Here is a 55,787-nt window from a genome sequence, read left to right on the forward strand (position 1 = left end):
TCGCAAAGCCGAACAGCGCGCGCCAGGTACTGACCTTGACGTTCGCCCACATCTCGCCCGACGTCACGAGCGACCACGCGGCACGCACGACCGCCACAGGCTCGGGCAGCACGCGGGTCGACAGCCAGCCGACGCGCGCGCCGACCTCCCATGCGGCCAGCAGCGCGAGCGGCACGAGCCACGGCGCGATGCCGCGCCAGGCGCGGGCGGCCACGGCCGCGCCGGTCGTCGACGTTTTCGTTGTCATCACACGCCTCCTTCGTTCAGCTCTGGCTCGCCTTCGGCAGGTAGTTGTTGCCGACGATCTCGCCGAACGGACCCGACAGCGGACCGGACGACCGCACCGCACCCTTGCCCTTGATCAGCGGGAACACGAGCTCGGCGAAACGGTACGACTCCTCGAGGTGCGGATAGCCGGACAGGATGAACGTCTCGATGCCGAGATCCGCGTATTCGCGCATGCGTTCCGCGACCTGTTCGGGGTTGCCGACGAGCGCGGTACCCGCGCCGCCGCGCACGAGACCGACACCGGCCCACAGGTTGGGATACACCTCGAGCGCCTCGCGGCCGCCGCGTTTGCCGCCGTGCAGCGCGGCCATCCGGCGCTGGCCTTCCGAATCCATGTTCGCGAATGCCTTCTGCGCACGCGCGATCGTCTCGTCGTCGAGACGGCTGATCAGGCGCTCGGCATCGCGCCAGGCTTCGTCCTCGGTCTCGCGCACGATCACGTGCAGGCGGATGCCGAACTTGATCTTGCGGCCGCGCGCTTCGGCGCGGGCGCGAATGTCGGCGATCTTCTTCGCGACGGCCTCGGGCGGCTCGCCCCAGGTCAGATAGGTGTCGATGTGATCGGCGGCGATCGCGTGCGCGGCCGGCGACGATCCGCCGAACCACAACGGCGGATGCGGGCGCTGCACGGGCGGATACAGCGCCTTGCCGCCCTTCGATTGAAGGTGCTTGCCGATGTAGTCGAACCCGCCGTTGTCGTGCGATGCGGACAGCAGCCCGCGCCAGATGTTCAGGAAGTCGTCGGTGATTTCGTAGCGCGTGTCGTGGTCGGCGAACAGTCCGTCGCCTTCGAGTTCGGCGGCATCGCCACCGGTCACGACGTTGATCAGCAAACGCCCGCCCGACAGACGGTCGAACGTCGCGGCCATCCGCGCCGCGAGGCCGGGCGATGCGATGCCGGGACGCACGGCGACCAGGAACTTCAGGCGCTGCGTCGCCGGAATCAGGCTCGACGCGACGACCCACGCATCCTCGCAGGAACGGCCGGTCGGCAGCAGCACGCCTTCATAGCCGAGCGTGTCGGCCGCGACGGCGATCTGCTTGAAATAATCGTAATCCGCGGCGCGCGCGCCTTCGGCGGTGCCGAGATAACGGCTGTCGCCGTGCGTGGGAATAAACCAGAAAACATTCATCTGCTGCTCCTGCTTGACTGTTCTTGCCGGAATCTGGACAAAACGAGGCCCTGCTCGCGTCGCGAATGAGCGACGCATGCATGGTGTGCGTTCGAATCGGGATGGCTCGCCGGTCAGGCCGTGCCGCGGACGAGTACGCGATTGCACGGCTGTTTCTGGGAAATCAGTCTATGGATCGCTGCAGGGCTTTGGAACGATTTTTTTGAGCTTAGGTTTTCCGCTTTCGTGATTAGCACGACGCTCCAGCGAATATCGCGTCGGCCGGGCCCTATAATGACGCACCTATCCGAATAACTTCGCGCGGACGGCCCCGGCCGGCCGCGCCTGCAATGCACTCATCGATGCAGAAAGTCATCCTGCCGTTCCTGTCCGGCTTCCTGGCCGCCCTCTTCTTTCGCGAAGCGACGCTCGCGCTCCTGCATACGGCCGACCTGATCGCCGCCGCCGGCTTTTCCACGCAACCGTTCGCGCCGCTCGGCATTCCTGAATTTGTTGCGAACGCATTGATCAGCGCGTGCTGCGCAATTCCGATGGCGTGGCTGCTGCGCGTGACGCCGGATCGCGAGGCGCCGTGGATCGGCGCGCTGGTGTTCGGCGGCATCGTGCTGACGGCCGCCCGCGTGTTCGCGATCGATCCGCTGCGCGGCATCTGGCCGTCGGGCAACATGATGCCGGTGCTCGCCGCCGGTTTCGCAGCGAACGCGGTCTGGGGCTTCGGCGCACTCGTGTTCATGCGCGCGTTCATGTCGGACGACGCCGGCGACGAATAACGCACGTCTTGCCGCGAGGCCCCCGGGCCCACTGCCCGCCGAGGCGGATCGGCATCCTCGAATGAAAAGGCCGCCTGCACACAATGCAGGCGGCCTTTTTGCTTTTCGCGTCGAAACCGCGGCGCGTCAGTCCTTCAGATTGCGCAGCGGATGCGTGTCGGGCGTCCACGGGCTGTCGAACATCGCGAGCACGTCGGCGCGGTCGATATCGGCGATCGACTTGAAGCGCCAGGCCGGCTGATGGTCCTTGTCGACGATCAGCGCGCGCACGCCCTCGATCACGTCGCCGTGCGCGAACGTCGAACGCGTGAGGTCGAGGTCGCGCCGCAGGCAATCGGCCATCGTCGCCCCGCGCGCCCGTTCGACGACTTCGAGCGACACGGCCATCGACAGCGGCGACAGCTGGCTGCGCATCGCATGGGTCGCCTTCTCGACCCATCCGTCGACCGCGGCGCAATCCTGCTCGGCGTCGAGCGATGCGAGGATCGCGCCGATATCGGCTTGCGCGAAATGACGATCGATCCCGGCGCGCGCGTCGGCCAGCGCGGACGTGTCGGGCGTCGGCACGACCTTGTGCGACGCGGCCGCGTCGGCCACGCACGCGACGGCCTGCGCGCCGCTGTCGATGCGTGCGCTGCGCAGCGTATCGAGCAGCGCCGGCAGCGCGGCATCGGGCAGGTACACGTCGGCGAGCTGGGCATACAGTGCGCCGGCCGCGTCGAGCGTCGCGCCAGTCACCGCGAGATAGCGGCCGATCGCACCCGGCGCGCGCGCGAGGAACCAGCTCATCCCGACATCGGGGAACAGGCCGATGCGCGTTTCGGGCATCGCCATCTTCGTCGAGTCGGTGACCACACGCAGGCCGCCCGTATGCCGTGCCGCCTGCGAAATGCCCATGCCGCCGCCCATCACGACACCGTGCATCAACGCGATGTACGGTTTCGGATAGGTGAAGATCGTATGGTTGAGCGTGTATTCCTCGATGAAGAACGTGTCGACCGCATCGCGGTCGCCGCGCTGCCACGCGTCGTGGAAGAAGCGCACGTCGCCGCCCGCGCAGAACGCGCGAGGATGCGGGCTGTGCACGACGACGGCGACCACGTCGGCGTCGTCGCGCCATGCATCGAGCGCCTGCTGCATCAGCCGGATCATTCCCACCGACAGCGCATTCAGCGCCTTCGGCCGGTTCAGTTCGAGATAGCCGATGCGGTTCGCGACATATGCGCGAACGTCGGGCTGGGCGGATTCCGCGGAAGCGGAAATGGAATCGGTCATGTGAGCCATCCGGCGTATCGCAGGCGCACGCTCAGTGCGCCTGCATCTTCGAGAACAGGTTCAGCACCACGACGCCCGAGATGATCAGCCCGAGGCCGATCACGGCCGGCAGGTCCGGCACCTGGCGATAGAGCAGCATCGCGACGAGCGTGATCAGCACGATGCCGGCACCCGACCACACCGCATAGATGATGCCGACGGGCATCGTGCGCAACGTGAGGGACAGACAGTAGAACGCGATGCCGTAACCGGCCACGACAAGCGCCGACGGCCACAAGCGCGTGAAGCCGTCCGCCGCGCGCAGCGCGGACGTGCCGACCACTTCCGCGACGATCGCGATCGCGAGCCATGCGTAACCCGGAAGCTGCATCGCTCAGCTCCTTGCAAGTGCCAGCACGGCATAGTTCTGCCCAAGCTCGGCGCACAGCGCTTCGACGACGAACTCGTGATCCGCGCGCTGCGGCAGGCCCGATGCGGTGATCGAGCCGATCACGCCGGCCCCCGCGACGGTCAGCGGAAACGCGCCGCCGTGCGGCGAATATTCCGAGATCGGCAGTCCGTGCTTGTCGGCGAGCGTGGCGCCGGCCTGCTGCATGCGCAGGCCGATCGCATACGAGCTGCGGCGGAAATGCGCGACGACGTTGCGCTTGCGGCGCACCCAGTCGGCGTTGTCGGGCGTCGCACCGGCGAGCGCCGCATAGAACAGCGGCTGGCCGAACGTGACGATGTCGATCGCGATCGCATGGCCGCGCGACGTCGCGAGCGCATGCATCCGGTTGCCGAGCGCCCAGGCGCGAGCCGGGTCGAAATGGGGAAACACGAGCGCCTGTTCCTGCGCGCCGATCGATTGCAGATCGTGAGCGATGTCCATGAATCCGTCGATGCAGTAGTGAGTGTTGCAACGGCACCGACGCAATTCGCGCGCGACTCCGCTGCAGGAATGAACGACACAAGCAAACCGCTCGATTCTAGCTCACGCGCCTGCCGTACCGGCCCTGCAAGCGCCCCGCCGGCGATTGCGACGCGATTGTCAGAAAGTGCTTGCAAGCATTCTGGTTAGTCCATATAATTCATTTCTTCGACGGACGCGGGGTGGAGCAGTCTGGCAGCTCGTCGGGCTCATAACCCGAAGGTCGTAGGTTCAAATCCTACCCCCGCAACCAACGTCCCGATTCATGCAAAAAGCCCGGCTCAACGTCGGGCTTTTTGTTTTTCGGCGCCCGATTCCGCGCATCGCACGTTGCGCTTCGCGCCGCACGCCGCACGCCGCGCGCATGCGCGCGCGTTCAAGAATGCCCCGCCCCGGTGATACACTCGCATCACCTCGTCCCTTCCACTCGACATGAAATTCTGCTCCGTCTGCGGTCACGAAGTCATCGCGCGCATTCCTCAGGGCGACAACCGTGAGCGCTTCGTCTGCGATCACTGCGGCACGATCCATTACCAGAATCCGCGTAACGTGGTCGGCACGGTGCCGGTCTGGGGCGATCAGGTGCTGCTGTGCCGCCGCGCGATCGAACCGCGCTACGGCTTCTGGACGCTGCCGGCGGGCTTCATGGAGATGGGCGAGACGACGGCCGAGGCCGCCGCGCGCGAAACGCTCGAGGAGGCCGGCGCACGCGTCGAGGTGCAGAATCTGTTCACGCTGCTGAACGTGCCGCACGTGCACCAGGTCCACCTGTTCTACCTGGCGCGGCTCACCGATCCGGCTTACGAGGCCGGCGAGGAAAGCCTCGAAGTCAAGCTGTTCGACGAAGCCGACATTCCGTGGGACGAAATCGCGTTCCCGACCGTCAGCCAGACGCTGCGCTTCTTTTTCGCCGATCGCGCCGCCGGCGACTACGGCGTCCATACCGGCGATATCTTCCGCTCGCTGCGCAACGGCTGAGCCCGCGCCCCATGGTCCCCTGGCTCGGCCCGGACGATCCGTTTCCGCCCATCGAACGCGCGCTCGGTCCGGCGACCGGCGCGCCGGGGCTGCTCGCCGCGAGCGCCGACCTGCTGCCGTCGCGCCTGATCGAGGCCTACCTGCGCGGCATCTTCCCGTGGTATTCGGACGGTCAACCCGTGCTGTGGTGGAGCCCCGACCCGCGGATGGTCCTCGTGCCAGCCGAATTCAAGGTGTCCCCGTCGCTGCGCAAGACACTCCGGCGCGTGCTGCGCGACCCCGCATGGGAAGTGCGCGTCGACCACGACTTTGCGGGCGTGATGCGCGCGTGCGCGCAGGCGCCGCGTCGCGGGCAGCGCGGCACTTGGATCACGGCCGAAATCATCGACGCGTATACCTCGCTCTATCGTTCCGGCAACGCGCACAGCATCGAGACGTGGCATGACGGGCGCCGCGTCGGCGGCCTCTACGGCGTCGCGTTCGGACGAATGTTCTTCGGCGAATCGATGTACGCGGATGCCACCGATGCGTCGAAGATCGCACTGGCGACGCTCGTCGCCCATCTTCGCGAGCAGGGGCTGGAGATGATAGACTGCCAGCAGAATACGTCGCATCTAGCGTCGCTCGGCGGCCGCGAGATCGCACGCAAGGCCTTTGTCGCTCACGTGCGCCGCGCGGTAGCCGAACCGCCGATTCCGTGGCAGTTCGACAAGCGCGCGCTCGCCGCGCTGACGGGCCCTGCGGAACCGGCCGCCCCCTCCGGGATCGAGCGCTAGCGCGGCACTCCCTCCCTGCATCGAGAGCTGCCCATGACTCACCCGACTGAGCTGCCGCTTTCACCGCTTTCGGCGCTGCAATTCTATGCAACGGCGCCCTATCCGTGCAGCTATCTGGACGGCCGCGTCGCGCGCTCGCAAGTCGCGACGCCGAGCCACCTGATCAATTCCGACATCTATACCGAACTCGTGAAGGCCGGCTTCCGGCGCTCGGGCGTGTTCACCTATCGTCCATACTGCGACGGCTGCCGCGCCTGCGTGCCGGTGCGCGTGCCGGTCGGCGCGTTCACGCCGTCGCGCACGCAACGCCGGATGTGGAAGCGGCACCGCGCGCTCGTCGCGACGGTCTCGCCGCTGCACTACGACGAGGAGCACTACGCGCTCTACATGCGCTACCAGTCGGCGCGCCACGCCGGCGGCGGCATGGATCGCGACAGCCGCGACCAGTACGAGCAGTTCCTGCTGCAGAGCCGGATCAATTCGCGCCTCGTCGAATTCCGCGATCTCGACGCGCCGGGCGGCGAGCCCGGCAAGCTGCGCATGGTCAGCATGATCGACATCCTCGGCGACGGGCTGTCGTCGGTCTACACGTTCTTCGAGCCGGACGAGCAGCACACGAGCTACGGCACGTACAACATCCTGTGGCAGATCGAGCAGGCGAAGAGCCTCGGCCTGCCGTACGTGTATCTCGGCTACTGGATCCGCGAGAGCCCGAAGATGGCCTACAAGGCAAACTTCCATCCGCTGGAAGGGTTGCTCGACGGCCGCTGGAAAGTACTCGATCCGGATCGGGTCGACCTGCCGCCCGTCGACGCGGCACTCGCCCGCGCGCCGCTGCCCGGCGGACATTCCGGGTCGGGCTGACGCGAACGTCACCGGCGCGGTTGCTCGCGAGCGGCGAGCGTCCGTCCCGGTCATGAAGCGGCCGACGCGCGGCGCGGCAACCGTCGCCGCGGGCCGCTACGAAGCAAAGCCCGCCCGTGCCGCGCAACTCCCGGTAAAATAGCGGGTTGTCATTCATTCCGGCTGTCCGCCCAATTCCCGTGTTCAGTTCCCTCTATCCGCTGGCCCGCGCATCCCTGTTCAAGATGGATGCGGAAGACGCTCACCACCTCACGCTGCGCGCGCTCGGCGCGGCCGGCCGCACGGGCCTCGCCTGCGCGCTGTCGTCCCGCGTGCCCGATGCGCCGCGCACCGTGATGGGGCTCACGTTCCGCAATCCGGTCGGCCTCGCCGCCGGCCTCGACAAGGACGGCGCGGCCATCGACGGCCTCGCGGCGCTCGGCTTCGGCTTCATCGAGGTCGGCACGGTCACGCCGCGCCCGCAGCCGGGCAACCCGCGCCCGCGGATGTTCCGTCTGCCGCAGGCGGAAGCGCTGATCAACCGGATGGGCTTCAACAACCACGGCGTCGACCAGTTCGTGAAGAACGTCCAGGCGGCCCGCTATCGCGGCATCCTCGGCCTGAACATCGGCAAGAATGCCGACACGCCGATCGAACGCGCGGCGGAAGACTATCTTTACTGCCTCGAGCGCGTGTATCCGTTCGCGAGCTACGTGACGATCAACATTTCGTCGCCGAACACGAAGAACCTGCGCCAGTTGCAGGGCGCGGGCGAGCTCGATGCGCTGCTCGCCGCGCTGAAGGACAAGCAGCAGCGCCTCGCCGACCTGCACGGCAAGCTCGTGCCGCTCGCGCTGAAGATCGCGCCCGATCTCGACGACGAACAGGTCAAGGAAATCGCCGACACGCTGCTGCGCCACAAGATCGAAGCGGTCATCGCCACCAACACGACGCTGTCGCGCGCAGCCGTGCAGGGCCTGCCGCACGCGGACGAGGCCGGCGGCCTGTCGGGCCGCCCGGTATTCGACGCATCGAACGAAGTGATCCGCAAGCTGCATGCCGAAGTCGGCAGCGCGGTGCCGATCATCGGCGTCGGCGGCATCTTCTCGGGCGAGGACGCACGCGCGAAGCTCGCGGCCGGCGCGTCGCTCGTCCAGCTGTACACGGGCTTCATCTATCGCGGCCCCGCGCTCGTCGCCGAATGCGTGAAGGCGATCGCGCGCGATCGCGCCGCGTAATATAGCCATAAACAAACGATATTTAGCGGCCGATTGTATTTTTGCTATGATCGGCCTCACATCCAGAATCAAGCGCCCCGCTGGGGCAAGGAAGCCCACACGATGAAAATTTCGCTGCTGAAGAAGCTGCTGGTCGCCGGCCTGATCGGTACGTCGTTCGCTGCCGCCACCGCGCATGCGGCCGACCTCCTCGACCAGGTGAAGCAACGCGGCACGCTGCGCGTCGGCCTCGAAGGTACGTTCCCGCCGTTCAACTCGAAGAACCCGCAAGGCGAACTCGTCGGCTTCGACGTCGACATCGCGAAGGCCGTCGCCGCGAAGCTCGGCGTCAAGGCCGAGTTCGTGACGACCGAATGGAGCGGCATCATCGCGGGCCTGCAGGCCGGCAAGTTCGACGTGATCGCCAACCAGGTCGGCATCACCGACAAGCGCAAGGAAACGCTCGACTTCTCGCCCGCGTACACGTACTCGTCCGCGCAGCTGATCCAGCGCAAGGACGACACGCGCGAGTTCAAGTCGCTCGAGGACCTGAAGGGCAAGAAGCTCGGCGTCGCGCTCGGCACGAACTACATGGACATGGCGAAGTCGGTGCCCGGCGTCGACGTGAAGACGTACCCGGGCGCGCCCGAGTACCTGCGCGACCTCGCGGCCGGCCGTCTCGACGCAGCGCTGAACGACCGCCTGATGCTCGCGTACCTGACGAAGAACTCGCAGCTGCCGCTGCGCCCGGGCGCGAACGTCGGCTCGGCGAACCCGTCGGGCATCCCGTTCAAGAAGGGCAACCCGAAGTTCCAGAAGGCGATCGACGACGCGATGACGCAACTCGCAGCCGACGGCACGTTCACGAAGATCTCGGACAAGTGGTTCGGCATCGACGTGACGAAGCCGATCAAGTAAGCACGCCTCTGTTTCCCGCCTGACGGCGGGCCGGAAAGGGCGGCATCCGAAACGATGCCGCCCTTTGTTTTATCGGTCCGGTTTATGATTGCGCTTTCGCGCACGCATTCGCTTCGTATTCCATGTCGACAACGTCCCTGCTCGTCCAATCGCTGCCAGTGCTCGCCCAGGGTGCCGTGCTGACCGTCAAGTTCGCCGTGCTGTCGATGGTGTTCGGCCTGCTCGGCGCCGTCGTGCTCGCGATGATGGGCATCCGGCAAAGCGAGGCGCTCGAAGGCTTCGAACGCATCTGGGTCAACGCACTCGCGTGGCTCGCGCGCGCATACGTGAGCCTGATGCGCGGCACGCCGCTGCTCGTGCAGATCTTCGTCATCTATTACGGGCTGCCGAGCCTCGGCATCTCGCTCGATCCGACGCCCGCCGGCGTGATCGCGCTGTCCGCGAACGTCGCCGCCTACATGTCGGAGAGCATGCGCGGCGCGATCAACGGGATTGCCCGCGGCCAATGGCTGGCCGCATACAGCCTCGGGCTGTCGTGGGGGCAGACGCTGCGCTACGTGATCGGGCCGCAGGCATTGCGCATCGCGGTGCCGAGCCTGTCGAACAGCCTGATCAGCCTGATCAAGGACACGTCGCTCGTGTCGGTGATCACCGTGACCGAACTGCTGCGCAGCGCGCAGGAAATGATCGCGGCGACCTACCAGCCGCTGCCGCTGTATCTGGCCGCCGCCGCTGTCTACTGGGTGCTGTGCCAGATCCTCGAATGGGTCCAGCGCTGGTACGAAAAGCGCCTGTCGCTGCCCGCGCGGCACTGAGCGCGGCATCTCCCGCCGGGCCGCGGTCGCGCGCCCGGCGCCCGCCTTCCCTTCCTTCCCGCCTATTCGCCCGAATAGCGCACGCCGAGTGCCGCACGTGCTGCGTCGGTCATCGCGATCATCCGGCGCGAGTGGTCGTGCGTCATGATCGGGCTCTCGCGTTCGCCCGCGCGCAACAAGTCGCAGAAATGCGCGGTCTCGCAGTTCAGGCCGCCGCCTTCGACCGGTGCATCGAGTTCGACCGTGCGCCCGTCCGCATAGCGGATCGTCGCCCGCGCGGGGTTCCACCACTTCTCGTGAATCGTCACGTGCCCGCCTGCGGCGGCGATCAGCGCGTCACCGCGTCCCATCACGTCGAGCCCGCAAAAGAGCTGCGCGATGCCGCCGTTCGCGTGACGGCTGTTCAGGCTCGCGAACACGTCGACACCCGTCGCGCCGATACGGCCGAGCGTCTGCACGTCGACTGCCGCGCCGAGCCAGTCGACCGCGAGAAACGCTTCGTAGATCCCGATATCGAGCAGCGCGCCGCCGGCGCGGTCGAGTCGATAGACCGAATGATCGTCCGGCACCGACGACGATGCGCAGCCCGCGCGCACGAGCCGGATTTCGCCGATCGGGTCGTCGTGCAGGTGCGCGCGCAACTGACGATACAACGGAAAGAACGGCGGCTTCATCGCTTCCATGAAGAGCCGTCCGGCAGCGCGTGCCGCATCCAGCACGGCGTCGAGTTGCGTCGCGTTCAGCGTCGCGGGTTTTTCGCACAGCACGGCCTTGCCGGCGGCAAGCGCCGCTTGCGCGTAATGCGCGTGACTGTCGTGGAGCGTCGCGATATAGATCGCGTCGATGTCGCTCGCGAGGAGCGCGTCGAGGCTGGCGGCAGGCGTGCCGCCGCAGCTGTCGCAGAAAGCGGTTGCCGCGTCGGCGCGGCGTGCCCATACGCCGGCGAGCGTGGCACACGGCACGTGAGCGAGGCTTTGCGCGAATCGGCGTGCGATGCTGCCTGCGCCGACGATGCCGAAGCGCACCGGGCGGTTGTCGAGGTCGTTCATCCGGATCTTCCGTGTCGGTCGTATGACGGGGGCCGGCACGCTGCCGGCCGGCCGTCATGATAAACGGCTCGCCGGCGCACGGATAAGCGACGCGCGCCGATTCAGGCGCGCACGGGCACGTCGACGGAGAAATCGCGCGAAATCTCGTCGGCGCTGAAATCGATCAGCGCGAGCGATGCCGCTTCGGCTTCGCGCGGATCGCGGCGTTCGATCGCGTCGACGACGCGCGCATGCGCCTTCACCGCGACGTCGTGCGCACCGTCCTTCTGCGCGACGCGCGGATTCACGAGACGCACCGCACCGCGCACGATGGCCGCCATCTGCTGGAAGAACTGGTTGCCGCTTGCCTGAACGATCCGCGTGTGCAGCAGCTCGTCCGCCGTGTCGTATCCGGGGTCGCCCGGTTGCAACACCTTGAACGCTTCGAATGCCTCGCGAATGCCCGCGATGTCGACCGCCGTCGCACGAACGGCCGCCTGCGCGGTCGCGCGCGGTTCGATCAGCATCCGGAATTCGATGACGTCGCGCATGAACTGCGGATCCGGCTTCGCACGAAACCGCCAGCTCACCACGTCTTCATCGATCATGCGCCAGTCGCGCATCGGTCGAACGCGCGTACCGACTTTCGGACGCACGTCGAGCATGTCGCGCGCAAGCAACATCGACAATGCTTCGCGCATCACCGTCCGGCTCACGTCGAACTCTTTCGACAGCACGTCCTGCGGCGGCAAAATGCCGCCGTACTTGTCCTCGACGATACCCGCGACAAGCCCATCCATCACTTTGGCGACCAGTGACCGGTCTTTGCCCTGCTCCATGACACCTCCCCGTGCGTCGATTTGCGAACACCTGCTCCGCAGTTCCGCCGGCCCTGGTTACGACTGTTCTTATGATCTATAAGTTGATGAGTTCGGGGATATTTCGCTATCTGGTAAACACCTGACAGGGTTATCCCTCTTTTTGACGTGGTGATTTATACGGCTTCAAAAAAAGCCCGGGAAGCGCGCTGCGCTTGCCGGGCCGGGCTTTCCGTCGAGTTTGAACATGCAATCCATTACGGCATCCTGACGCGGACTGCTTCTCATTCAGTTTCGATTAATCGGGATAAACGATCGTCTCAACGCCGTTTTCCGTGCCGAGCAGACACAGATTTGCGCCGCGCTCGGCGAACAGGCCAACCGTCACGACGCCCGGCCATGCGTTGACCTGCGCTTCGAAACCGCGCGGATCGACGATCTGCAGCCCCTTCACGTCGATGATTTCGTTGCCGTTGTCGGTGATGTACGGCGTGCCGTCCTTCGTCACGCGCAGCACCGGCACGCCGCCCAGCGCGGTCACGCGCCGGCCGATCGCCGTGCGCGCCATCGGCACGACTTCGATCGGCAGCGGGAATGCGCCGAGCACCGGCACGCGCTTGCTGCCATCCGCGATGCAGACGAACGTATCGGCCACCGACGCGACGATCTTCTCGCGCGTCAGCGCACCGCCGCCGCCCTTGATCATCGCGCCGCTTGCGTCGATCTCGTCGGCACCGTCGACGTACACCTGCAGCGATTCGACCTCGTTCAGGTCGAACACCTTGATGCCGTGGGACTTGAGGCGTTCGGTCGTCGCGATGGAGCTCGACACGGCGCCGCGGTAGCGCGATTTGACGGCCGCGAGCGCGTCGATGAAGCAGTTGGCGGTCGAGCCGGTGCCGACGCCGATCACGGCACCTTCCGGCACGTTCTGGATCACATAATCGGCGGCTGCCTGGCCGACCAGGCGTTTGAGTTCGTCTTGAGTCATGGGGTGGGAATACAGCGGGATTGCGGAAAACCGGCAGTTTACCGGACTCGGATGGCGATCCGGGCTTTTTCGGCGCGTATTGCGGCGCCTCGCGCGCCGATCGATCGTCAGGGCGTGCCGGGGAAATACTTGTCGAGCAACGCTTGCGCGATCGCATCGGTCCCGGCGTCCGGGTTGCCCGCATAGTCGGATGGCCGGAAATGCATCTGAAACGCCGCGAATACGCGTTGCGTGCGCGTGTCGAGCACGCCGTCGGTTGCCACGTCATAGCCGTAGCGTGCAAGCTTCAGCTGCAATTCCCGCACGTCGACGAGCGCGTGCGGATCGCGGCCGCCCAGTCGCGCGGCCACGGTCGCATCGTCCGGCCACGCGCCGACGCCGGCTTGCGCGAGCGCATGCCACGGGAACAGCGGTCCCGGATCGATCTTGCGTTGTGGCGCGATGTCGCTGTGCCCGACCACGCGCGTTGGCGGAATTCCGTAGCGCGCGACGATGTCCTTCGACAGGCGGATCAGCGCATCGACCTGTTCGGGCGGATACGGCTGCCACGTGCGGTTTTGCGGATCGAGCGGGCCGCGATTCACGTTCTCGATGCCGATCGACGCCGCGTTGAGCTCGGTCGTACCCTGCCATTCGCTGATACCCGCATGCCATGCGCGTTTCGATTCGGGAACGAGCTGGTAAACGACCGGCATCCCGTGTTCGACGCGTGGTTGCGGCGGCACGACGTAGTGCGCGCTGACCGAGTCGCCCGTCAGCGTGCGCAGCGATTTCGCTTCGTCGCTTTCGGTGTAATGCATCACGAGAAAGCGGATCCGCGAATCGGCGCCGTGCGCTTGCAGGCTCGTATCGGCGTAGTAGGTGCCGCGCCCGACCAGCGACGGCGATGTGCAGGCGGCCAGCAGGCCGAGGATGGCGCAGGATGCGCCGAGGCGAAACAGGGTCATGGTCCGCGAGTTCCGGGAGCCGCGTGCCGCGCGCAGTCGCGGCACGCGTCGTTCGGGTCGTGACGGCCCGCGCATCGCGCGAGGCCGCGTGCGTCAGCCCGTGTCAGCCCTTCACGCGCCGCTGCCGCACCGCTTCGTACAGGCACACGCCGCTCGCGACCGACACGTTCAGGCTTTCGACGCTGCCGGCCATCGGGATGCTCATCACTTCATCGCAGGTGTCGCGCGTGAGCCGGCGCATGCCTTCGCCCTCCGCACCCATGACGATGGCGACGGGGCCGTCGAGCTTCGTGTCGTACAGCGTGCCCGGCGCCTCGTCCGACGTGCCGATGATCCACACGCCTGCCTCCTTCAGCTCGCGCAGCGCGCGGGCGAGGTTCGTCACCGTGATGTACGGCACCGTGTCGGCCGCGCCGCTCGCGACCTTCGCCGCGGTCGCGTTCAGGCCGACCGCGCGGTCACGCGGCGCGATCACCGCATGCGCGCCGGCCGAATCGGCGACGCGCAGGCATGCGCCGAGGTTGTGCGGATCGGTGACGCCGTCGAGCACCAGCAGCAGCGCCGGGCCCTGGATGCCGTCGAGCAGCTCGGACAGGTTCTGCGCGAGCGGAACGTCCTCGACGCGCGCGACGACGCCCTGATGGCGCTCGGTATGCGCGAGGCCCCACAGGCGGGTTTCGTCGGCTGCGATCAGCCGCACGCCCGCTTCCTTCGCGGCGTGCAGGAAGTCCTGCATGCGGCGGTCGCGGCGCGTCTGGTCGTACAGCACCTCCGCAACCGTCGACGCATCGTGCCGCAAACGTGCGGTCACCGCGTGAAAACCGTAAAGAACCTTCAGACGTGACATGACTGGAACAACCTTCGATCAAACGTGCGGCCGCGCGATGGGCGCAGCCGCGATTCATGGAAAAGGAAAGCGCCGCGTTGCCGGCCGGTGACCGGTAGAACGCGGCGTCTCTCGATACTGCAGGGGCGTGTGCATGCACCGCCCCGAACGCTCAATACTTCTTGCGGGCGTGAACCTTCTTCGCGGCCGTCTTCGCCGCCACGCCGCCCTTCTTCTTCGCGGCACGCGCGGCACGCGCCTCCTTCACCGCGACGGTCGGCGCGCTCGCCGCCTTCTTGCGACGCGGCGCGGCTTCCTCCACCGGCGGCAACGAGCGCACGCGCGGGCCACCGCGATCGTTTCCGTTACCGGCCACAGCCGGCGCCGGTACCGTACGCGGCGCCTTCACCGGCGTGTCGCGCACGAGGCGGAAATCGATCTTGCGCGCGTCGAGATCGACGCGGCTCACCTGCACGCGCACACGATCAGACAGGCGATAGCGGATACCGGTGCGCTCGCCGCGCAGCTCGTTCTTGATCTCGTCGTACTGGAAGTAGTCCGAGCCGAGTTCCGTGACGTGCACGAGCCCTTCGATGAACAGCGTATCGAGCTGCACGAAGATGCCGAACGACGTGACGCCGTTCACCATTCCGCCGTACTCCTCGCCGAGCTTGTCGCGCATGAAGTAGCACTTGAGCCAGGCCTCGACGTCGCGCGACGCTTCGTCGGCACGGCGCTCGTTCGCCGAGCAGTGCAGGCCGAGTTCTTCCCAGATCGCGGTGTTCGATCGCGAACGGCCGCGCGCTTCGTCGTCGGCCTGCTGCATCGCGCGGGCGCGCGGCGACAGCGCGGTGTTCAGCTCGAAGCCTTCCGGTGCCTTCGGCACGTACTTCTTGCCCGACAGGATCGAGTAGATCGCGCGGTGCGTGAGCAGGTCGGGATAGCGGCGGATCGGGCTCGTGAAGTGCGCGTACGCCTCATACGCGAGACCGAAGTGACCGATGTTGTCCGGACTGTAGACGGCCTGCTGCATCGAGCGCAGCAGCATCGGCTGCAGCATCTGCGCGTCGGGCCGGTCGCGGATCTGCGCCATCAGCGCGGCGTAGTCGCTCGCATGCGGCTTTTCGCCGCCGCCGAGCGACAGGCCCATGCCGCGCAGGAACGCGCGCAGGTTCTCGAGCTTCTCCGGCGTCGGGCCCGCATGCACGCGGTACAGGCCCGGGTGCTTGTTGCGCTTCAGGAAGTCGGCCGCGCAGACGTTCGCGGCCAGCATGCATTCCTCGATCAGCTTGTGCGCATCGTTGCGCTGACGCGGCACGATCTGTTCGATCTTGCCCTGCGAGTTGCAGACGATGTACGTCTCGGTCGTGTCGAAGTCGATCGCGCCGCGCTTCTGGCGGGCGGCGAACAGCGCCTTGTAGACGCCGTACAGATCCTGCAGGTGCGGCAGCAGGTCCGCGCGGCGCGCGGCCTCCGGCCCCTTCGTGTTCGACAGCACGGCGGCGACTTCGGTGTACGTCAGGCGCGCAGCCGAATGGATCACGGCCGGGTAGAACTGGTACGCCTTGATCTCGCCGCGCGCCGTAATCACCATGTCGCACGCGAGCACGCAGCGGTCGACCTGCGGATTCAGCGAGCACAGCCCGTTCGACAGCTTCTCCGGCAGCATCGGGATCACGCGGCGCGGGAAATAGACCGACGTGCTGCGTTCCAGTGCGTCGGCATCGAGGCCGTTGCCCGGCTGCACGTAGTGCGACACGTCGGCGATCGCGACGATCAGGCGGTAGCCGTCGCCGCGACCGACCTTGGTCGGCTCGCAGTAGACGGCATCGTCGAAGTCGCGGGCGTCCTCGCCGTCGATCGTCACGAGCGGCACGTCGCGCAGATCGACGCGGAACCGCAGGTCGGCCGGCCGCACCTTGTCGGGCAGCGCGGCGGCTTCATCGAGCGCCGGCTGGCTGAATTCATGCGGCACGCCGTACTTGCGCACCGCGATCTCGATTTCCATGCCCGGATCGTCGATGTCGCCGAGCACTTCGACGACGCGGCCGAGCGGTTGCGAATGGCGGCTCGGGAAATCGGTCAATTCGACGACGACGACCTGCCCGACCTTTGCCTTCTTCACGTTCTGCGTGATCAGGATGTCGTGGCCGATGCGCTTGTCTTCGGGTGCGACGATCAGCGCGCCGTTCTCGTTGAGCAGGCGGCCGATCACGCGCTTGTTCGCGCGCTCGGTGACTTCGACGACATGGCCTTCCGGGCGGCCGCGGCGATCGTAGCCGACGATCCGCGCGAGCACGCGGTCGTTGTGCATGACCTTCTGCATTTCGCCGTTCGGCAGGAACAGGTCGTCCTGGCCGTCGTCGCGGATCACGAACCCGTAGCCGTCGCGATGCCCCTGCACGCGGCCGGCGACGAAATTCGACGGATGGGTAAGCTGATAGTGGCCGCGCTTGTCGAGGCGGATCTGGCCGTCGCGTTCCATCGCGGCGACACGCCGGAAGAACCCTTCGCGCTCCTGGCGTTTGATCGACAACGCTTCGGCGATGTCGTTGGCTGCCAGCGGCGCGTCGCTCGTACGCAGCACGCCGAGAATTTCTTCACGGCTCGGAATGGGGTACGGATATTTGCTCAAGGGTTTGTCGATGATTGTTCTCGTTGCGTTGACTGATGGTGCACGGCATCAACATAGAAGTGTCCGTCAGACAGTTCTATAGTGACGGCGGCGGATCATTCTATCACCCGCCTGTGCCGCCAAATGACGCGAATGCCGCGTGCGGGCGCCGCAGCGGCCGGTTTGCGGTGCATCGCAAAAAAGTGTTGACACGATTAATTGGGGCGCTATAATTTCGCTTCTTTGCAGCAAGCAGCTACTGCAAAACGTGCCCAGGTGGCGGAATTGGTAGACGCACTAGGTTCAGGTCCTAGCGGTGGCAACATCGTGGAGGTTCGAGTCCTCTCCTGGGCACCATCTGTTTTTGAAAAGGTCGGCTTTATGCCGGCCTTTTTTCATTTCAAGCCTCGCATTACGCGCGCTGGCCGCGCCATATGCCCGTCACGCCGATCGATAGCAGAATTGATCGGTGATCGATTGCCCTCCCCGTTGGTACGTTAGCCGCTTTGCTTTCAACGAATCCGGCGAGGAACACGATCCATGACGTCGATGCATCCGCCGCAGGTTCGCATGTGCGATGCCGGCCGCCGGCATCGCGGCGCACGCCGAGAATTCGCCATACACGCTGCGCATCGGTCGACACGAATCCCGCCGTGAGGATTCCGTAGTCCCGCAGAACGTCGGCGAGCAGCAGAAGAACGCCGATACGTTTCGCGCAGCTGGTTTGCTGCAGACCTGCGTCGACACAGCTGATGCGCTGCGCAGGAATTTCACGGCAACGCGTGCGATTCCGATCTGCGCGCGACGCCCTGAATATGCGACGCGCGAAATTTTTATGGCCGTCGCACAAATTGTATTGACAGACTTTCAAGACACGCTAGAATAGCGGTCTTCGCATCGCAGCAAGCGAAACGTGCCCAGGTGGCGGAATTGGTAGACGCACTAGGTTCAGGTCCTAGCGGTGGCAACACCGTGGAGGTTCGAGTCCTCTCCTGGGCACCACTTATTTAAGAAAGGCCGGCTTTTAGCCGGCCTTTTTCTTTTTCAGGCGCAAAGCGCTGCGCTTGCAAGCGCAGCGCGGGGCACGCGCCCGCGTTACCAAGCCCCCTCCGCTTTCCAGAAACGGGCGGCCTATCCCGGCCTTCTGCCATCTCCGACTCAAGCAACGACGCGGAATCGGGCGCGCGAATTTCGAGATGCCCGGCGAACTCGATGGATACGCGACGCACACCTCGCCCCTTCACCGATTCAGCAGCCGAACGCTCCATCAAGACCCGCCCGGCTGTCGACGTCAGGCGCCGTTCCAGCGTTTCGCGGCAATCGCGACACGCTCGCCCAGCACTTCCGCAGTCTTGCGATCGCTCTCGAGAATCGCATCGCCGCCCTCGTCCGCATTTGCCTGCGCCATCGCACCGAGAAACGACCCGAGCCGATTCAGATCGTTGACCGAACCCGCACTGCTGTTGTTGCCGGGCATCAGGCCGAGGCTGACCCACAACATCTGATGCTGGGCAGCGAAGACCGCCAGTTGTTGCAGCGTCGACAGCTTGTCGCCGCTTTGCGAAGCCGACACCGTGAAACCGGCCGCCAGCTTGTCACGCCACTTGCCCCAATGCTTCGACGATGCGTCCATGAAGCCCTTGAACTGAGCGGACGCACTGCCCATGTAGGTCGGCGAGCCAAAGATGATCGCCTTCGCATCGCGCTCCAGGTACTCCCAGTGTTCGTCGATCGCGTCGACGGGGATCAACTTGACTGACGCGCCGTCGACTTTCTCGACGCCGCGAGCAACTGCGTCCGCAATAACGGCTGCGTGGCCGTAGCCGCTGTGAAAAACCACTGCAATTTCAGACATGACGAACTCCTTGACGCGGACCGTTCCGCAATAAACGTTACCGTTACGGTAACATAAAAAGTCGCGATACAAGCGACTTCACCCACAGGTGCCGCACGCGCCATTGCGTGTCGGCGTTGCGCGATGCACACGGCCCGCCGGGCCAGCGGGCAATCGTTGCGATTGCATCCTGTAGCCGCGGGGGCAGCCCGCACGACAGGATGTCGTCGAGAATAATTTCTCCGGCGACAAACGTGAATGCGCATTCAGGAAATTCGCTCGATCCTTTCCGGCAGTAATTCCTCGCGCCGGCATCGACGGGTCAATGTGTTCAGACGCGACGAACCAGGCGCGCCCTTTTTCTCACCGATCCAAACGATCGCGCAAAAATCTGTTGACACGCCCTTCAGTCACGCTATAATTGCGGTCTTTCGCGATGCAGCAAAGCGAAACGTGCCCAGGTGGCGGAATTGGTAGACGCACTAGGTTCAGGTCCTAGCGGTGGCAACATCGTGGAGGTTCGAGTCCTCTCCTGGGCACCATCTGTTTTTGAAAAGGTCGGCTTTATGCCGGCCTTTTTTCATTTCCGGCTCCAGAATCCCTGCGGGCGCGCTTTCGCCGCGGCCGCAGCGCAACTCCCCCAGCCCGCCAACACGCACCGAGTGCCGAATCCACGCCCGCCCTCGTGCGCGGCGACAATCACTTCGCCACCCGTGATTCGCCTCACCCTTGCCCACCAGCATCCATCCCCACCCAGAGGCAAAACCGGGATTTCCCTAGGCTGACACGCCGCCGCTCACGCGGTTAAATAAATCAACGTGATTTATTTAATGCGTCGCAACCGACGCGCCCATGGAAGGAGACGCCATGAGAAGCCCGCACATCGGCCAGGGAAGCAACTCGGCCAACGTGCGCCGTTACAACGAGCGCCTGCTGTTGAAGACGCTGCGCCGTGCGGGTAGCGCATCGAAGGCCGACCTCGCCCGTCTCGCGAACATGACGGGCACGGCGGTCGGCAGCATCATCGCGTCGCTCGCCGATGCGAAGCTGATCGCGTTCGCCGGCCGCACCGAAGGCCAGCGCGGCCAGCCGGCATCGCTGATCCGCCTCGATCCGCGCGGCGCGTTCGGCATCGGCGTCCATCTCGACCGGATGCGCATCGAGACGGCGCTCGTCAATTTCGCGGGCGACGTGCTCGGCCGCCGCTCCCACGACATGCTGCTCCCCCCGCCCGCCGACGTGCTCGACATCGTGCGACGCGACATCGATGCGATGCAGGATCTGCTTCCCGCGCATGAGCGCGCGCGCCTGGCGGGCGTCGGCGTCGCGCAGCCGTACAACCTCGGCGCATGGATGCGCGAGCTCGGCCTCGCGCCCGACACGTTCCGCGCATGGGAAGACGTCGACTTCGCGAGCGACCTCGGGCGCACGCTGTCGCTGCCCGTGTTCGGCGAAAACGACGGCAACGCGGCCGCGATCGCCGAACTGTTCTACGGGTACGGCCGGCAGTGCGACGACTTCGTCTACCTGTTCATCGGTCCGGCGATCGGCGGCGGCATCGCGATCGACGGCGACTGCCTGCGCGGCGTGACCGGCAATGCCGGCGACATCGCCGTGATTCCCGTCCCGCCGAGCCGGCTGGCCTCGGCGCCGCCGCCGCGCGGCCCGTGGGACATCCTGCTCGCCCGCGCATCGCTGCATGCGCTCGTGCGCCACCTGCGCCATCACGGCGAGACGGTCGAGAACCGCGCCGATCTCGAAGCCTGCATCGCGCGCGGCCTGCCGGCGGTCGACGAATGGATCGACGACTGCGTCGACGCACTCGCCCCGGCATTGCGCGCGGTGCTGTGCGTCGTCGATGCGCCGGTGGTCGTGCTCGATGCCGATACCGACGCCGGCCTGCTCGATGCGCTGACGACCCGCCTGCGCGCGGCGCTCGTCGCCACCGCGCCGGAAGCCCGCGGCACGCCGACGCTCGTGCGCGGCACGTTCGGCGCCGACGCCGGCGCGATCGGCGCCGCGACGCTGCCGATGTTCTTCAACTTCTCCCCGCGGGCCGGCATCCTCAAGGGCGCCCGCACCGAATCGCAGGAGGTCAACCATGTCGCGTTCTGAGTCGCCCCGGCCGCTGCTCGAGATGCGCCGGATCAGCAAGACGTTCCCGGCCGTGCGCGCGCTCGACAACGTCAGCCTGACCGTCTATCCGGGCGAGATCCACTCGCTGATGGGCGAGAACGGCGCGGGCAAATCGACGCTGATGAAGATCCTGTCGGGTGCGTACCGCGCCGACGCCGGCGGCGAAATCCTGATCGACGGCGAGCGCATCGACGTCGACGGTCCGCTTGCCGCGCGCGATGCGGGCGTCGCGGTGATCTACCAGGAGCTGTGCCTCGCGCCGAACCTGACGGTGGCGGAAAACATCTACGTCGGCCGCGAACTGCGGCGCGGCAACCGGCGCTGGGGCACCATCGACCGCGCGGCGATGGCGCGCGGCTGCCAGGACGTGCTCACGCGTCTCGGCGCCCCGTTCGGGCCCGACACGCTCGTCGGCACGCTGTCGATCGCCGAGCAGCAACTCGTCGAAATCGCGCGCGCCGTGCACACCCGCGCACGCATCCTCGTGATGGACGAACCGACGACACCGCTGTCGTCGCGCGAGACCGAGCATTTGTTCGGCCTGATCCGCCAGCTGCGCGAGGAAGGTCTCGCGATCATCTACATCAGCCACCGGATGGCCGAGATCTATGAATTGTCCGACCGCGTGTCGGTGCTGCGCGACGGATCGTACGTCGGCACGCTCGAGCGCGAATCGCTGTCGGCCGAGCGGCTCGTCGCGATGATGGTGGGCCGCGATATCTCCGGCTTCTACAAGAAGGAACATGCGCCGTACGACCCCGGCCACCTGCTGCTGTCGGTACGCGACATCGCCGACGGCGACCGCGTGCGCGGCTGCAGCCTCGACCTGCATGCGGGCGAGGTGCTCGGCATCGCCGGGCTCGTCGGCGCAGGCCGCACCGAACTTGCGCGGCTGATCTTCGGCGCGGAACCGCGCACGCGCGGCGACGTGAAGCTGGGCGATCGGACGTTCGGCGCCCATTCGCCGCGCGACGCGATCGACGCGGGCCTCGTCTACCTGACGGAAGACCGCAAGCGCCAGGGCCTGTTCCTGGACATGAGCGTGCACGACAACATCAACATCTCCGTGTGCAACCGCGACGCCCGGCTCGGCGCGCTCGATCTCGCACGCGGCGCCGAACGCGCGCGCGACGCGATCGCCTCGCTGTCGATCCGCGTGCCGAACGCGAACGTGAACGTCGGCGCGCTGTCGGGCGGCAACCAGCAGAAAGTGCTGCTGTCGCGCCTGCTCGAGACGAAGCCGCGCGTGCTGATCCTCGACGAACCGACGCGCGGCGTCGACATCGGCGCGAAATCCGAGATCTACCGGATCATCAACGAACTGGCCCGTGCGGGCGTCGGCGTGATCGTGATCTCGAGCGAGCTGCCGGAAATCATCGGTGTCGCCGATCGCGTGCTCGTGATGCGCGAAGGCGAGATCGCCGGCCAACTCGGCGGCCACATGCACACACCCATCACGCAGGAAGCGATCATCGCGCTCGCCACCGGCTCGCAGGCCGAACTCGCCGACGCGCACTGACCACGGCCCCTTCATCTCCCTCTTACGTCCAGGTACCGACATGATCAATCCGACCAAGCAGCGGAACCTCGCTTCCGCGACGGCCCATCCGGTGGCCAACCGTACGCCGCTGATGCGCGGCGCCGATCATCGCGCGCGCATGCAATCGCTGATGCGCACCGCCGGCATGCTGCCGGTGCTGCTGGTTCTGTGCATCGGCTTCGGATTCCTGACCGATGGCTTCTTCACGCTGCAGAACCTGTCGATCGTCACGCAGCAGGCCTCGATCAACATCGTGCTCGCCGCCGGCATGACTTTCGTGATCCTCACGGGCGGCATCGACCTGTCGGTCGGTTCGGTGCTCGCCGCATCGGCCGTCGCCGCGCTGCTCGCGTCGACCATCCCCGGCTGGGGCTGGCTCGGCGTGCCGATCGCGCTCGCGGTCGGCCTCGTGTTCGGCGCGATCAACGGCGGCCTGATCTCGTTCCTGCGCCTGCCGCCGTTCATCGTCACGCTCGGCGCGATGACCGCCGTGCGCGGGGTCGCCCGCCTGATCGGCAACGACACGACCGTCTTCAACCCGCAACTGCCGTTCGCGTTCATCGGCAACGGCACGATCCTCGGCGTGCCCTGGCTCGTTGTGATCGCGTGCGCGGTGATCGCGCTGTCCTGGTTCATCCTGCGCCGCACGGTGCTCGGGATGCGGATCTATTCGGTCGGCGGCAACCCCGAAGCCGCGCGCCTGTCGGGCATCAATGTGCGGGCGATCCAGCTGTTCGTGTATGCCGCGTCGGGTCTGCTCGCGGGGCTCGGCGCGGTGATGTCGGCCGCGCGGCTCTATGCGGCCAACGGCCTGCAGCTCGGCCAGTCGTACGAACTCGATGCGATCGCCGCGGTGATCCTCGGCGGCACGAGCTTCGTCGGCGGCGTCGGCTCGATCGTCGGCACGCTGATCGGTGCGCTGATCATCGCGGTTCTGACCAACGGTCTCGTGCTGCTCGGCGTGTCCGACATCTGGCAATACATCATCAAGGGGCTCGTGATCATCGGCGCCGTCGCGCTCGACCGCTATCGCCAGCGCGACTCGGCCCGTACCTGACACGCACTCCTCACCATTCAACCATCAGGGCGCAGGCAGGTCCTCCTGCGCCCGTCCGCCAACGGACCTTCCGGAGACACAACGACATGTTCAAGCACAAAGCCGCCCTGACCGCCATCGCCTGCGCGCTCGCCTTCGGCGCCGCCGCCGCCCACGCAGCCGACAAGCCGCTGAAATCGATCGGCGTCACGGTCGGGTCGCTCGGCAACCCGTACTTCGTCACGATCGTGAAGGGCGCCGAAGCACGCGCCAAACAGCTCAACCCGAACGCGAAGGTCACCGCGGTTTCCGCCGATTACGACCTGAACAAGCAGTTCACCCAGATCGACAACTTCATCTCCGCACACGTCGACATGATCCTGCTCAACGCGACCGATCCGAAGGCGATCGAGCCGGCGGTGAAGAAGGCGCAGGCGGCCGGCATCACGGTCGTCGCGGTGGACGTCGCGGCAGCCGGCGCGAATGCGACCGTGCAGACCAACAACGTGAAGGCCGGCGAGCTGGCGTGCGACTACCTCGCGAAGAAGCTCAGCGGCAAGGGCAACGTGATCATCGAGAACGGCCCGCAGGTGTCGGCCGTGATCGATCGCGTGAACGGCTGCAAGGCCGTGCTCGCGAAAAACCCCGGCATCAAGCTGCTGTCGAGCGACCAGGACGGCAAGGGCTCGCGCGAAGGCGGGATGAACGCGATGCAGGGCTACCTGACGCGCTTTCCGAAGCTCGACGGCGTGTTCACGATCAACGACCCGCAGGCGATCGGCAGCGACCTCGCGGCGAAGCAGCTGAATCGCCCGAACATCGTGATCACGTCGGTCGACGGCGCGCCGGACATCGAGGTGGCGCTGAAGTCCAACACGCTCGTGCAGGCGTCGTCGAGCCAGGACCCGTGGGCGATGGCGCAACAGGCCGTCAACGTCGGCTACGGGATCATGAACGGCCAGAAGCCGGCCAATCCGATGATCCTGATCGAGCCGACGCTCGTCACGCGCGACAATGTGAAGGGCTACAAGGGCTGGAGCAGCCCGCGCTGATCGCGCGACGCCACCCGCGATCCCGGGCGGTGCCGGGCCACGCCGCCGTATCGCCGCGCGCGGCGCCCGGCCCTGCCCGTCCGCTCACCTCAACCGCTGCACCGCCGCGCGACACGCCACGGCACAAGGTTTCGACATGACGACGTTCCCCCGCCTGATCGTATTCGGCGAAGCGCTGACCGATTTCATCCGCGACGACGCGCAGCACTGGCGCAGCGTCGCCGGCGGCTCGTGCTGGAACGTGGCGCGCGTCGGCGCGCGGCTCGGCGTGCCGACCGCCTTCGCCGGCACGGTCAGCCGCGACATCTTCGGCGACGAATTGATGCGCAGGAGCGCCGATGCCGGGCTCGACCCGCGCTTCATCCGGCAGATCGATCGTGCGCCGCTGCTCGCGATGGTCGTGTCGAAACAGCCGCCCGACTATTTCTTCATCGGCGAAAACAGCGCCGATCTCGCGTTCGATCCGGCCGACTTGCCCGACGGCGCGCTCGACGCGGCCGAGATCGTGCACGTCGGCTCGCTCGGCGTCGTGCGCGAGCCGCTTGCATCGCGCCTGATCGACGTCGTGCAGGCTGCACGCGCCGCCGGCAAACGAATCTCGTTCGATCCGAACTATCGCGCGCCGATGGCCGCGCCGTCGTATCGCGCCACCCTGCGGCGGCTGGCAAGTCTCGCCGACTGGATCAAGGTCTCCGACGAAGATCTGCGCGGCCTGTTCCCCGAACGCGACGAAGCCGCCGCGCTCGCGCAATTGCGCGCGTGGGCACCCGATGCGAGCGTGCTCGTCACGCGCGGCGCGGCCGGGATGCAGCTCCTGCATCGCGATTCCGCGCTGTTCCAACCGGCGTTCGCGACCGAGGTCGCCGATACCGTCGGCTGCGGCGACGCCAGCATCGGTGGCTGGCTCGCCAGCCAGCTCACGCGCCCCGGCGCATCGGCCGCCGATCATCTGCGCTATGCGGCCGCCTGCGCGGCGGTCGCCTGTGCGCATGCGGGCGCGTATGCGCCGACGGCTGCCGAGGTGGCAGAGGTGATGGCCCACCCCGCGACCGCCGAAGCGGCCGACGCCGCGCTATCGCACTAGGCGACACCGGAACGCGCGGGACGGCGCGTTCGCTCCTCATCGTCACGCACCGCCCTGCGCGCCCTTCCCGCCATTACCGCGCGCCTGCAGCAGTTGCAGGCTTTCGTCGACACTCAGTTCGGACATCGCGTCGTCGCGCAGCGTCTCGTCGGCCGCGCGGCGCAGCGCATGCAGCGCGTGCTCCTTGAGCCGCACGATCGCGAACTGCAGCCCACGGGCCGCGCATTCGGCCGCGAACGTGCGCAACGACTCGATCGTCGTGCCGTCCACGTCCGGCGTTTCCTCGAGACTCAGCAGCACGGTACGCGTATCGGGCGCGGCCTTCATCAGCGCACGCACGCGATTGAGCATCCGGTCCGCGTTCGCGAAGAACAGCTGCGCCTCGGGCCGCACGATCAGCACGCCGGGTACCGGCGTCGCATCGGCATGATTCGCGACGTCGACGAAGTCGTGCCCGTCGCGCAACCGGCCGAGCACGCTCACGTTCGGCTCCGACAACTTGCGCAGCGTCAGCAGCAGGCTCACGCCGATGGCCGCGAGCAGGCCGTGCAGCACGCCGAGCACGAGCACCGCGAGCAGCGCGGCGATCACGACGAGCCGGTCGCGATGCCAGACCCAGTACGGCCGGAACACCGTCGGATGCAGCGAGTGGCTGACCGCAAAGATCACGATCGCCGCGAGCACGGGCTCCGGCGTGCGCGCAAGCTGCGGCAGCAGCAGCCACACGATCAGCGCGACCACGCCGGCCGCCCACAAGCCCGCGAAACGCGACCGCGCACCGGCCGCCTCGTTCGCGGACGTCGCCGAATAGCCGGCGCCGACCGGCATCCCGTGCAGCAGCCCGGACACGAGGTTCGCGCAGCCGAGCGCGACGAGGTCGCGGTTCGGCGACACGCTGTCGCCATGCTTCAGCGCGAAGTTGCGAATCGATCCGTACGACTCCGCATACAGGATCAGCATCAGCGCGAAAGCAAGTTCGACCGTCTGCATCCATGCATTGCGGTCGAGATGCGGCAGGCCGAATTCGATGTGCCGGAAATCGATGTGCCCGACGATCGCGATCCCGTAGTGCTGCCAGTCGACCATATACCCGGCCGCGATCGACAGCACGATCACGACCAGTGTCGCGGGCACGCGCGAGCGCCGGCCGAGCACGAACAGCAACGCGAGCGCGGTCGCGCCGAGCGCGACGCTCGCGAGGTTCGCATGCGGCGCGCCGGCGACGAGCTCGAGCGCGACATGCGGCGCGTCGCTGTGCTGCACGGAGATCGCGAGAATCTTCGGCAACTGCTTGATGACGATCGTCAGCGCCAGGCCGAACGTGAAACCGCGCAGCACCGGACGCGCGACGAAATCCGACATGCCGCCCAGTCGCGCGGCGCCCGCCAGGATGAACAGCACGCCGGTCATCGCGACGAGCGCGGCCGCCAGCGCGAGCTGCGCGGCAAGCGCCATCCCGGACTCGGCCAGCACGGTCGCGGCGAGCACGGCCGCCGACGACGACGTCGACGACACGATCGCAAAGCGGCTGCTGCCGGTCAGCGCATAGACGACGAGCCCCGACAGCAGCGCGATGAGACCGGCCTGCGGCGGCAGGTTGGCGAGACCCGCGTACGCGACCGCCTCGGGAATCAGCAGCCCGGCGATCGATACGCCGGCCAGCGCGTCGAGGCCGATGCGCCGCATGGGCGGCGACGTTGCCGCATCGAGTGCAGCGAAATGCTCGGGATGCTGCGGGCCGGCATCCGGACGGGGCGGGACGGTCGTCATGAAGTGGCAGGCACCGGGCGCGTATCAGGGCTTGACGGCAATGACGCCCGACCAGCCGGGCAGATAGCGCGCGTCCTGCTCGTGCGCACGGCGCAGCGAGAGGTCGAGCGCCTTCGAGAAGTTCTTGCGGATCTGGTCGAGCGTTACGTGCTGGCGCAGGTAGTCGGCCCACAGGAATTCGCTGAACGGCGTCGCATCCTTCGCGTAGCCGCCGGCCGTGCGCAGCTCGCCCGCAAGGCTCCGGTACGGATCGTCCTCGAGCCCCGTCAGCGCCTTCGGCAGATGTGCGTAGTCGCGACGCGAACCGTCCGCGCCGAACGGATGCACCCACTGGTTGTGTTCCATCATCCGCCAGAAGATCGTGTCGTCGAGCCAGGACAGATCCTTCAGCAGCATCGCGTTCACACGGGTCTCCCCTTCCTCGATCAGCGCGAGGCCGAGGTGGTGATGATCGGTGATGTAGTGCAGCCCGCCCGGGCCGAGGACGGCCGGAAACCAGTGCGACTCGATCGCGGCCTTGCGTGCGCGCTTGTCGAGCGTCTTCCAGTGCTTGCGCTTCGCTTTCACTTCGCGATAGCCGACCGTCATTTGCGTCGGACGCAGTGCGTCGAGCCGGACGGGAATGAGATGAACGTCGTTGCCGAGTGCCATGGTCGTACCCCATGTTACGAATTTCCGGCAACGATACTCCTGATCTGACGAGCCGTTAATACGTCACGGCCTCGATATGCCTGTGCTTGACCATCTCTGACAACCGGACGCAACACTATGCACGCAGGTCGTCGCGCTCGAGACGGTGGCGCACGTAAGGAATCCCGTCGTGAACGACGCTCACGCGGCGCATCCCGAGCTTGCGTGCGACGTTCAGCGAACCCGTGTTCGCCTCGGCGATATCGGCGATCACGCGCGGCAGCCGCACGGTGTCGAACGCATGACGCACGACGGCCGCGGCGGCCTCGCATGCGATGCCGCGCCCCCACGCCGCACGCACGAGCCGCCAGCCGATCTCGACGTCGCGCGCGCCGCCCGCATAGTCGGGAATCAGCAGGATCCATCCGATGAACGCATCGGGGGCGGCCTTCTCGAAGATCGACCAGTAGCCGAGGCCCGGCGGATACGCGCGCGTGATCCGGTGCGTGACGAAGCGGCGATGTTCGTCAGGGTCGTGCCACGGGCCCGCGATGTAGCGCGTGACCTCGGGATCGCGATCCATCTCGATGCTCGCGTCGAGATCGGCCAGCACGCGCGGGCGCAGCCACAACCGCCCGGTCTCCAGGACGGGCAACGCGGCAACGGATGGTTCGGTCATCGGGACTCCTGATTCGGTGGCGATGCGCGTCGCGCACATTACATGACTGATACAAAAAGCCTTCCGGAATGATACAGACGCCTGTCGCCCGTCTCGCGCATGCTCATTTCCATTTTCTCAACAATCCATTTCATAGGGATTATTCCCGATTCGAGGTTATCGCACCCCACGTCGCACGGAGCCGCGGCCTACACTCGATCCATGCCCCCGCACCGCGCGCAAGCCGGGCCGGCATCCGCCAGCGGATCGTGAGCGCGCAAGCCTACGAGGAGACCTCGGACATGAGCTGGACCCGCGAACAACGCAACGTCACGATCGCCGCCTACCTGGGCTGGACACTCGACGCGTTCGATTTCTTCCTGATGGTCTTCGTGCTGAAGGACATCGCCGCCGAATTCGCGTCGACGATCCCCGCGGTCGCGTTCGCGCTGACGCTCACGCTCGCGATGCGCCCGATCGGCGCGCTGATCTTCGGCCGGCTCGCCGACCGGTTCGGCCGCCGTCCGACGCTGATGGTCAACATCGCGTGCTATTCGCTGCTCGAACTCGCGTCGGGCTTCGCGCCGAGCCTCGCCGCGCTGCTGGCGCTGCGCGCGCTGTTCGGCATCGCGATGGGCGGCGAATGGGGCGTCGGCTCCGCGCTGACGATGGAAACCGTGCCGACCCACGCGCGCGGCTTCGTGTCGGGCTTGCTGCAGGCCGGCTATCCGAGCGGCTACCTGCTCGCGTCCGTCGTGTTCGGCCTGTTCTACCAGTACATCGGCTGGCGCGGCATGTTCATGGTCGGCGTGCTGCCCGCGCTGCTCGTGCTGTATGTGCGCACGCACGTGCCCGAATCGCCGGCCTGGAAGCAGATGGAAAAGCGTCCGCGGCCGAGTCTCGCGACCACGATCCGGCAGAACTGGAAACTCACGATCTACGCGATCGTGCTGATGACCGCGTTCAACTTCTTCTCGCACGGCACGCAGGACCTCTACCCCACCTTCCTGCGCGAACAGCATCACTTCGATCCGCATACCGTGTCGTGGATCACGATCGTGCTGAACATCGGCGCGATCGTCGGCGGCCTGTCGTTCGGCGCGATCTCGGAGAAGATCGGCCGCCGTCGCGCGATCTTCGTCGCCGCGCTGATCGCGCTGCCGGTGCTGCCGCTGTGGGCGTTCTCGAGCGGCCCGGTCGCGCTCGCCGCCGGCGCGTTCCTGATGCAGATCTCCGTACAGGGTGCGTGGGGCGTGATCCCCGTCCACCTGAACGAGATCTCGCCCGACGAGATTCGTGCGACGTTCCCCGGCGTCGTCTACCAGCTCGGCAACCTGCTCGCGTCCGGCAACGCGACGATGCAGGCGTCGCTCGCGGTTTCCCAGGGCGACAACTACGGTTTCGCGCTGGCGCTCGTGGCCGGCATCGTGGCCGTCGTGATCGCCGTGCTGATCCTGTTCAGCCGCGAACGGCGCGGCATCGACATGACGCAATCGGTCAATACGCGTAGCACCGTCGACTGAGCCCGTGCATTGCCGCATCGCACCATCGCGCGCGCCCCATCCCCGCCGAGGCCGCGCGACAGACTTTCCGCATTCGCACATCGAACTAGAGGAATTTGTCCAGATTCCGCGCTTGCCCGCGCCGCCCGCGTTTTTTTATCTTAATAAAAACGGCTGTTTGAATCAGATAATCAAATCACCTGTTCGCGGCCGGGCGACCGGCATTGGGAGGCGGGACATGGCAGTCAGTCAGGAGGGGCGACCGTCGGCGGGACGGCCGTCCGGGACGCGGTCATCCGGAAATCGGCAGACCGGCGGGACGAAGGCGCGCATTCTCGATGCGGCCGAGGACCTGTTCATCGAACATGGCTTCGAAGCGATGTCGATGCGGCAGATCACGTCGCGCGCGGCGGTGAACCTCGCCGCGGTCAACTACCACTTCGGCAGCAAGGAAGCGTTGATCCACGCGATGCTGTCGCGTCGGCTCGATCAGCTCAACCAGGAACGTCTCGGCATCCTCGACCGCTTCGATGCGCAGCTCGGTGCACACATCACCTGCGAGCACGTGCTCGGCGCGATGTTCATTCCCGCGCTGAAGGCGTCGCGCGACCCCGAGCGCGGCGGCCCCGCGTTCCTGCGGCTGATCGGCCGCGCGTATACCGACCCGTCGCCGTTCGTGCGCAACTTCCTGACCGCGCACTACGCGAGCGTCGCGGGCCGCTTCTTCGACGCATTCCAGCGCGCGCTGCCGCACCTGCCGCGCACGGAGCTCGGCTGGCGGCTGCACTTCGCGATCGGCGCGCTGTCCGGCGCGCTGGCCGGGGCCGAAACCGAAAGCCTCATCGACGAATTCTCGCAAGGCCGCACGATGAACGACGTGCAGATGATCGCGCGGTTGTCCTCGCTGATCGTCGCCGCGCTGAAGGCGCCGATGCCAGACAGCGCGCAGCTGTCGATCTTCGCGGCCGTGCTCGACGATGCGGGTGCGAGCGAGGCGTTCGGGCTGCCCGCGAGCGCGCCGGCCGCCGATCCGGCGACGGTGCATTCGGCGAGCTGATCGCACGAGGCCGCGCAGGCGGCGATTCACGATTTTGGCGGCCCGGGCCGGCGTTGACACGCTGGCCCGGGCCGAACGAATGTCATGCGGCGGGAGCCAAGTCTGGCTTGCGCTCGTCGACGAAAAAGCATGGGGCGAGAGTTAGCGCTGAAGCGTCAACTCTCGTCGACCGCAAAGCATGGGACGAGCGTAAGCGCTGAAGCGCTAACGCTCGTCGACCGCGAAGCATGGGACGAGCGTAAGCGCTGAAGCGCTAACGCTCGTCGACACCGGAGACACATCATGTCCTCATCCGCAGCAACCGCAGCGGCCCAACTCCCGCCGAACACCGACGGCATCTGGTACGCCTCGTATCCGCCCGGCGTGCCGCACGAAATCGACGTCACGCAATACGCATCACTCGTGCAATTCTTCGACGAATGCACGACGCGCTTCGCCGAGCGCGTCGCCTACGTGAGCGCAGGCGCATCGATGACCTATCGCACGCTCGCGCAAAAAGTCGATGCGTTCGCGTCGTATCTGCAAAGCACCGGCGTGAAGCCGGGCGACCGCGTCGCCATCATGCTGCCGAATACGTTCCAGTACCCGGTCGCGCTGTTCGGGACGCTGAAGGCCGGCGCGATCGTCGTCAACGTCAACCCGCTCTATACCGCGCGCGAACTCGCGCACCAACTGAAGGACAGCGGCGCGCAGACGATCGTCGTATTCGAGAACTTCGCGCGCACGCTGCAGGACGCGTTGCCGGAAACGCAGGTGAAGAACATCGTCGTCACCGCGCTCGGCGACCTGCTCGCCGACGGCTTCAATGCAAAAGGACGCCTGATCAATTTCGTGCTGAAGCACGTGAAGAAGCTCGTGCCGGCCTACAGCCTGCCGCAGGCGATCCGGCTGCGCGCCGCCCTCGCGCTCGGCGCACGCGGCAAACCGCAACCGGTGCAGACGACGCGCGACGATCTCGCGTTCCTGCAATACACGGGCGGCACGACCGGCGTCGCGAAAGGCGCGATGCTCACGCACGGCAACCTGATCGCGAACCTGCTGCAGGCCAAGGCGTGGATCGCCGACCAGGTCTCGGGCGACGTCGAGACCGTGCTGACGCCGCTGCCGCTTTATCACATCTATTCGCTGACGGTGAACGCGTTCATCTTCATGGGGCTCGGCGGGCGCAACATCCTGATCGCGAATCCGCGCGACATGAACATGGTGATGAAGATCATCCGCAACGAGACGTTCACCGGAATCACCGGGATCAACACGCTTTACAACGCGTTCCTCGACAACGAGGAATTCCGCAAGCGCGACTTCTCGAAGCTCAAGCTCGCGATGGCGGGCGGCATGGCGATGCAGCGCGCGGTCGCGGAGCGCTTTCAGGAGGTCACGGGGCGGCCGGTCGTCGAAGGCTACGGGCTCACCGAATGCTCGCCGATCGTCACGATGAATCCGGTGGATCTGACCGACATGGCCGCGTTCAGCGGCTCGATCGGCCTGCCCGCCCCGTCGACGCTCGTGCGCTTCCGGCGCGAGGACGGCACCTGGGCCGCCGTCGGCGAGCCGGGCGAGCTGTGCGTGCACGGCCCGCAGGTGATGCGCGGCTACTGGCAGCGGCCCGACGAGACCGCGAAGGTGATCGACGCCGACGGCTGGCTCGGCACCGGCGACATCGGCGTGATGGACGAGCGCGGCTTCATCCGCCTGATCGACCGCAAGAAGGACATGATCCTCGTCTCGGGCTTCAACGTGTATCCGAACGAGATCGAGGAAGTGCTGGTCATGCATCCGGGCATCAGCGAAGCCGCCGCGATCGGCATCCCGGACGAAGTCCAGGGCGAACGGATCAAGGTCTTCGTCGTGCGCCGCGACCCGACGCTGACGGTCGACGACGTGCTCGCGCATTGCCGCAAGAACCTGACCGGTTACAAGATGCCGAAGTTCGTCGAATTCCGCGACGCGCTGCCGCAGACGAACGTCGGCAAGATCCTGCGCCGCGCGCTGCGCGACGAGGAACTCGCCAAGCTCAAGGCCGCGAAGCAAGGCTGAACGATCCATCGCCCCGGGAGATGCTGTCGATGAACGAAGGAACGAAGCGCCGCACGCGGCACGCCGCCGCGGCCGTCGCGTGCATGCTGTCGCTCGCGCAAGCCGGCCTGCATGCGCAGGAAACCGCCGCCGCCGCGAGCGCGGCCCAGGAGGCCGCACTGCCGGCGGACCTGGCGAAGGTCACGCGCGAGCCGGTCGCGCAGCAGGCGCGCTGGCTGCGCACGGCCGCCCAGCGCGGCACGCTCGCACAACTTGACGACGCGACGCTCACGGCGCTGTTCAAGACACTCGATCCGCTCGCCGTCCCGCTCTATATCCGCAACGGTCCCAATGGCTATCCGTCGTACCAGTTCACGATGGTGCGCCAGGAGCGCATCAGCGGGAAATGGTCCGACACGCCCGACCGCATGCTCGTGAAGACGACCCGCGAACCGTTGCGGGTGTATGCGAAATGGCTGCCGGGCGGCGCGCATGCCGGACAGGAGACGATCTACGACACGACCCAGCGCAAGGACGAGATGTACGGCCATCTCGGCGGCCTGCTCGGCAAGATTCCGCTGTGGACGGCGCTCGATGGCGCACTCGCACGCGCGCAGTCGAATCACCAGGTGAAGGATCTCGGCACCGAGTTCATCACGAACCTGTACCTGACCGAAGGAAAGAAATACCAGGAAGCCGGCGTGCAGCGGCCGACGCAGGTGGAAGCGAAGACGATCGGCGGCGTGCGCGTCGTCGCGCTCACCTACGAGACGCCGACCGGCCGCCCGCAGTTCTACGCGAAGAAGGAAACCCTCGGGCTCGACCTGCACGCGCCGTACTTCAGGACCGTCGAATCGTATGACAACGACGGCAAGATTTTCGAACGGATCGTCATCGAGAAAATCGCGCCGGTGACGCTCGACGAATCCGCGTTCGACCCGAAGAATCCGGATTACGCGTTCTGAACGTCACCGGCGCCGCGCAGGTCACGCTCAATCGTCGTCATCGTCGTGATGCTTGCGCCAATGCTTGTAATAGTGCTTGCGCCATTTCCGGTAACCGTCGTCGTCCTCTTCGCCGTAGTAGCCGTATCCGTAACCCGGATAGGCGACCACCGCCGGCTGCGGCGCCACATAGACCGGTGCCGGCTCGACATAGACCGGCGCGACCGGCACGCCGATGCCCACCGATAGGTCGACGTGTCCCGCCATTGCACTGCCGGAAGCGAGCAACGCCACACTCCCGATCCACACCGCCAATCCCCTCTTGTTCATGTTCCCCTTCCCGGATCCGCCGGCCAGCCCGGCACGCGCGTCGAATGTAATCGCGCCGCGCGCCGCCAGGTGCTACGCCGTTGCGAGAGTCGTAACGCGACGTAACGAAACGGCATTAGCCATTCGACCGAATCGCGAAAATGCACGGGAACGTCTATAGTGGGTTACGGTTCGACACAATCGCGACTGCGCACTGGTGGAACGAACAGGGTAAAATCCCGCCAAACACTTGGTGGGCAACCACGCCACACACGCACAACATATTCTCTGACGCAGGCTCCTGCCGCACCTCAATGGCCAATCCCGCAGAATCCCATCCGCAAAACGACTTCATCAATTCGGCGCGCAAGGAACGTAAGCGTGTTGAAATCTATCTCGTCAACGGCATTCGTCTGACGGGGTGTATCGAGTCGTTCGACCAGTACCTGGTGATGCTGCGCACCCCCGTGGGTCTGCAAGGCATCTACAAGCGTGCGATTTCCACGATCCAGCTCGACACGGGCGGCTCGCGCCCGGGCGGCGGCGGCCCCCGCGGCCCGCGTACCGGCGGTCGGCCGGGCGGCCGCGAAGGCGGCGGCCACAGCCCGTACGGCTCGCACGGCGGCACCCGCGAATCGCGCGGCGACGGCGGCGGCTACGGTTCGCGCGAACCGCGTGAAGGTTACGGTTCCCGTGAACCGCGCGAAGGCTATGGCTCGCGCGAACCGCGCGAGGGTTATGGCGCGCCGCGCGAACCCCGCGAAGGCTACAGCGCCCCGCGCGAAAGCTACGGCGCACCGCGCGACGCCGGCGACGCATCGGGCAACACGTCGCCGTCCGACGCACGCGGCGGCAACGGGCCGGTGATCGTCACGCGCCGCCGGCGAATCGTGCCGGACGGCCAGTAAAACGAAAGGGCAAGCCAAGCGGCTTGCCCTTTTTTCTGGTGGGTCGGCGCGGCATGTCGCCGCACCGGCCGTGCCGTGACCGCTCAGTGCGCCGTCGTCGGCAAGCCTGCGTCGGCCTCGCGCTGCAGCGAACGCACCTGCTGCTGCAATGCGCGCAGTTGCGACTGAAGCTGCGCCTGTTGCGCCTGCAACGCCGCCGTTTCGGTGCGGACGCTCTTCTGGCGATCCGCGACCGCTGCCTGCTGCTCGCGTGCGATCGAGATGTCCGCCTGCAGACGCCGCGCCCGTTCCTGCGTGACTTCGATCTGCCGGTCCATCCGCGCCTTTTGCGATTCCAGCTTCGCCGCACGCAGTTCGTTGACGGCCAACCGTTCCGCCTGACGCGAGAAATCGCGATAGATCGTCTCGGCCCGCGTTTCGTCGTAAGTCTTGATCACCCGCCAGAACGCCTTCTGCTGGAACAGCGCGACGAAATAGGAACCGTCCTTCACGCTGAACAGCAGGCTCGCGCCGTAGCTGCCGTTATAGCTGGTGCGCATTTCCGTCAGCGAATGCGCCTGGATCTGGCGCTGCAGTTCGTCGACCGTGCTCTGCCCGGTCGTCTCGCCCGCCTGCGGCTGTACCGACGTCTGAACCTGCTGATCGATCACCGGAATCGTCGCCACCGGCGCCGACGCCTGCTGCACCGCCGGCGATGCGTTGCCGGCCAACCCCTGCGCGAACGCGCCCTGCATGCCTCCCATCATGGCGAGCAACACACACGCCCGCCCCAACCCCGTCATATGGCTCATGAATTTCGATTCCCCGCCCGTGTCGTTGTAATTCAGCGCGATTTTATCTCATTAATTATTCGCTTTCGCGAGTCTCGGGCTCTTCGTCGAATATCTGATACTTGCGCATCTTTTCCCACAGGACTTTCCGGCTGATGCCGAGCTGCTGCGCCGTATCCTGACGCCGCCAACCGTTTGCGTCGAGGGCGGCGATCACGCGGCTGCGCTCGTTCATGTCCCACTTGCTGCGGTCGACGAAGACCTCTGCCGCACTCTCCACCGGCACCGGCTGCGCCGAATTGCGTGCATGCGCGACCAGCCGCTGCAGTCGCGCGGCATCCCAGCCGCCCGTTTGCCGCACCGTCACCCCGACGCGCTCCGCAAGGTTGCGCAGTTCGCGCACGTTGCCGGGGAAATAGCTGTCCGCTACCGCGTCCGCGAGCCAGTAAGGCAGGTCGGACAATTGCGCGAGCCGCTCGTCGCCCACCACCTCCGCGACGAACGACTTGAACAGCGCGATCTTGTCGACCGCGCCCCGCTCTTCCAGCGACGGAATGCTCAGTTCGATCACCGCGAGCCGATAGTAAAGATCCGCGCGGAACAGGCCATCCTTCACGAGCTGCGGCAGCTTCTTGTTGCTGGCCGCGACGAGACGGAAATCGACCTTGATCGGCGTCGTCGCGCCGACCCGCAGCACGGCGCCGTCCTCCAGCACGCGCAGCAGCTTGACCTGCTGATACAAAGGCAGGTCGCCGACTTCGTCGAGGAACAACGTGCCGCCCGCCGCCTGCTCGAAATAGCCTTTATGCGCAACAACCGCGCCGGTGAACGAGCCTTTCGCGTGCCCGAAGAACAGCGATTCGAACAGGCCGTCCGGAATCGCGCCGCAGTTGACCGGCACGAATTCGCCGGTCCGGTAGCGCGAATGCTTTTCGTGGAGCAATTGCGCGATACGTTCCTTGCCGACGCCGGTTTCGCCGTGCAGCAGCACGTTGGTGTCGCAGTCGGCGAACGTATCGACCTCGTGCAGCAGCGCCTGCATCGACTCCGAGTGCGCGACGAGTTCGGACGGCTGCAGCGTATCGGCCGCGTGCGCGCGCAGCTGCGTGACGAGCTTGCCGATCATCCCGCGCAGTTCGGCGCAGGTGAAGTCGAGCGGCAGGATGTGCGAATAGTCGGGCGGATACTGCGACGCGTCGTGGTCGCGCGCCGCGCCGACCCAGACGACCGGCATGCCGATGTTGGCCTGCCAGTCGCGCAGGAATGCCGCGCCGGTTTCGATCATCGTCACGCTGATGATCGCGAGCGACGGCCGCAACGCGGCGCGCTCCGGCGAGATTTCCGCATTGTCGGCGCGGATCACTTCGACGTCGAAGCTCGCCATGCAGCGGGCAACGCGGTCGACGATGTCCGCCTTGCCTTCCCAGACGTACAGGTCGAGTTCTGCGATTGCGGAGGTGGTTCTCATGATTCAGGTGCGGCTACGGTTATTGACGAGTGATGCGGCACTGCGGGTCAGGCGCGGGGCATGGGCCGAAGCGCTGCCCGCGCTCCCGACGCAAGTGGACGCCGCGGTTTTCATTGCACGAGCATCGGATTGCCGCATTTGATCGAGTCCGGTGTATTTGTGACATAGGCGTTCCCCAGACTCAAGCCGAGCAAGCCGGTGACCGAAGTCAGCAGCGAATCGATCGGTTGCAGCAGGAGCGGAACGAGTGTGCTCGCCAGTGCGGTCAGAAGCGGCCCGGTGATGAGGCTCACCACCGGATTCAATATACCGGCCAGCAATCCTGCCAGACTGCCCTGTGGGGCAGACAGCGACAGCGTCAGACCACCGTTGGCGATACCCTGAACCGCGGGCGACAGGAACTGATCGGTTCCCACGGAAAGCATGTACGGCGGTGCCGGACTCGGCGACGCGGATGATCCAGGCCCAGGATAGGTGAACACCAGCGACGTCGGATTTTGATTGGCGACCGGAACCGTCAACTGGCCGGGCTGCAAATTGACGTTGACCGAGATGTCGTTCACGTTGAGGAGCCCGAGCGTGGCGACGCTGAGCAACGTTGTCAGCGCCGATGTCAAGCCGCCGAGGTTGAGCAGATTCAGCAGGCTCTGCAAGTTGACGGACACCAACGTGATCGGCGATGCGCCGCCGTTCGGAACATAACCGCTGGACGCATTGAGGTTGATCGGCGTATTCGCCGTCCCACCGATATAAACGGCGACCACGCCGGTCTGCACGTTCACCGTCGCGCTCTTCGTGCCGTTCGCGGAACAGGTGACGGAGGCGAGCCCGGCCTTCGCCGGCGCGACATACGCGGTAATCGGCAGTCGCACGGCGGCCAGCGGCGTCGCATTGCCTGACGGGCAGGTGCCCCCCGGATAGACCAGCGATCCGTTGGAGCACGTCGACAGCAGCGATATCGACGTATTCAGGAACACGTTCCCCTGCGCTGTCGACGTATTGGTCAAGCAATTCGACGTCCCGCAATTCGACGGTCCGGGCGGCCCGCTTGCGGTGGCCGGCGGCGTTCCGGCGAGTGATACGGAACCCGACACCGTCGCGTTCAGCAGCGGCGCGAGCGCGGTCGGCGTCTGGACCGTGATGCTCGGGATGGCAACGGCATTCGTGCCGTTCGCGACCTGTAGCGCGGTCGACAACAGTCCGAGCGCGTTGACACTGGCGTCGACTGCAGAGCTGCCGTTGGCCACCGCGGCTGAAACCAGCTGGTTAAGCGCGATCTGCGGCCCGCCGCAGACACTGCCGGAACAAAACGCGACGACGATCGCATTCAGCACGTTCAGGTTCGCGCCCACCAGGTTCTGTTGGGTCGCCGCCTGCACCACCGCGTTGGCCAGCTGACCAAGGGTCACGGAGCCGTTCAGTACGGCCGTGCTCGAGCCGACCGGCAAATTGGCGAGAATGCCCGCCAGCTTCAGGTTGACCTGCGCCAGCCCCTGGTAATCGACAGCGTTGAGGCTCAACGTTTTGGGCGAACCGGTCAGCGTCTGGAGCAATTGATTGGCCAGCCCGCCATTCAACGCGGCGAGCGACGTGGTCAGCGTAAAGGTATCGGTCGGCGTGCTCTTCGCCATGGCCGACGCACTGATCGACTTCACGCCGCGGAAAAAGCCCGTCACCGGTTCGGAAACGCTCACGCACACGGCGTTGGCCGACTGGCCGTTCGTTGATCCGGCCGGCCCTGCCGACAAGCCGCCGCATTGACCGTTGATCGGATCGCCCGCGGTCGGCGTAAACAGCGCGGCACCGCCGCTGGTTTGAGGCGCAGTCCACACGCCGCACGTTACGGAAATGGTGGCGTTTGCCGGTACGGAATTCGCCGAAGGGCTGGCGACCTGCTGGGCCGCCGTCTTCGCCGCCGAGCAGGTCGTATCCGCGCTGGCTTTCATGACCGACGAGAGCGCGGCCAGATCGGCAGCCGCCTGCATATGGCGTCGTTCGGAATAAAAGCGGCCGATGTCGATCCCGCTGAGTACGATGACGGCAACCGACAGCCAGATCGCCGCCATGATCGCGATGGAGCCGCGCTGACGCTGCCCCGCCGGCCCGTCAGTACCGTGTCGCCGCCCCACCCGTGATTGATCCGCGCGCATCGCCATTTCGCTTACTGCGCGCCCTGTCCGTTACCCGACATGCCACCTGACGAACCGAGCTGCGTGCTCATCGACTCAGGAATCTTGTTCTTGAACGAATCGAGATAACGCTGGTAGATCAACGACGCGACGTCGCCAAGCAACGGTTGCGTCGGCGCTGCCGCCCGATTTTCGCCCTGCATCGTGAGCCAGTCCCTGGTCGAGCGCCCCACGTCGGACGCCACCGGTGCCGCATCCTGCTGTGCGTATGCGGTGACGGTTCCCAGCGCCATGCAGGCAACCGCCGCCAGCATCGCAACGCGCCCCGCATGCATGTTCCGACGATCATTGTTGTTCATGTCGTTCCCCCGCCTGTTCGTTCTGTTCATTGTGCAAACCGTTGCAGCAGCGGCACGGTCTGGTCATAGCCGAGATTGTTTGCCATCGGTGTGATCGGCGCGGTCGCGGCGTGCCGCGACACCACCGGTGGCGTCGCGACCGCACGCTGCTGTGCACGCGCCGCGGCCGTAATCTTTGCGGCATCGCCAAGAATGTCCTTGCGGATATCCGCCGGTAGACGCTGCTGATTCATCAGTCGCTGCGCATCCTGCGTGCGCCCGGACGCGAGCAGATACAGTGCGAGGTTGCTGACGATCTTCGGATTGCGTTGATCCAGTTCCGCTGCCTTCATCAACGGCACCCGCGCGCCCACCACATCGCCGTTACGCAATTTCGCATAAGCGAGATCGGACAGCAGCGACGCGTCGGTCGGCGCAAGCTCCGACGCCTGCGTCAGTGCCTGTACAGCCAGACCGAAATCGCCGGCCGCACCGGCGATCAACCCCAGCCCGCGGTAACCACGCGAGGCCAGCGGCGTCTTCAGCAACTGCGTATACGCAGCCGCGCCGGCAGCCGGCTGGTCGGTCATCCGCAGCGCGTCCGCGCGCAGCAGAATCGTGTCCGGCGACACGCCGTAGGCCTTGTCGTAAGCGTCGATGTGCGCGAGCGACGCGTAATAGAGGCCCTGCGCCTGCATCCGCTGGATCAGACCGAGATACATCGCAGGCGTATCCGGCACCGCCTGCTTCTGGTCGGCCGCCTGAATCAGCGCCGCGCGTTCTGCCTGCGCGTTCACGCCGTACCCGCCCTCCTTGGTCGCACATGCGCCGAGCAGCGCTACCACCGCCACCACGCCAGCGTGCCTCGCCATTCCGCCGATCCGCTTCATCGTATTTCCTTCCGTCCGTCAATGATGATGCGCCGTCAGCGCACGCATCACGGCCAACAACCCCGGTCCGGCCGTCACGATCAGCAGTGCGGGCAGCAATGTCACCACCATCACACCGGTCATCTTTACGGTCAGCCGACCGATCCGGTCGCGCAGCATCGCGCGACGCGTTTCCCGAAGCCGGTCGCCGAACTGCTTGAGCGGCTCCTGAACCGCGCCGCCGTGCTTGTCGACCTGCACCATCAGCCGCGCGATCGCGCGCAAGTCCTCGTTGTCGAATCCGCTCGACAACCGTTGCATCGACTGCTCGCGCGTGCGGCCCGCTGCGAATTGACGCTGCGCGATTCCGACCTCCGACGACAGCACCGGCATCATCCCGCGGAAATCGTTCGTCACGACCTGCAGGCTTTGATCCAGTGACAATCCGACGCCCTGCAACAAGCGCAGCATGTCGACGAGCAACGGCAGCTCGTCGATGACACTCTGGCGCCGCGCGGCGGCACGACGCTGCAGGTAGAGCTTCGGCAACATGAAGCCGAACCCGAATGCGGCGAACATGCCGATCATCCAGAATCCTCTCGTCGTTCGTCCGCTCGCGAATATCGCGAACAGCAACGGCAACGCGATCCCGCATGCAATTCGCGCGATCAGGAACAGCCCGCGCGTACGCGCGTCGACGTAACCGCATTGCTCGAGCAGACGACGGTCCTCTTCCGCGACGATGTGCTTGCCGAACCCGGTATCGAGCCAGCGCATCCCTGTTGCCGAGAATCGCGCAAGCATGCGCTCGATGCGCTCGCGCCCGCGCGTATCCGGTTTCGCGGATGGAACCTCGTCCGCCGCGGTCCGCGCCTTGGCTGCCTCCAGCGCCGCCATGCGCTGATCGAGCGCATCGGCCAGCGCACGTTCTGCACGCGACGCGGCACTCGCACGCAACAACGCGATCATTCCAAACAACAGCACGCCCAGCGCGCCAAGTGCCAGTGCGACCGATCCGATCTGAGTTGCTGTCATCGCATCACCTGAGTCGAGCCATTCGATACAGCCATACGCTGCCCGCAACCTGTGCCAGGAACGCGAACATGAGGAGCATTTGCCCGCTCGGATCGTTCCACATCCCTTCCAGGTATTTCGGGTTGGTCATCACGACAAAGCTGCCGATCCCGATCGGCAACATCACGAGCACGAATGCCGACAGCCGCGTTTCCGCCGACATCGCCGTCAGCTCGCGCTCCGCTTGCTCGAGGTCGCGCATGAAGACGGCCATCCGCTCCAGCATGACGTCCGCGCGACCGCCGTACTTGACCGACAACCGCAGTACCGAGCCGAGCAATTCGAACTCCTCGGTCCGGTAGATCTTGGCGATGTGAAGCATCGCGCGATCGATCTCGACACCCGAGCGCAGCATCCGGGACACGTGATCGAGACACCCCCGCAGCGGCTCCTCCGTCGTCAGCAGCGCTGCCTGGAATGCGGCCGGCACGCTGTTGCCGAGCGTCACCAGTCGCACGATCCCGTCGAGAAACGACGGGATCTGCCGGACGATTTTCAGTCGCCGCTTCTGGATTCGCGACGTGAGCCAGACGCCGAAGATCGCGCCGCCGCACGCAAGCGCCGCGAAACACGCAAGCACGCCGCCGCGGCTGCCCGCGATTGCCGCCACCGCGGCGAGAGCGGCCAGCGCGACGATCGCCTTGCCGCGTGCGCCTTCGATCCCCGCACGGTTCACGAGGTTGGTCAGATACTCCGTTGCGAGCGCATACCAGTGCGCCCAGAACGCACGAGACGCGGCATTGTGCGCGCCACCGGACGACGGCACGGCCCGCGACGCGGCGGATGCCGCCGATCGTGCAGCCGGTGCCGCCACGCGCACGCCGGGTTCGAGCCGACTGTCGATGAAGCGCTTCGCATCGGTGCGCACGCGCCGGGTTTCCGCATGTCGCCACAGCATCAGTGCCGATGCCACGCACAGCATCGCGACCGCGAGCACCCAGATCATCGCGCTATACATTGAAGCCCCCGCCGCGGCCGAACCCGCCGCCGCCAAAGCCGCCACCGAAACCGCCCCCGCCCATCGCGCCGTTCGTCAGCGTCTGGCGGAAGCGCGCGAGCTTCGGCGAATGCGGATGAATGCCGAGCGATTCCCAGTGATCGACTTCCTCGCCTTCCGGCGTCACGCGCGCTTCGTAGCGATACAGCTCCTGCGTCGCGATGATGTTGTCGGACAGCCCGGTCACCTCGGTAATCGACAGAATCCGGCGGCGTCCATTCGACAGCCGGCCGATCTGCACGATGAAATCGATCGCGTTCGCGATCTGGCGACGCAAGCTCGACTCGGTCCCCTGGAAGCCGGCGAACCCGGCGAGCATCTCGAGACGGTACAGGCACTCGCGCGGCGAGCTCGCGTGCACGGTGCCCATCGAGCCGTCGTGGCCCGTGTTCATCGCCTGCAGCATTTCGAGCACTTCACCGCCGCGCACTTCGCCGACGATGATCCGGTCCGGACGCATCCGCAACGTGTTGCGCAGCAGGTCGCGAATCGTCACGACACCGCTGCCGTCGAATCCGCCGGGGCGGCTTTCGAGCCGCACGACGTGCGGGTGGTTCAGCGACAGCTCCGCCGTATCCTCGATCGTCACGACGCGCTCGGCCTCCGGAATGTGGAATGCGAGCGCGTTGAGCAGCGACGTCTTGCCCGAACTCGTGCCGCCCGACACGAGCACGTTGCAGCGTGCCTCGACCGCCGCCTCGAGCAGCGCGCCGATCTCGTCGTTGTACGTGCCGTTGCCGAGCAGGTCCGAGGGCTTGAGCGGATCCTTGCGGAATTTGCGGATCGACACGATCGGGCCGTCGATCGACAGCGGCTCGATCACGACGTTCACGCGGCCGCCATCGGGCAGTCGCGCGTCGACCATCGGGTTCGATTCGTCGAGACGACGCCCGATCGGCGCGAGGATCCGACGCACGATCCGCAGCAAGTGCGCGTTATCGGTGAAACGCACCGGCAGCTTCGCGAGAATCCCGTGCCGCGACACGTACACGTCGTTGTAGCCGTTGATCAGGATGTCCTCGACCGCCGGATCCGCGAGCAGGTCCTCGATCGGCCCGAAGCCGGCGAGTTCCTTCGTCAGCGCCTCGGCGATCGCCCGCACCTCGTTCTCGTTGAGCGGAATGCGGCGCAGGCGGACGAAGCTGTCGATCTCGAGATCGACGAACTGATTGATCGCCTGGCGCGACCATCGGCCGAACTCGGCGCCCAGTTCCTCGATACGCGTCAGCAGATGCTCGTGCGCCGCATTCTTGATGTCGTGGAATTGCTGCGTCTGGGAGAACGGCGCTGCGCCGTCGGCGAATTGAATGTCGTGTGCCATCGGTTATGACCGCTTGGACGAGGGTTGAATGAAGCGTTTGAGCGCCGACAGGCCGGGCGCCGCGCGCGACGCGCCCGCCACGCCCGATACGCCGGGCAGCCGCGTGGCGAGGGATTCGAGTGCGCGCACATACGGATCGCGCTCCGCCGCGTCGATGATGAGCCGCCCCTGGTTTGCCGCATGGCCGATCGCGACGCGACGTGCCGGCAAGGTGCCGACCAGCGACAACCCGAGACGCTCGGCGATCTGTCCGGGCATCAGATCCAGCGCGGAATCGTACTGGTTGACCACGAGCTTGACGCGATCGGTATCGACGCCCGCATCGCGCAGCCCGGTGAGCAGGTCGGCGGCCGAAACGATCGACGCGACGCCCTGATCGCAGACAAGCCACGCCTCGTCGGCCGATGCCGCGATCTGCGTGACGAACTCCCGATTCGAGAACCCGCCGAGATCGACGACCTGCTGGTCGAAGAACGCACGGAAGCGGTTCAGCAACCCGATGCACGACGCATAGGACACGTCGCGCAATCCGCCGAGGTCCGGCGGCAGCGTCGTCAGTGCGACGCCGCTCTGGTGTCGCGTGAGCGCGGTGTTCACGAACGTGCGATCGATGCGGCGCAGATTCTGCACGGCGTCGATAAAGTGGAATTCGCAGCGCGTGTTCAGGAACAGCGCGCCGTCGCCGGCCGGCAATCCCAGGTCGATCAGCGCGGTCTGGCGACCGGCCGGCACGCCGCCGTCCGCGCCGCCCGTCGCGCCCGGGCCGAGCGCCCGCTTCTGCAGCCAGACCGCGAGATTCGCGGCAAGCGTGCTGACGCCCATGCCCGCACGCGCGCCGAGCAACGCGACGACCTTGCCGTGGCGGCTCGTCGGCTCGCCGACGTGGGACAGCAAGCCACGCGTCGTTCGCAGCGCGTCCTCGGCCGATGCCGACACGTCGATGAAGTCGCGCACGCCCGCGCGCAGTGCGGCGAGCGTGCTCTCCGGCTGGGTGAGCGAGCCGAGCGCGACGATCGGCAACCCCGGATGCGCCGCACGTACCGTGGCCGCGGCGACGCTCGCCGCTTCGCTGCGTTCGGAGAAGTCGATGAACACGAGGGCCGGATTGAGCCCGGTGATGCGCTGTGCCAACACACCCGGTTCCAGCGACGCGGCCTCGACCGCACCGGCCGAAACCAGCGTATCGGCCAACCAGCGCACATGCGCTTCCTTTGTCGACGCACAAACGAAGTAGTCGGTCACGGCGGGTTCACACAATGATTGGGTTCGTGCATTCATGTCGAACACCCCCGATTACGCATGGCGTAGCGATGTGCCGCGACGCGCAATGCTTCAGATTCATTTCGAAAACCCCGGTGCCGCATCCGGCGACGCCGCACCGCCCAGATAGGATCGCCACACCGGCCCGTCACGCTGCTCCGACAACTCGCCGGGCGTCGCAGGCAGTACCGCCCCCTTCGCAATCGGTGCGACGAGATGCGGTGTCACGATGATCAGCAATTCCTTGTCGTTCTGCTGGTAGTTCAGGTTCTTGAAGAACGTGCCGATGATCGGCAGGTCGCCGAGCAGCGGCACCTTGCTCACGTTCGACAATGTCTGGCGATCGATCAGGCCGCCGATCACGAAGCTCTCGCCGTCACCGAGTTCGACCGTCGTATCGGCACGACGCGTCGTGATCCCCGGCACGGCGACGCCGCTGATCGTCACGCTGTTCACGAAATCGAGCTGGCTCGATTCCGGTGCGACCTTCAGCGCGATCCGGCTCGGGCTCAACACCGTCGGGGTCAGCGACAGCCCGACGCCGTATTGCTTCCACTGGATCGCGGTCGAGCCGAGTCCCTGCGGCGCCGGCACCGGAATCTCGCCGCCCGCGAGGAAGCTGGCGCTCTGACCGGACAGCGCGACGAGCGTCGGCTCCGCGAGCACGCGCGCCATGTTGTTCGCTTCGAGCAGCGACAGGTCGGCGAAGATGCCTCGTCCTGCTGCGTTCACAACCAGGTTGAACGCTGACGCGACCGGCGCGCCAAGCGTCGGAATGTATGAGCCCGTGCCCGGGCCCGCTGCGCCGTTATACGATTGCACGCCGCCCGGTGCGAACGAACCGAACGAAAAGCCGTTGCTCTGCTTGAAGAAATTGAAGCCGATCTGCTTGAGCACCGAACGGCTGAATTCCACCACCCGCACATCGACCTGCACGACGTTCTTGCCGGCCAGCGTCGAGCGATCGATCACCGTGCCTTTGGGGCTCATGTTTTTGGCGACCGCCGCGGCCCGTTCGTGAGCATCGAGCGATGCCGACGTTCCCCGCAGCACCGACGTCCCGCCGTACGCCTTCACCTGCGGCGTAGAACCGTCGAGTACCGCTTGCGCCGCCGCGTCGACGACTTCCACGCTCCACACCGTCGGCTCGTCGCGACCGCGCTCCCACAACATCACGTTCGTCGCACCTGGCGCTTTCGCGGTCAGCAGCACCGAACCGGAACGACTGCCCTTCATGATCAGCACATCGGCGATTGCCGGTTCGCCGACGGCGACCCGCTGCAGCGCGTGGCCGGCGGAAATCTGCCGCTGCGCGCCGACGGCGAGCTCGATCGTGCCGCTCGCGCTTGCAATGGAGGCGAATGTCAGGGTCCAGAGCGCAATCGCGAATGCAATCAGTGTGTTTTTCATTGTTTGTTGGACCGTCGCACGGCCTTTACTTGTCTTCGCCGATATCGATTGCCATCGATGTTGTTCAATACGCGACCGTTTCCGACCGGCCGCCGCGGATCACCTCGATGCTGCCCCCGCCCCCGTTGCCGCTGCCGCCGGCTCGCATCGCAGGCGGCAGGCGCGACGGCAGCGGCGGCACGTTCACGTTGGCCACAGCGGTCCTCGACGTGCCGGACAGCTGTTGCAGCGATACGCCGGCGGCGGCAAGCGCCGACGGCGACAGCTTGTTGTCCGTGCGCACCGCCACCGTCTGCGTCGCGAGCTCGTCGTCGCGCGGGTTGCGCAGCGCGAGCGTCAGCCGGCCGCTCGCCTCGCCGAGTGTCAACGCATCGACCTGCGCGGTCGGCACCGCGAGTACCGCGATGCGCGTGTTGCTCGGCTGGCCATTGCTGCCGTTCGTGTTGTTGCCGCTGTCGCGATCCGGCGTCGCGTCGCCGAACGACAGCACGCGAACCTTCGACATCAGGAGCCGTGCCTGCGTCTGCGAGACTTCACCGTCGAACATCGCGCCACCTCCTTCCCGCTTCAGGTTCAGGAACACGTCGACGAAATTGCCGGGCCGAAGGCGGTTGCCGACCGCATTGGTCTCGTCGACGCGAACCGCGATTGCGCGCTCGCCCGGCTCGACGTCCTCGGCAAGGCCCGACACCAGTGCGCCCGAGACGACGGGCGCCGATGCCGGAATGTCGCGTGCCGGTACGCGACCGACCAGTGTGGCCGGATCGGAAAACGCCCCTGCCGGCGCTGGTGCGGTCGGCTGAATCTTCAACGCGTCCGCGGCGATCGGCTGACCGACAGACAGCGTGCGCGTCGCGACCACGACCGGCACCGGAGTCGCGGCCGCTGCCGGTTGCGCCGGGACAGGACTAGACGAACTGCGCCCGAGCATCCATGCATAGATTCCGAGCAGAACGGCGATCGCGATCAGCAGCCCCGCGATGATCTTCGTTACGTTATTGGCCATGTTGTCGAATGGATACCGGATAAGGTCCGTGCAAATCTTTTTGTCTGACAATTAACACGACAAAAAACCGCCTCGTCGCGATGCGCAACTCATTGAAGCAACGACTGCGAAATCTGGACGACTGCCGTGCTTGTCAGCGGCTGGGTCAGAATGGTGCCCACGAAGGGCATGGTCGTTACCCAAGCTTGCGGCGAATAGCTCACCGTTACCGACAGGCAATACAGCGACGCGTCGTATTTGCATGCAGGCGCCTTCACCACGACATTCGGCGCGCTGATATTCAGCCAGCCGACGACGTCTTTCGCGGTGGCCTGCGCCTTCGCGGTTCGAGTCGTCAAATCCGGGGCGTAATTCAAGGCCGCGCGCGCGCCTTCGCTGGCGGCGAACGTCAAACTTTGCTGAATCACGAAAACCATTCCGAAACAAATGATCCCGTAGCAGATCACGAAGAAAAGCGGAAATATGATTGCGAATTCGACTGCGGTCGCTCCGCGCTGCCGCCCGTATCCGCACCGCTTTCTCTGCCGTTTCATCGCACGCCCCCACCCGCGACGAGGCAGACGAGCCATACAGCCGCAGGGATTGCAAGGCACGCGCCATAAGGTGTCGCGCGATACCGACCGATCGTCGACGCCGGTGCGCCACGCCGCCACAACGTACCGAGCGACGTGCGAGACAACAACAGCACGGCAAGCGCGTGAATCCCCGCCGCAAGGCTTGCGGCGATCCAGAGCCACATCAGGCCATGAACGCCGCACCACGCGCCGAGGACGGCAAACACCTTCACGTCGGCCGCGCCCATCACCCCCAGGAAAAAGAACGGGAGAAGGCCCACCAGACCGACGAACGTGCCGAACAGCGCCTGGACGCGTCCGATGCCGAACGGATTAGCACCGTAAAAGGCGCTTGCAAATGCGGCGACCAACCCGCCGACAACGAGCAAATTCGGAATACGCCGGGAATGAATATCACTGGCCGTGACGAGCACTGCCCAGGCCAGGAACGCCCCGATAGAAAATAGATATGCCATCGCGCCAGACCGGTCGCGGATATAAGTTGAGCGGCTCGCCGCAGCAAGCCGCCCGATATCACGCCGAAAGACAATGATTGGGACTGCTTAACCCAATTTGCACGCCGCGGCCGTGCCCGAACTACCGACCGTGCTGACGCACGTGCCGATGGTCGAGAACATCGAATTGAGATTGGTGCCGAGCGACGATACACCGGCGATGATGGCGACAGCGACCAGCCCCGCAATCAGACCATACTCGATCGCGGTAACCCCGTCTTCTTCCTTAAGGAAGCGCTTGATGAGTGCTTTCATTTTTTAATTCCTCGTGCCTGTGTGTACGTTCTTTGGCCTTTTATACGTTGTGCGTCCCCGTATATCTGGCCCTTGCCTCGCGCCGTTCGTTACACATGTGAAACGACAGCCGAGTGCGCTTTCTTTATATGTCACCCCGAGGGGTGCGTATCACAATTTGATGCAAGTTAACATTCGCGATAGTGACCCTCCTCGAACGTCGTGTACCGAACTGTACATTTCCTTACACCTGCTCCGGATTCTATATCCGTTCCTATTTAACTTCCAACCTCTTTTAAGACCGGGCCGAACAAACTTTCCGGGAGCACAACGTATTTGTACGGTGTTTCGGTACGATTTACACATAGGATTTACGATAGGTTAGATGTGCACACCTAATCCACCAGTAAAACAATCAGACCGCCCGCCAGCCCTGCCCGCCCCTCACGTTACGCCGCACGCGTAACGCCAATGTTGTGACGTTACGTTACGAAACGGCCGAAACCGTTCTCATTTGACTGCCCTTAAACAGATTCAACAATCTTTCAATTTGCCTAAATCCCTTTTCCGACAAGGAATTGCCTCGTTTAAAACCAATCATCGAACTGTCGGCCATCGAAATGGCACGACAGTTGCAGAGTAATCCGCGCATCACTCAACACAACATCAACTTCAATGCGAGGACGAAATGGACATTCAGGTTATCCCTCATGGCACGCTCCGGACGACTATGATCGCGGCCACCGTGGCAGCCATGCTTTCCCTCTCCGCGTGCGGCGGCTCCGGCTCCATCAGCAAGGGGCTCAGCGGCGGCTCCAGCTCGGGCGGTGGCGATTCGGTCTCCACGTCGGGCGGCGGCACCTCGGGCGGCACGTCCGGTTCGACGAGCGGCAGCACGTCGGGTAGCACCAGCGGCTCGACCAGCGGCAGCACGAGCGGCTCGACGAGCGGCTCGACGAGCGGTTCGACGAGCGGTTCGACGAGCGGCAGCACCAGCGGCACCACGAGTGGAACGAGCAGCGGCACGAGCGGCACCTCCGGTGTGTCGTCGAACGCAGTGGGAACCGTCCTCGCAAGCAGCAGCAATCTCGTCACGAATCTCGGCGGCACCGTATCCGGCCTCGGCTCCGTGATCGCCGGCCAGTCGCTGCCCGGCGTCAACCCGGGCACGACGCAAGCGGCAGGCGGCATTGTGCAGAACGTCGGCGGCGCGGTGACGGCGCTCGGCAATGGCCTCGGCAACGGCCTCGGCCAACTCGGCGCGACGAAGGACCCGATCGGCGTCACGGTCGCCAGCACCGGCGGCGTGGCGAACCAGCTCGGCGGCGCCGTCACGCAAACCGGCAACCTGGTCACGAGCCTCGGCACCGGCCCGCTGTCGCCGCTCGCGCCCGTCACCGGCGCCGTCGGCGGCCTCGTGACGCAGGTCGGCAACGCCGTGTCGAACGGCGGCACCACGCTGTCCAACGTATTGTCGACCGGCCCGATCCAGCAGGTCACGCAGACGGTCAGCTCGGCGATCACGCCGATCACGACGATGGTCGGTCAGACGACGCAGACGATCGGGACGGCCACCGGCCTCGGCGCCCCGCTCAACATGCTGCTCGGCACGATCGGCAACGGCCTGAACCAGGGCGGTGCGCTGATCGCGTCGACGGGCGGCAACCCCGTCACGACCGGCCTCGGCAACACCGTCTCGTCGACCGGCAATACCGTGAAGACCGTCGGCGGCCTGTTCACGGGCGGCACCAGCGGCGCAACCAACCCGCTCGCGCCGCTCACGGGCCTCCTCACGACGGTCACCGGCACGCTCGGCGGTGCAGCGGGCGGCACCAGCGGCGGTCCGCTTGCCCCGGTTACGGGCCTCGTCTCGACCGTCACCGGCGCGCTCGGCGGCGCGACGGGCGGCACCAGCGGCGGTCCGCTCGCCCCGGTTACGGGCCTCGTCTCGACCGTCACCGGCGCGCTCGGCGGCGCGACGGCTGGTACGAGCGGCGGTCCGCTCGCGCCGGTCACCGGCCTTCTCTCCACCGTCACCGGCGCACTCGGCGGTGCCGCGGGCGGCACCAGCGGCGGCCCGCTCGCGCCGGTTACCGGCCTCGTCTCCACCGTCACGGGCGCACTCGGCGGCGTGGCCGGCGGCAGCAGCGGTCCGCTCGCGCCGGTCACGGGCCTGGTCTCCACGGTCACCGGCGCGCTCGGCAGCGCAACGGGCGGCGCAGGCGCGGGCAACCCGCTCGCCCCCGTGACGGGCGCCGTGTCGTCCGTCACCAGCACGGTCGGCGTTCCGGCACTGAGCGGCAGCACGGGCGGTGTCACGAACTCGGGCTCGGGCTCGAACCTGCTCGCGCCTGTCACGTCGCTGATCGGCGGCCTGCTCGGCGGCACGCACGGCAAGTAATCGAACATCCATTCATCGACAAGACAGCGAGGAGTCCATCATGTCCCAGCAACGTTCCATCACGACGGTCGTCCTGCGCCAGTGGCGCGTGCCCCTCACCGCCTTCGCCGCGGCGTGCCTGCTGGCTGCCTGCGGCGGCAACAGCGTCAGCACGCCGCCGACCAGCAGCAACGGCGGCAGCTCCAGCGGCACGAGCGGTACCAGCGGCACGAGCGGCACCAGTGGCTCGTCCACCGGCACCAAGGGCGCTGTCAGCACGATCGGCCAGACCGCAACGGATCTCGGCAGCACGATCGGCAACGTCAGCCTGCCGGGCCTCGGCGACGGCGTGACGAAGGGCGTCGGCAGCACCGTCTCGAGCACCGGCACGATCATCAACGCGGCCGCCGATGCGTTGAGCAACGGGCTCGGACAGACCGGCTCGATCAAGGATCCCGTCGGCACGACGGTCGCCGGCCTCGGGAATGTCGTCGGCGCGACGAGCAATACCGTGTCCGGGCTGAGCTCGACGGTCAAGGCGCTCGGCACGGGTCCGCTCGCACCGCTCGCCCCCGTCACGACGCCGGTCGGCACCGTGCTCGACACGGTCGCCAACGGCCTGTCGGCCGCGGGCACGACGATCGGCTCGACGCTGTCGTCGGGCGCCGTGCAGCAAGTGACGCAGCCGCTCAGCTCGGCCATCACGCCGCTGGTGATCACCGCGGGCCAGGTCACGCAGCAGGTCGGCACGACCACGGGTCTCGGACAACCGGTGTCGGGCCTGCTGGGCCAGATCGGCGGCGCAATCAGCTCGGCGGGCAAGCAGGTCGGCAGCACGTCGAATCAGCCGCTCGTCGGCGATGTCGGCCAGCTCGTCACCGCGGTCGGCAACACCGTGACCAACGCAGGCGGCCTCGTGAACCCGAACGGGCCGAACGGCGCAGCGCCGATCCCCGGCCTGATCACGAGCCTCGTCGGTGGCTCGACGGCTAACGTACAGAACGGCTCGTCGTCGGGCTCCGGCTCGACGAACCCGCTCGGCGGCCTGCTGTCCGGTCTCGGTTCGACGCCGCTCGGTTCGCTCACCGGCGCAGTCGGTGGCGCAACGGGCAGCTCGGGCGGCAGCCCGCTCGCGCCCGTCACCGGTTTGCTGAATACTGTCACCGGAGCAGTCGGCGGTGCAGCGGGGTCCGGGGCTTCGTCGAATCCGCTCGCACCGGTCACGTCGCTCGTCGGCGGCGTGACGGGGACGGCATCGTCGGGCAGCTCGACGGGGCTCCTCGCGCCGGTAACGGGGTTGCTGGGCACGCTGGGTAGCGTTGGCAAGTAAGGAGGACGGTCGCGCCTTTGCAGCCGGAGCATGAGGCGCGGCCGTACAAACACAACCGGCAATGCGGCACGCGGCGCGCGACACCCTGGTGTCGCGCGCCCGCATTAGAAAGAAGACGAAAAGCAAGGCCTACGAGGAAGAACAATGAAATCCAGACTCGACAGATGGATGATGCTGCTCGCCATCGCAGCGGCAGGCACGGCACATGCACAGACGCGCGCGGCAGGTAATCCGCTCGACTCGCTCCCCCAGATCAACGCACCGCAGAAAGGCCCGAGCGTCACCGTGCAGGTCGCGCCGCAGGCACCGCAACTGCAGGAGTTGCTGTCGCGGCACCTGACGCCGACGACGTTCCAGGTCGAAGGCGTGAAGTCGGTGCCTTTCGACGAAATCTCGCGTCGCTTCACGCCGCTCGTCGGCAAGGACATCACGATCGGCGAGCTGATCGAAACCGCGAACGGCGTGACCAAGCTGTATCAGGATCGCGGCTATGCGTTGTCGTTCGCGTTCATTCCCGCGCAGACGTTCGAGAACGGCGTCGTGCGCGTCACGGTCGTCGAAGGCTATGTGTCGGACGTCAAGGTCACCGGCAAGCCCGGCGCGATGGAATCGAAAATCCGCGCGATCGCCGCGCACATCACGGCCGATCGCCCGCTGCGCCGCGCGACGTTCGAACGCTACGTGAACACGTTCGGCCTCCTGCCCGGCGTGACGGTGAAGGCCAATGTGCCGCCGCCGCAGACGACCGACGGCGCCACGACGCTCGAACTGGCCGTCGACCGCAAGGCATTCAACATCAGCACCGGCATCGACTTCAATCACCCCGGCGTCCAGGGCCTCATCACCGCGACGGAGAACGGCCTCACGTCGTTCGGCGAGCAACTGAGCATTTCCGCGCTGGTGCCGCCAGGACGCGACAAGCAAACCTACGTCGCGTTCAGCGGCGCGGTGCCGGTCGGCAGCAGCGGGCTGGTCACGCGCCTCGACGCCAGCACGTATCGCGGCAAGCCGACCGACAACCCGGGCCTGCCGTCGACCGTCGAGCGCACGGTCAAGAACGAGAAGCTCGGTCTTTCGGCGTCCTATCCGTTGCTGCTGAACAACCAGCGCAGCCTGCTCGGCACCGTGTCGGGCTATGCGTCGCACAACGAGGACCGTTACCAGAACAAGATCAGCGGCAACAGCATCGACACGCGCTCGCAGGTCCGCGTGCTGCAAATGCAGCTCGACTACACGAGCGTGTCGGCCAAGCAGGTACAGAAGCTGAGCGTCAACGTCGCGAAGGGTTTCAACATTCTCGGCGCGTCGAAATCGCAGGACATCACGATCGGCTCGAACACGACATCGGTGGACAGCCCGATCTCGCTGACGTTCGTGCGCACCGGCGCAACCTTCACGCAGACCAACGAATGGCCGTTCAAGATCGGCACGTCGGTCTCGCTGACCGGCCAGTACAGCCCCGACTCGCTGCCGACGTCGGAGCAGATCTCGTTCGGTTCGACGCGCTATGCGCTCGGCTACCAGCCCGGCGAAACGTCGGGCGACTCGGGCTGGGGGATGTCGCTGGAGGTCAACCGCGGATTCACGCCGGGCTGGACGTATATGAAATCCATCACGCCGTACATCGCGTACGACATGGCGCGCGTGTATCTGCATACCGGCACGCCGTCGCCGAGCCGCCTGTCGTCGGTCGGTATCGGCGTGCGGTTTACGGACAGCCGTTACTACAGTCTCGACCTGAATATCGCGAAGCCGGTCGGCGATGCGCCGGTTGAAAGCGCATCGCGCAGCCCGCGCGTGAATGCCGCGTTCTCGTATCAGCTCAACTGATCGGTCACCAAACAGCCCGCGTCGCGCGGGCCGTTTGGATTAGAGCCCCCTCTATCAAACGCAGCGCGCGGTTTCACGTATTCTGGCAAAGCTCGCAACATGCCACCGCCCCATGCAGACGGTCGTGCGAGCGCATCGAATACGACATGAAACAAGGAGGAAGACGATGATTCAACTGACCCGCCCGTTGCGCACGCTGGCCATTGCAAGCGCGCTGCTCGCTTGCGCCGCCCCTACGTTCGCCCAAGCCGACAGCCCCGTCGGCATGTGGCAGACGATCGACGACAACACGCATCAGCCGAAGGCGCTCGTGCAGATCGCCGATGACGGCGAAGGCTCGCTGTCTGGGAAGGTCGTCAAGGGCCTCGGCGCCAACGACACGCCCGATCGCCGCTGCACTGCATGCACGGACGAGCGCAAGGATCAGCTCATCAAGGGCATGACGATCATCAAGGCGATGAAGAAGGACGGCGACCACTGGGACGGCGGCAATATCCTCGACCCGGAAAACGGCAAGGTCTACAAGTGCAAGATGTCGCTCGAAGACGGCGGCCAGAAGCTCGTCGTGCGCGGCTATATCGGCGTGTCGCTGCTCGGCAGGTCGCAGACCTGGGTTCGCGCGCAATAACGCGACGCGCGTCGATACGCGCAACGTAATGAAAAATCGGCCTGCGACGAT

53 protein-coding genes and 4 tRNA genes (1 of these 57 only partly in view) are annotated in these 55,787 nt (G+C 66.1%); 26 read left to right on the forward strand and 31 right to left on the reverse strand.

The window, feature by feature from the left end; genetic code table 11:
• A protein-coding gene (gene ssuC, locus WS46_RS22185) for an aliphatic sulfonate ABC transporter permease SsuC (protein WP_059691777.1) crosses the window boundary here: on the reverse strand, positions 1-247 show its start. Its footprint begins 566 nt before the window's first position; 247 of the gene's 813 nt are visible here — the first part of the coding sequence; the start codon lies at positions 245-247; its stop codon lies beyond the left edge, outside the window.
• 16 nt (positions 248-263) lie between these two features.
• Complete coding sequence (gene ssuD / locus WS46_RS22190; RefSeq protein WP_059691778.1) at positions 264-1,421, reverse strand: FMNH2-dependent alkanesulfonate monooxygenase; 1,158 nt, start codon at positions 1,419-1,421, stop codon at positions 264-266.
• 341 nt (positions 1,422-1,762) lie between these two features.
• Between ssuD and WS46_RS22195 the strand changes: the two genes are divergently transcribed.
• Positions 1,763-2,191: a hypothetical protein gene (locus WS46_RS22195; RefSeq protein ID WP_059524561.1), complete on the forward strand. Its 429-nt coding sequence runs from the start codon at positions 1,763-1,765 to the stop codon at positions 2,189-2,191.
• A 126-nt stretch (positions 2,192-2,317) separates the two neighbouring features.
• Here WS46_RS22195 and WS46_RS22200 read toward each other — a convergent pair whose 3' ends face one another.
• From WS46_RS22200 to WS46_RS22210, 3 genes are read right to left on the reverse strand one after another with little or no spacing between them, the layout of a single operon-like run.
• Positions 2,318-3,466, reverse strand: a complete 1,149-nt coding sequence (locus WS46_RS22200) for an enoyl-CoA hydratase/isomerase family protein (protein ID WP_059691779.1) — start codon at positions 3,464-3,466, stop codon at positions 2,318-2,320.
• Between the two features lie 31 nt (positions 3,467-3,497).
• Positions 3,498-3,836 (reverse strand): multidrug efflux SMR transporter, encoded by a 339-nt coding sequence (locus WS46_RS22205; RefSeq protein ID WP_059691780.1) that lies wholly within the window; start codon positions 3,834-3,836, stop codon positions 3,498-3,500.
• Between the two features lie 3 nt (positions 3,837-3,839).
• The gene (locus tag WS46_RS22210) at positions 3,840-4,337 is read right to left on the reverse strand and encodes a heme-degrading domain-containing protein (protein WP_059524536.1); all 498 of its coding nucleotides are present in this window, start codon (positions 4,335-4,337) and stop codon (positions 3,840-3,842) included.
• A gap of 215 nt (positions 4,338-4,552) precedes the next feature.
• On the opposite strand from WS46_RS22210, the gene WS46_RS22215 reads away from it, so the two are divergent.
• The 7 genes from WS46_RS22215 to WS46_RS22245 all read left to right on the forward strand — a co-directional run bounded on the left by WS46_RS22215 (position 4,553) and on the right by WS46_RS22245 (position 9,923).
• Positions 4,553-4,629, forward strand: a tRNA-Met gene (locus WS46_RS22215).
• Positions 4,630-4,808: 179 nt separating this feature from the next.
• Complete coding sequence (locus WS46_RS22220; RefSeq protein ID WP_059532907.1) at positions 4,809-5,354, forward strand: NUDIX hydrolase; 546 nt, start codon at positions 4,809-4,811, stop codon at positions 5,352-5,354.
• An 11-nt stretch (positions 5,355-5,365) separates the two neighbouring features.
• Positions 5,366-6,130, forward strand: coding sequence for a leucyl/phenylalanyl-tRNA--protein transferase (gene aat / locus WS46_RS22225; protein ID WP_059691781.1), 765 nt, complete (start codon positions 5,366-5,368; stop codon positions 6,128-6,130).
• 33 nt (positions 6,131-6,163) lie between these two features.
• The gene (locus WS46_RS22230) at positions 6,164-6,994 is read left to right on the forward strand and encodes an arginyltransferase (RefSeq protein ID WP_059532913.1); all 831 of its coding nucleotides are present in this window, start codon (positions 6,164-6,166) and stop codon (positions 6,992-6,994) included.
• Positions 6,995-7,173: 179 nt separating this feature from the next.
• Positions 7,174-8,211 carry a quinone-dependent dihydroorotate dehydrogenase gene (locus tag WS46_RS22235; protein ID WP_059532916.1) on the forward strand — a complete coding sequence of 346 codons (1,038 nt, stop codon included), beginning with the start codon at positions 7,174-7,176 and terminating at the stop codon, positions 8,209-8,211.
• A gap of 102 nt (positions 8,212-8,313) precedes the next feature.
• Positions 8,314-9,108, forward strand: coding sequence for a cystine ABC transporter substrate-binding protein (locus WS46_RS22240; protein ID WP_059691782.1), 795 nt, complete (start codon positions 8,314-8,316; stop codon positions 9,106-9,108).
• 122 nt (positions 9,109-9,230) lie between these two features.
• Positions 9,231-9,923, forward strand: coding sequence for an amino acid ABC transporter permease (locus WS46_RS22245; RefSeq protein WP_009695834.1), 693 nt, complete (start codon positions 9,231-9,233; stop codon positions 9,921-9,923).
• Between the two features lie 62 nt (positions 9,924-9,985).
• On the opposite strand, the gene WS46_RS22250 is transcribed toward WS46_RS22245, so the two are convergent.
• The 6 genes from WS46_RS22250 to rnr form a co-directional block, all read right to left on the reverse strand.
• Complete coding sequence (locus WS46_RS22250; protein WP_059691783.1) at positions 9,986-10,972, reverse strand: Gfo/Idh/MocA family protein; 987 nt, start codon at positions 10,970-10,972, stop codon at positions 9,986-9,988.
• A 101-nt stretch (positions 10,973-11,073) separates the two neighbouring features.
• Entirely contained in the window at positions 11,074-11,790 is a 717-nt protein-coding gene (locus tag WS46_RS22255; protein WP_059691784.1) for a FadR/GntR family transcriptional regulator, read from the reverse strand.
• 277 nt (positions 11,791-12,067) lie between these two features.
• Positions 12,068-12,760, reverse strand: a complete 693-nt coding sequence (rpiA, locus tag WS46_RS22260; RefSeq protein WP_059691785.1) for a ribose-5-phosphate isomerase RpiA — start codon at positions 12,758-12,760, stop codon at positions 12,068-12,070.
• 107 nt (positions 12,761-12,867) lie between these two features.
• Complete coding sequence (locus WS46_RS22265; protein ID WP_059691786.1) at positions 12,868-13,707, reverse strand: N-acetylmuramoyl-L-alanine amidase; 840 nt, start codon at positions 13,705-13,707, stop codon at positions 12,868-12,870.
• Between the two features lie 103 nt (positions 13,708-13,810).
• A complete protein-coding gene (gene rlmB / locus WS46_RS22270; RefSeq protein ID WP_059467602.1) occupies positions 13,811-14,554 on the reverse strand; it encodes a 23S rRNA (guanosine(2251)-2'-O)-methyltransferase RlmB in 744 nt (247 codons plus the stop codon).
• Between the two features lie 151 nt (positions 14,555-14,705).
• Positions 14,706-17,168: a ribonuclease R gene (rnr, locus tag WS46_RS22275; protein ID WP_059691787.1), complete on the reverse strand. Its 2,463-nt coding sequence runs from the start codon at positions 17,166-17,168 to the stop codon at positions 14,706-14,708.
• Positions 17,169-17,417: 249 nt separating this feature from the next.
• Here rnr and WS46_RS22280 point away from each other — a divergent pair.
• The 3 genes from WS46_RS22280 (at position 17,418) to WS46_RS22290 (ending at position 18,149) form a co-directional block, all read left to right on the forward strand.
• Positions 17,418-17,504: transfer RNA gene (locus WS46_RS22280), tRNA-Leu, on the forward strand.
• Between the two features lie 220 nt (positions 17,505-17,724).
• Positions 17,725-18,033, forward strand: a complete 309-nt coding sequence (locus tag WS46_RS22285) for a hypothetical protein (protein ID WP_059691788.1) — start codon at positions 17,725-17,727, stop codon at positions 18,031-18,033.
• 29 nt (positions 18,034-18,062) lie between these two features.
• A tRNA-Leu gene (locus WS46_RS22290) sits at positions 18,063-18,149 on the forward strand.
• 5 nt (positions 18,150-18,154) lie between these two features.
• Here WS46_RS22290 and WS46_RS35575 read toward each other — a convergent pair.
• Positions 18,155-18,415 carry a hypothetical protein gene (locus tag WS46_RS35575; RefSeq protein WP_156443170.1) on the reverse strand — a complete coding sequence of 87 codons (261 nt, stop codon included), beginning with the start codon at positions 18,413-18,415 and terminating at the stop codon, positions 18,155-18,157.
• Between the two features lie 23 nt (positions 18,416-18,438).
• Entirely contained in the window at positions 18,439-19,002 is a 564-nt protein-coding gene (locus WS46_RS22295) for a flavodoxin family protein (RefSeq protein ID WP_059532936.1), read from the reverse strand.
• A 434-nt stretch (positions 19,003-19,436) separates the two neighbouring features.
• On the opposite strand from WS46_RS22295, the gene WS46_RS22300 reads away from it, so the two are divergent.
• From WS46_RS22300 to WS46_RS22325, 6 genes are all read left to right on the forward strand, one after another.
• Positions 19,437-19,523, forward strand: a tRNA-Leu gene (locus tag WS46_RS22300).
• Positions 19,524-19,848: 325 nt separating this feature from the next.
• The gene (locus WS46_RS22305; RefSeq protein ID WP_059691837.1) at positions 19,849-21,096 is read left to right on the forward strand and encodes an ROK family protein; all 1,248 of its coding nucleotides are present in this window, start codon (positions 19,849-19,851) and stop codon (positions 21,094-21,096) included.
• Positions 21,083-22,636, forward strand: coding sequence for a sugar ABC transporter ATP-binding protein (locus tag WS46_RS22310; protein WP_059691789.1), 1,554 nt, complete (start codon positions 21,083-21,085; stop codon positions 22,634-22,636). Before WS46_RS22305 ends, WS46_RS22310 begins: the two co-directional genes overlap by 14 nt.
• A gap of 40 nt (positions 22,637-22,676) precedes the next feature.
• On the forward strand, positions 22,677-23,714 hold the full coding sequence (locus tag WS46_RS22315) for a ribose ABC transporter permease (protein WP_059532942.1): 1,038 nt from the start codon (positions 22,677-22,679) through the stop codon (positions 23,712-23,714).
• An 86-nt stretch (positions 23,715-23,800) separates the two neighbouring features.
• Positions 23,801-24,745, forward strand: coding sequence for an ABC transporter substrate-binding protein (locus tag WS46_RS22320; protein ID WP_059532945.1), 945 nt, complete (start codon positions 23,801-23,803; stop codon positions 24,743-24,745).
• A gap of 136 nt (positions 24,746-24,881) precedes the next feature.
• On the forward strand, positions 24,882-25,829 hold the full coding sequence (locus WS46_RS22325) for a carbohydrate kinase (protein WP_059691790.1): 948 nt from the start codon (positions 24,882-24,884) through the stop codon (positions 25,827-25,829).
• Positions 25,830-25,871: 42 nt separating this feature from the next.
• Here WS46_RS22325 and WS46_RS22330 read toward each other — a convergent pair whose 3' ends face one another.
• The 3 genes from WS46_RS22330 to WS46_RS22340 form a co-directional block, all read right to left on the reverse strand.
• A complete protein-coding gene (locus WS46_RS22330) occupies positions 25,872-27,599 on the reverse strand; it encodes a SulP family inorganic anion transporter (RefSeq protein ID WP_059691791.1) in 1,728 nt (575 codons plus the stop codon).
• 24 nt (positions 27,600-27,623) lie between these two features.
• Positions 27,624-28,250, reverse strand: a complete 627-nt coding sequence (locus tag WS46_RS22335; protein WP_059691792.1) for a ParB-like protein — start codon at positions 28,248-28,250, stop codon at positions 27,624-27,626.
• Between the two features lie 115 nt (positions 28,251-28,365).
• Positions 28,366-28,908 carry a GNAT family N-acetyltransferase gene (locus tag WS46_RS22340; RefSeq protein ID WP_059691793.1) on the reverse strand — a complete coding sequence of 181 codons (543 nt, stop codon included), beginning with the start codon at positions 28,906-28,908 and terminating at the stop codon, positions 28,366-28,368.
• Between the two features lie 281 nt (positions 28,909-29,189).
• Between WS46_RS22340 and WS46_RS22345 the strand changes: the two genes are divergently transcribed.
• From WS46_RS22345 to WS46_RS22360, 4 genes are all read left to right on the forward strand, one after another.
• The gene (locus WS46_RS22345; protein ID WP_059691794.1) at positions 29,190-30,410 is read left to right on the forward strand and encodes an MFS transporter; all 1,221 of its coding nucleotides are present in this window, start codon (positions 29,190-29,192) and stop codon (positions 30,408-30,410) included.
• A gap of 217 nt (positions 30,411-30,627) precedes the next feature.
• The gene (locus WS46_RS22350; protein ID WP_059691795.1) at positions 30,628-31,446 is read left to right on the forward strand and encodes a TetR/AcrR family transcriptional regulator; all 819 of its coding nucleotides are present in this window, start codon (positions 30,628-30,630) and stop codon (positions 31,444-31,446) included.
• 282 nt (positions 31,447-31,728) lie between these two features.
• The gene (locus WS46_RS22355; protein ID WP_059691796.1) at positions 31,729-33,483 is read left to right on the forward strand and encodes an AMP-binding protein; all 1,755 of its coding nucleotides are present in this window, start codon (positions 31,729-31,731) and stop codon (positions 33,481-33,483) included.
• A gap of 29 nt (positions 33,484-33,512) precedes the next feature.
• Positions 33,513-34,427 carry a DUF1571 domain-containing protein gene (locus tag WS46_RS22360; RefSeq protein ID WP_059691838.1) on the forward strand — a complete coding sequence of 305 codons (915 nt, stop codon included), beginning with the start codon at positions 33,513-33,515 and terminating at the stop codon, positions 34,425-34,427.
• Between the two features lie 27 nt (positions 34,428-34,454).
• Here the strand turns inward: WS46_RS22360 and WS46_RS22365 are convergent, their stop codons facing one another.
• Positions 34,455-34,736 (reverse strand): PXPV repeat protein, encoded by a 282-nt coding sequence (locus WS46_RS22365; protein WP_059533118.1) that lies wholly within the window; start codon positions 34,734-34,736, stop codon positions 34,455-34,457.
• 293 nt (positions 34,737-35,029) lie between these two features.
• Here WS46_RS22365 and hfq point away from each other — a divergent pair, with 293 nt between their 5' ends.
• Entirely contained in the window at positions 35,030-35,623 is a 594-nt protein-coding gene (gene hfq / locus WS46_RS22370) for an RNA chaperone Hfq (RefSeq protein WP_059691797.1), read from the forward strand.
• An 83-nt stretch (positions 35,624-35,706) separates the two neighbouring features.
• On the opposite strand, the gene WS46_RS22375 is transcribed toward hfq, so the two are convergent.
• The 14 genes from WS46_RS22375 to WS46_RS22440 form a co-directional block, all read right to left on the reverse strand.
• A complete protein-coding gene (locus WS46_RS22375; protein WP_059691798.1) occupies positions 35,707-36,414 on the reverse strand; it encodes a DUF2968 domain-containing protein in 708 nt (235 codons plus the stop codon).
• Positions 36,415-36,469: 55 nt separating this feature from the next.
• Positions 36,470-37,861, reverse strand: a complete 1,392-nt coding sequence (locus tag WS46_RS22380; RefSeq protein ID WP_059532978.1) for a sigma 54-interacting transcriptional regulator — start codon at positions 37,859-37,861, stop codon at positions 36,470-36,472.
• Between the two features lie 110 nt (positions 37,862-37,971).
• Positions 37,972-40,017, reverse strand: coding sequence for a pilus assembly protein TadG-related protein (locus WS46_RS22385; RefSeq protein WP_257130037.1), 2,046 nt, complete (start codon positions 40,015-40,017; stop codon positions 37,972-37,974).
• A 5-nt stretch (positions 40,018-40,022) separates the two neighbouring features.
• Positions 40,023-40,349, reverse strand: a complete 327-nt coding sequence (locus WS46_RS22390; protein WP_059691800.1) for a DUF3613 domain-containing protein — start codon at positions 40,347-40,349, stop codon at positions 40,023-40,025.
• A gap of 26 nt (positions 40,350-40,375) precedes the next feature.
• Positions 40,376-41,218, reverse strand: coding sequence for a pilus assembly protein (locus WS46_RS22395; RefSeq protein ID WP_059691801.1), 843 nt, complete (start codon positions 41,216-41,218; stop codon positions 40,376-40,378).
• Between the two features lie 18 nt (positions 41,219-41,236).
• Positions 41,237-42,232, reverse strand: coding sequence for a type II secretion system F family protein (locus WS46_RS22400; protein WP_059532990.1), 996 nt, complete (start codon positions 42,230-42,232; stop codon positions 41,237-41,239).
• Between the two features lie 4 nt (positions 42,233-42,236).
• Entirely contained in the window at positions 42,237-43,229 is a 993-nt protein-coding gene (locus WS46_RS22405; RefSeq protein ID WP_059691802.1) for a type II secretion system F family protein, read from the reverse strand.
• The gene (locus WS46_RS22410) at positions 43,222-44,589 is read right to left on the reverse strand and encodes a CpaF family protein (protein ID WP_059532996.1); all 1,368 of its coding nucleotides are present in this window, start codon (positions 44,587-44,589) and stop codon (positions 43,222-43,224) included. Before WS46_RS22410 ends, WS46_RS22405 begins: the two co-directional genes overlap by 8 nt.
• Positions 44,590-44,592: 3 nt before the next feature.
• Positions 44,593-45,867, reverse strand: coding sequence for a fimbrial protein (locus WS46_RS22415; RefSeq protein WP_059691839.1), 1,275 nt, complete (start codon positions 45,865-45,867; stop codon positions 44,593-44,595).
• Between the two features lie 60 nt (positions 45,868-45,927).
• On the reverse strand, positions 45,928-47,259 hold the full coding sequence (locus WS46_RS22420) for a type II and III secretion system protein family protein (protein WP_059691803.1): 1,332 nt from the start codon (positions 47,257-47,259) through the stop codon (positions 45,928-45,930).
• A 64-nt stretch (positions 47,260-47,323) separates the two neighbouring features.
• On the reverse strand, positions 47,324-48,265 hold the full coding sequence (cpaB, locus tag WS46_RS22425) for a Flp pilus assembly protein CpaB (protein ID WP_059691804.1): 942 nt from the start codon (positions 48,263-48,265) through the stop codon (positions 47,324-47,326).
• Between the two features lie 89 nt (positions 48,266-48,354).
• On the reverse strand, positions 48,355-48,798 hold the full coding sequence (locus WS46_RS22430) for a TadE/TadG family type IV pilus assembly protein (RefSeq protein ID WP_059533005.1): 444 nt from the start codon (positions 48,796-48,798) through the stop codon (positions 48,355-48,357).
• Entirely contained in the window at positions 48,795-49,295 is a 501-nt protein-coding gene (locus WS46_RS22435; RefSeq protein ID WP_059691805.1) for a prepilin peptidase, read from the reverse strand. Before WS46_RS22435 ends, WS46_RS22430 begins: the two co-directional genes overlap by 4 nt.
• Before the next feature lie 87 nt (positions 49,296-49,382).
• Positions 49,383-49,589, reverse strand: a complete 207-nt coding sequence (locus WS46_RS22440; protein ID WP_059533012.1) for a Flp family type IVb pilin — start codon at positions 49,587-49,589, stop codon at positions 49,383-49,385.
• A 667-nt stretch (positions 49,590-50,256) separates the two neighbouring features.
• Here WS46_RS22440 and WS46_RS22445 point away from each other — a divergent pair.
• From WS46_RS22445 to WS46_RS22460, 4 genes are all read left to right on the forward strand, one after another.
• Entirely contained in the window at positions 50,257-51,969 is a 1,713-nt protein-coding gene (locus tag WS46_RS22445; protein ID WP_059691806.1) for a collagen-like triple helix repeat-containing protein, read from the forward strand.
• Positions 51,970-52,009: 40 nt separating this feature from the next.
• Positions 52,010-53,278, forward strand: a complete 1,269-nt coding sequence (locus tag WS46_RS22450) for a collagen-like triple helix repeat-containing protein (RefSeq protein WP_059691807.1) — start codon at positions 52,010-52,012, stop codon at positions 53,276-53,278.
• Between the two features lie 144 nt (positions 53,279-53,422).
• On the forward strand, positions 53,423-55,108 hold the full coding sequence (locus WS46_RS22455; RefSeq protein ID WP_059533021.1) for a ShlB/FhaC/HecB family hemolysin secretion/activation protein: 1,686 nt from the start codon (positions 53,423-53,425) through the stop codon (positions 55,106-55,108).
• Positions 55,109-55,274: 166 nt separating this feature from the next.
• On the forward strand, positions 55,275-55,736 hold the full coding sequence (locus WS46_RS22460; protein WP_059533024.1) for a DUF2147 domain-containing protein: 462 nt from the start codon (positions 55,275-55,277) through the stop codon (positions 55,734-55,736).
• Positions 55,737-55,787: the final 51 nt, after the last annotated feature.

Origin of the sequence: Burkholderia sp. RF4-BP95, from assembly GCF_001521985.1 — a bacterium.
Taxonomy (GTDB): Bacteria; Pseudomonadota; Gammaproteobacteria; order Burkholderiales; family Burkholderiaceae; genus Burkholderia; species Burkholderia diffusa.

What these genes read in the sequence shown, in the direction of transcription:
- WS46_RS22435 (WP_059691805.1), bottom strand. Translation starts at nt 49,295, where the DNA reads ATGGCATATCTATTTTCTATCGGGGCGTTCCTGGCCTGGGCAGTGCTC.
- WS46_RS22195 (WP_059524561.1), top strand. Translation starts at nt 1,763, where the DNA reads ATGCAGAAAGTCATCCTGCCGTTCCTGTCCGGCTTCCTGGCCGCCCTC.
- WS46_RS22345 (WP_059691794.1), top strand. Translation starts at nt 29,190, where the DNA reads ATGAGCTGGACCCGCGAACAACGCAACGTCACGATCGCCGCCTACCTG.
- WS46_RS22405 (WP_059691802.1), bottom strand. Translation starts at nt 43,229, where the DNA reads ATGTATAGCGCGATGATCTGGGTGCTCGCGGTCGCGATGCTGTGCGTG.
- WS46_RS22205 (WP_059691780.1), bottom strand. Translation starts at nt 3,836, where the DNA reads ATGCAGCTTCCGGGTTACGCATGGCTCGCGATCGCGATCGTCGCGGAA.
- WS46_RS22305 (WP_059691837.1), top strand. Translation starts at nt 19,849, where the DNA reads ATGAGAAGCCCGCACATCGGCCAGGGAAGCAACTCGGCCAACGTGCGC.
- WS46_RS22455 (WP_059533021.1), top strand. Translation starts at nt 53,423, where the DNA reads ATGAAATCCAGACTCGACAGATGGATGATGCTGCTCGCCATCGCAGCG.
- WS46_RS22200 (WP_059691779.1), bottom strand. Translation starts at nt 3,466, where the DNA reads ATGACCGATTCCATTTCCGCTTCCGCGGAATCCGCCCAGCCCGACGTT.
- WS46_RS22365 (WP_059533118.1), bottom strand. Translation starts at nt 34,736, where the DNA reads ATGAACAAGAGGGGATTGGCGGTGTGGATCGGGAGTGTGGCGTTGCTC.
- WS46_RS22255 (WP_059691784.1), bottom strand. Translation starts at nt 11,790, where the DNA reads ATGGAGCAGGGCAAAGACCGGTCACTGGTCGCCAAAGTGATGGATGGG.
- WS46_RS22450 (WP_059691807.1), top strand. Translation starts at nt 52,010, where the DNA reads ATGTCCCAGCAACGTTCCATCACGACGGTCGTCCTGCGCCAGTGGCGC.
- WS46_RS22440 (WP_059533012.1), bottom strand. Translation starts at nt 49,589, where the DNA reads ATGAAAGCACTCATCAAGCGCTTCCTTAAGGAAGAAGACGGGGTTACC.
- WS46_RS22385 (WP_257130037.1), bottom strand. Translation starts at nt 40,017, where the DNA reads ATGGCGATGCGCGCGGATCAATCACGGGTGGGGCGGCGACACGGTACT.
- WS46_RS22430 (WP_059533005.1), bottom strand. Translation starts at nt 48,798, where the DNA reads ATGAAACGGCAGAGAAAGCGGTGCGGATACGGGCGGCAGCGCGGAGCG.
- WS46_RS22210 (WP_059524536.1), bottom strand. Translation starts at nt 4,337, where the DNA reads ATGGACATCGCTCACGATCTGCAATCGATCGGCGCGCAGGAACAGGCG.
- WS46_RS22360 (WP_059691838.1), top strand. Translation starts at nt 33,513, where the DNA reads ATGAACGAAGGAACGAAGCGCCGCACGCGGCACGCCGCCGCGGCCGTC.
- WS46_RS22240 (WP_059691782.1), top strand. Translation starts at nt 8,314, where the DNA reads ATGAAAATTTCGCTGCTGAAGAAGCTGCTGGTCGCCGGCCTGATCGGT.
- hfq (WP_059691797.1), top strand. Translation starts at nt 35,030, where the DNA reads ATGGCCAATCCCGCAGAATCCCATCCGCAAAACGACTTCATCAATTCG.
- WS46_RS22350 (WP_059691795.1), top strand. Translation starts at nt 30,628, where the DNA reads ATGGCAGTCAGTCAGGAGGGGCGACCGTCGGCGGGACGGCCGTCCGGG.
- ssuD (WP_059691778.1), bottom strand. Translation starts at nt 1,421, where the DNA reads ATGAATGTTTTCTGGTTTATTCCCACGCACGGCGACAGCCGTTATCTC.
- WS46_RS22380 (WP_059532978.1), bottom strand. Translation starts at nt 37,861, where the DNA reads ATGAGAACCACCTCCGCAATCGCAGAACTCGACCTGTACGTCTGGGAA.
- WS46_RS22330 (WP_059691791.1), bottom strand. Translation starts at nt 27,599, where the DNA reads ATGACGACCGTCCCGCCCCGTCCGGATGCCGGCCCGCAGCATCCCGAG.
- WS46_RS22390 (WP_059691800.1), bottom strand. Translation starts at nt 40,349, where the DNA reads ATGAACAACAATGATCGTCGGAACATGCATGCGGGGCGCGTTGCGATG.
- WS46_RS22395 (WP_059691801.1), bottom strand. Translation starts at nt 41,218, where the DNA reads ATGAAGCGGATCGGCGGAATGGCGAGGCACGCTGGCGTGGTGGCGGTG.
- WS46_RS22320 (WP_059532945.1), top strand. Translation starts at nt 23,801, where the DNA reads ATGTTCAAGCACAAAGCCGCCCTGACCGCCATCGCCTGCGCGCTCGCC.
- rlmB (WP_059467602.1), bottom strand. Translation starts at nt 14,554, where the DNA reads ATGTCACGTCTGAAGGTTCTTTACGGTTTTCACGCGGTGACCGCACGT.
- WS46_RS22220 (WP_059532907.1), top strand. Translation starts at nt 4,809, where the DNA reads ATGAAATTCTGCTCCGTCTGCGGTCACGAAGTCATCGCGCGCATTCCT.
- WS46_RS22355 (WP_059691796.1), top strand. Translation starts at nt 31,729, where the DNA reads ATGTCCTCATCCGCAGCAACCGCAGCGGCCCAACTCCCGCCGAACACC.
- WS46_RS22415 (WP_059691839.1), bottom strand. Translation starts at nt 45,867, where the DNA reads ATGAATGCACGAACCCAATCATTGTGTGAACCCGCCGTGACCGACTAC.
- WS46_RS22460 (WP_059533024.1), top strand. Translation starts at nt 55,275, where the DNA reads ATGATTCAACTGACCCGCCCGTTGCGCACGCTGGCCATTGCAAGCGCG.
- WS46_RS22445 (WP_059691806.1), top strand. Translation starts at nt 50,257, where the DNA reads ATGGACATTCAGGTTATCCCTCATGGCACGCTCCGGACGACTATGATC.
- WS46_RS22315 (WP_059532942.1), top strand. Translation starts at nt 22,677, where the DNA reads ATGATCAATCCGACCAAGCAGCGGAACCTCGCTTCCGCGACGGCCCAT.
- WS46_RS22265 (WP_059691786.1), bottom strand. Translation starts at nt 13,707, where the DNA reads ATGACCCTGTTTCGCCTCGGCGCATCCTGCGCCATCCTCGGCCTGCTG.
- rpiA (WP_059691785.1), bottom strand. Translation starts at nt 12,760, where the DNA reads ATGACTCAAGACGAACTCAAACGCCTGGTCGGCCAGGCAGCCGCCGAT.
- WS46_RS22410 (WP_059532996.1), bottom strand. Translation starts at nt 44,589, where the DNA reads ATGGCACACGACATTCAATTCGCCGACGGCGCAGCGCCGTTCTCCCAG.
- WS46_RS22310 (WP_059691789.1), top strand. Translation starts at nt 21,083, where the DNA reads ATGTCGCGTTCTGAGTCGCCCCGGCCGCTGCTCGAGATGCGCCGGATC.
- WS46_RS22375 (WP_059691798.1), bottom strand. Translation starts at nt 36,414, where the DNA reads ATGAGCCATATGACGGGGTTGGGGCGGGCGTGTGTGTTGCTCGCCATG.
- WS46_RS22245 (WP_009695834.1), top strand. Translation starts at nt 9,231, where the DNA reads ATGTCGACAACGTCCCTGCTCGTCCAATCGCTGCCAGTGCTCGCCCAG.
- aat (WP_059691781.1), top strand. Translation starts at nt 5,366, where the DNA reads ATGGTCCCCTGGCTCGGCCCGGACGATCCGTTTCCGCCCATCGAACGC.
- WS46_RS22340 (WP_059691793.1), bottom strand. Translation starts at nt 28,908, where the DNA reads ATGACCGAACCATCCGTTGCCGCGTTGCCCGTCCTGGAGACCGGGCGG.
- cpaB (WP_059691804.1), bottom strand. Translation starts at nt 48,265, where the DNA reads ATGGCCAATAACGTAACGAAGATCATCGCGGGGCTGCTGATCGCGATC.
- WS46_RS22295 (WP_059532936.1), bottom strand. Translation starts at nt 19,002, where the DNA reads ATGTCTGAAATTGCAGTGGTTTTTCACAGCGGCTACGGCCACGCAGCC.
- WS46_RS22230 (WP_059532913.1), top strand. Translation starts at nt 6,164, where the DNA reads ATGACTCACCCGACTGAGCTGCCGCTTTCACCGCTTTCGGCGCTGCAA.
- WS46_RS35575 (WP_156443170.1), bottom strand. Translation starts at nt 18,415, where the DNA reads ATGGAGCGTTCGGCTGCTGAATCGGTGAAGGGGCGAGGTGTGCGTCGC.
- WS46_RS22400 (WP_059532990.1), bottom strand. Translation starts at nt 42,232, where the DNA reads ATGACAGCAACTCAGATCGGATCGGTCGCACTGGCACTTGGCGCGCTG.
- WS46_RS22335 (WP_059691792.1), bottom strand. Translation starts at nt 28,250, where the DNA reads ATGGCACTCGGCAACGACGTTCATCTCATTCCCGTCCGGCTCGACGCA.
- WS46_RS22250 (WP_059691783.1), bottom strand. Translation starts at nt 10,972, where the DNA reads ATGAACGACCTCGACAACCGCCCGGTGCGCTTCGGCATCGTCGGCGCA.
- WS46_RS22325 (WP_059691790.1), top strand. Translation starts at nt 24,882, where the DNA reads ATGACGACGTTCCCCCGCCTGATCGTATTCGGCGAAGCGCTGACCGAT.
- WS46_RS22285 (WP_059691788.1), top strand. Translation starts at nt 17,725, where the DNA reads ATGCCGGCCGCCGGCATCGCGGCGCACGCCGAGAATTCGCCATACACG.
- WS46_RS22420 (WP_059691803.1), bottom strand. Translation starts at nt 47,259, where the DNA reads ATGAAAAACACACTGATTGCATTCGCGATTGCGCTCTGGACCCTGACA.